Below are 48,588 nucleotides of genomic sequence, written 5' to 3' on the forward strand. Positions count from 1 at the left end.
CGGCCAGCTGCTTTCTGCGGGCTTGCGGGGGGGCATCAACTTAGGGGCATCCTTTCCTGCTTAGGCCGCGATACGGTCTGGCACAAGCCCCAATGCCATAGATTGCCAGTTATTTGATACTGGACGGCGGACTAGCGCTGCGGAGGGGTGGCAGCCCGGTAGGGCCGAGCGGATAGCGAGCCCCGCAGCATAGCGGCCCCTGCTGTTAGGCAGGGGAAGGCCCCACCTCAAAAGTCTGGATTGGAGAACTATAAATGCCAACCTGTTGTGCGCCCATAGGGTAAGGCGGCGTCCGCTCAAAAGGAGAAACCCGGGCAGGGGCTAACTTTTCCCTTTTTTCTTTTTCTTCTTCCGCCTCCTTTCGTCTTCTAGCCCTTCTATCTCCTGCAGGAGGTCATTGAGGGTGAGGCCAGATTCATCAGACAGCAAGCGGGTGTTTTCATAATCATCCTCGTCCAGCTTGATGACGGGTATGGGCTTGCCGATGTAGCCTTCTGCTTCCCGGAGCAGCTTTTCCTCTTGGGGGCTGCAAAAGCTGATGGCCTGCCCTCTGGCTTTCCCCCGGCCTGTACGGCCGACCCGGTGTACATAGTTCTCCGCTTGCTCAGGCAGGTCGTAGTTGACCACGCAGGATACCTCAGGGATATCGATGCCCCTGGCGCTGACATCCGTGGCGACCAATAATTTGACCGTGCCAGTTTTGAATGCGCTCAGCACTTGGCTGCGCTCCTGTTGTTCTTTGCCGCTGTGGATCGCCAAGGCGGTAATGCCTACCCTTTCCATGGCTTTGACAAGCCGTTCTGCCCGGACTTTGGTGCGCACAAAAGCGAGTATTTTATCTTCTGGGCGGCTATTGACGAGCCGCTCAAGGAAAAACCGCTTGTCGTCCATTTCCACCTCTGTGACGTAATGGTCTACATTGCGGGACACTGGGTCTTTGGGCGAGATCTGTATCCGTATAGCTTTCTGGTTGATCAGGGCGTAAGCCATTTTTTTGATGCGCAGGTTGATCGTGGCGGAAAAGAACAGGGTTTGCCGGTTGGCGGGCACTTTCCGGTGCAAATCGCTGATGTCTTGTATGAACCCGAGGTCGAGCATGTGGTCGGCTTCATCCAATACCAGCGTCTGCACGCGGTCTACCCGCAAATGCCCCTGGCTGATGAGGTCGAACATCCGCCCTGGGGTGGCTACAAGCACATCGATGCCCTTGTTGAGGGCTGCAATTTGAGGGTCCTGATCAACGCCTCCGATCAGGGGGAGCACCCTGACTGTAGTGTGCTGCCCCAAAGTGGTGAAGACGTCGGCCACCTGAAGCGCCAGTTCATGTGTAGGGGTCAGGACTAGGCAGCGGACGCCGTCTTCCCGCCTGGCGCGCTGCTTGTACACTTGCAGCTGGTGCAAAATAGGTATGGCAAATGCGGCGGTCTTGCCAGTGCCGGTCTGTGCTACAGCCAGGATATCCTCGCCTTTCAGGATGTGGGGGATGGATTTGTACTGAATATCTGTAGGGCGTTTGAGCCCCATCTTTTCGATGCCTTTCTGTAATTCGGGGTGGAAATTGTAATCCTTAAACTTCATGCTTGTTGCCTTTTCTTGCGCCAGCTGTAAAGAAAAGCTTTTTCCGGCAAACGGTGGCCGATGGCCTTATAAGTAGGGGAGCCGTATGCCAAAATGCTGCTGGGCCAAGCCCAAAAATTGGGCTTGGCTTTCAACGGGCAGGCGGTTCTCTTTTTGCCCCGTTATCTCTTTGTAATACTTAGCCGTTAAGGTTTTCCGCCCTTCGGTGGTGGCTAGTGCGCAGACCGGCCCTTCAGCAAAGGGGGAAGTGGGGGCTTGGTAATGGTAGTTGGCCATAGCCTCAAAGTCCTGAATACGGCAGGGCGTACGCTTAAGCCGGAACAAGGTTCGCCAGCTGCCCTCTTGCTCCTGTTGTACAGCCCAGCAACCGGCCCCGGTATCCTCATCCAAACGGTAATGCTCCCCTTGCCAGCTGCCCTGCCCTCCAAAGGGGAGCACTGGCACGGTCCGGCTTCCAAAACCGGTATCGGCCAGCCAATCCTGCCCATCAATAGTGATGCCCAGCGCCATGTGGTCGCCCCAAGGCGGGTAGCTGCCATCAGCTTGCCGGGCAGCGGCGGAAAGGAAAATGGGCTGATAGCCCAGATAGCGGAGGGCAGCCGCGAACAGCAGGTTGAGCTCATAGCAAATACCGCCACGCTTTTGATGAAGCACGTGCTGCACGACAGCTTGCAGGTTGAGCTTAGGCCCTTTCCCAAAGTGGAGGTGAAGGCTTTCAAAGGGGATGCTCAAGGCCTGAGCGCGGTGCAGTGTGCTGACGGTTTTCACGCCTGTTCGCCCAGGAAAAGAGCTTAGCCCCAGACGCTCCAAATAGCGTTTGGCTTCTATTGCTGAAAGTACGGCTTCAGGCACCTTTCTCCCCCTTCTGATGGGCTTCGATCTTATCGGCCACTTGCAAGGCCCACACCATTTGTTTGCTGGAAGGGTGGCTGTTGTACAGGGCTTTTTTACGGGCCTGCATCAAGACCCCCCTCTCGTCGTAAGAGAGCAGCTTTTTGTGCCCGTCCTCAAGGGTGTAATCGATCATAGCCTGCCACTCGTCGGCAGAGTACATTTCAAAATCGGACTTCAGCACCTCGAGGTCTGTGGGGTCTGAAAGGTCATAATTTCTGGACATGGTGAATGCGCTTTTGCCGAGTCAATGAATAACGCCAAATTAAGGGCATTTTATGGACCTTGGCAATACCGGGCACGTTTTTATTCGCCGGATAGCGTCACCTTGCCGTTTTTCAGGGGGCGATCAGCAAGGGGGCGGCCTGATAGGGGCGGGGCCCGTGGACGGCCACCCAGTACTTGCCTGCCGGCAGCCCCGAAGGGAAGTTGGCTTCCAGCCTGCCCTTCAGGGCCTGCAAAGTGCCGGTCCAAACTGCCCTGCCATAGACATCCAGGAGCTTGGCTTCTACCGCTGCATTGAGCTGATTTGGCAGCTGTATGTGGAGTGTGCCTTCTGATAAGGGGTTGGGGTATAAGCGCGGTGCTGCCAGGCTGACGCTGTGGGTGTTGAGCAGCAGGCCTACGTAAAGGCTGTCAGCAGACCATTGGCAGCCTTCATCATCGGTTACCGTGAGCCCGTACCACCCTGTAAACAGGCTGTCAGCAAAAGGGCCGGTGGAGGAGAGCAGGCTGTCTGCATACCATTCGTAGGTATAGGGGGGCGTGCCGCCAGTTGGAGAAGCGGTGAGCGTGCCATATCTAAATTCCGTTTGGCTCACTGAATAAGGCATAGATTCAATCCCTACATCTATATTGGTCTCATTGGGCACCGTGATCTGTCCGGGCGCCTCACAGCCCAGCCCATCCGTCACCACGAAAGCATAGTCTGTCCCTTGCAAGCCCATGCGCACGGTATCGGTATTGCCATCCGCCCAAGTGACAGACAGGGGGGGCACTCCTTGCATGGGCATGACAGCCGCTGAGCCATCCGCGAAGGGTAGGCAGGAGGCGGGGGTGCTGTTGGCCTCAAAGGTGATTTCGGGGCTTTCTTCTACCTCTGCTGTCCCTTCCAGCCTGCAGCCGTCCCCATTTAGCAACAGGTAAGAATAGGTTCCTGCTTCAAGCCCGTTGCGCACAAAGCTTATACTGTTGTTTTCCCAAAGGATGACAAAAGGCGGCACGTCATTTATTGGGACCACTGTTAGGCTGCCCCTTGATTCCCCGCAGGTATCCAGAGCTGTTTGCACCTCGGCGGCAAGCGGTTCGGGCTCGCCGACCTCGAAAGGCCCAAAAGGGTAAACCATGCCGTCTCCGTCAGTGACTGTACAACTGTAGCTTCCGGCTGCTAGATCGGCAATGACTGGCCCAGACCCGCCATTGCTCCACGAAAAAGTGAACGGTGGCGCCCCCCCATCGAGTGTTAGGGCGACTGACCCGTCATCTTCCCCATGGCAGGAGGCGTTTTCCACTTCAGCCCCTACTTCAGGCGGGCCGGTCACTTCCGTGAAATTGTAGATCACCGAAGCGTCGTCATACCCGGGCAAAGGGGCGCCGTTGTTATTGGCCCAGCCAGGGAATTCGGCCACCGCCCCGTCAACACGGTAGGCTCGGATGAGGCCATCTCCCGGGGTGAAAAGGTGAAGGGTGAAAAAATCATTGGGCATCAGCCCTTCATCTATTCCGGCTGTAGCCGGGTCGTCCCCAAATATAGGCGGGTTGGCAAAGGATTGCCCTTGGAAAATGATGACTTCGGCTGCGCCCGCACATTGCCCATCCGGGTCAAAAGCAGCAATCCAGCTGCCAGCTTCCACCGGGGCTCCTTCCAGCTGTATCTGCCCGATGAACACCGCAGACTGATTGGAGGGGGTAAAGGTGAAGGCTGCGGGCTGGCACCAGCCTTGGGTGAAACAAAGCATCAGGGCGGCGAGCAGTATCAGGTGCAGTTGAGCAGTTGTTTTCATGGTCTAGGATATTGAGGGGCGCAAAAACTGCGCCCCTTGGTGTTTTAGTTTGGGTTTGAAACCTAGGCTCCGTAAAGCCTTGGTGCTACTGAAGGACGATCCGTTGCTGCAGCAGCAGTTGCCCTTCTGCCTGCAAGTAGACCGTGTAGAGCCCGGGCGGCATCCCCTTTGGTGCCCACGTATGCGAAGAGGCTCCTGCAGAGACGCCCACAGACCATACCCGCTGCCCATTGATGTTAATGATGTGTACCTGGCCGCTGCTCAGGTTTTGCGGCAGCTGCACCTCCAAAGTGACCTTTTCCCGGAAGGGGGTAGGGTAGGCCTTGAGCGCTGGCCCTTGCTCTGTAGGAGGGAAAGTCAAGTTGACTTGGCGTAGGAGCATATCTCCACGGAAGGTCAGGGTTTCCGCTGCCCGGCGGCCATTCCACTCAAAGAACAGCAGGTCTCCGGGAGAAGGCCCTTCTTTTGCTGTGGTCAGCGGGCTGTCGCCAAAAATGTGGATGGGGCGCATCAGCCCGTTTGGGCCAGCGGTAAGCTGCCCTACTTCACTGCCCGCAGCGTCTAAGATACGGATGGTCTGCCCGGCCAGGGCAGGCGCTTTGGCCCAGATGAATTCAAAGACATTGCTGCCATAAGCTCCTTGCTCCCGTGCATCTATCCCGTTGTTGAAGCCAGGTGCTGACAACCGCATCCAGTATCCACGGCTGTTGCGCATGTCGTTCATCGTATTGAGAAACGGCTGTTGGCTGGGGTCGTAGAAGATGGGCGTGGGGTCAAATCCAGAAGCCACTTCAAGCGTATTGTTGCTCAGCCAGGTGTCCAGATAAGCAGTTGTAGGCAGGCTGCCCTGTGGGATGAAAGCCATAAGGTTCCACCCGGCGTCCATGCTTTTGTAATAATCAGCAGGGATGGGCAGCCCTGGTATGCGCAGGGTATCTGTGCCGGTTACCCTCACCCAGTAGCCGAAACCTCTTTCCCAATGTGAGAGGGTGCTGAGGAAAGGGTTGATAGGGTCGTAAAAATTGGGGGTCACGTCAAAACCGGTCACTGTTTCGAGGTTGCCGGGCAAGAGCCCTGACATAATGCTGGCCACGCTACTGTCGGCGGGGACTACATCGGTGGAAACCAAGTTCCAGCCTGGCCGAAGAGGGATGATGTCCATTGCGGTCAGCTCAAAATTGTAAATGGCAGCCGGGTTGTTGTAGGCAGGCATCGGTGCACCGTTGTTGTCTGTCCAATCGTGGAAAAGGGTAGCAGCCCCGGTGAAGGGGTAGTCGAGCACCCGGTTGTCGGATTGGTCCCAAAGGTGCAGGGTAAAGGCTTCGCCGGGGTTGATGCCCTCATCTACGCCCGGGGTGCTGTTGTCGTCTCCATAAATGACCAAGCTGATGTAAGCGATGCCCCCATTGATGATGACTTGGTTGCTGCCTGCCAGGTTGCCTGCTTCGTCAAACGCGGCTACCCAGTCTCCTGCCCCTGCGGGCAGGCCGGCAATCTGCGCCTGGCCGAAAAATACACCAGATTTATTGGATACGGTGGGCTCGCCCCACGGCGGGCCTGCACTGCCGGGCTGCCCTTCCTGCGTGATGTTCGCTACGGCCTGAGCGCCCGCAATTTCGAAGGTGACGGTCCCAAACCGTGGTGAGGAGGAAGGGTTGTCCGAGCTGGCGGAAATGGAGAGGTTTTGGCTTCCGAAGCCATTGGGCGCGACATTAATCCAGCTTGCGGAAGGTGTGGCCGTCCACGCGGCCGCAAGGGGCATGCTCAGGTTGCCATTGGCCGCAGAGCCGGCGGTCCAGCCCAGGGTAATGGAGCTGGGCGAAAAGCTGATGCTGTTGGCCACGGGCGCTGCTTGGGAGACGTTGACCTGCCGGCTCAGCCCACAGCCGGTCAGGGTGATGACTGTGCTCCGGGAGGATGGGCCAGGGTTGGAGGAGGCCGTAAGCACGAGCTGAGCGTCTCCGCTACCGTTTTGTGGCGAAACGCTGAGCCAAGCTGGCACGGGCGGGCTCACTTGCCAGCTGTCGCAGTTGGTGCTCAAGTTGGCCGTAACGCTCCCGCCCGCTGAGGCAACCGATAAAGCAGCAGGCGAAATGTCCATCGTAATGGGGACAGGGGCTCCAGCTTGTTCCAGGTTGAGGGTCGCAACCTGCCCGCAGCCTTGAATGACAATCTGGCCATTCCGGGGCGATGAGCTGGTGTTTTCCTGGTAGGAAATAGACAAATTAGCACTGTTGCTGCCAGAAGAAGGGGCCACTGTGGCCCAGGGAGGGCTGCTGAGTACAGACCAGCTGCTGCAGTTGGTGCTCAGGAAGGCAAAAGCAGAGCTGCCGGTGAAATTGAGGCTCAAACTGCTCGGGGTAATGCTCAAAAAGCTGTTGGACGCTGCATTTTGGGTGAGGTTTAGGCTGGCCGTCTCACCACAGGCAGAAAAGGTGACCGTGCCACTGCGCGGGACGGTCATGGTGTTTTCAGCTGCTGTAAGCGAAATGGCAGCGCTGCCTTGGCCCGAGGTGGGCTGCACGCTGACCCAGGAAGGGGCATTGATCAGTTGCCAGGCACTGTTGCAGTTGGTGGTGAGGGCGGCGCTCTGCTGCCCGCCCTGCGATTGGAAAACAAGGGAGGCGGGGGACAGCGTCAGGAAAAAGTTGGGCTGGGCAACCTGTATGGGATAGTCCTCGACTTCTCCCAGATGCGTGCCACAGGCAGGAGGGGCTTCCCCTTTACTGACCGCTATGCGCAGGCGCGTTGCCCCTGCCACTGCCGAAGCTGGGACGGTGAACAAGCCCTGGTAGGCCAAGGTGTTGACCGGGCCACTGTCGAGCATCAGTTCAGCAGGTTCGTCAAAAACCTGGTTCTGATTCCAGTCGGCCCATATCCGCCAATAGACAGGCAGGGGGTCGCTCTCCGCCCCGGCAGTCAGGTTCAGGCTGATGGATTGGCCGGGGGTGAAGTTGTAGGCTGCATCATTGCTGAAATCAGCATAGCCATAGTTGTTGCCTGATATTTTAGACTGCCCGGCCAGGGTGGTGTTTTGAATGTACACCTCATCCGCTAATGCGCCCCCTCCTTCGTCTGCAGTGATCAAGAGGCTGAAGGGCTGCGCTCCGCCTTGTAGGGTGCCGTTGTGGAAAACCCTGATTTCATAGGTGCCAGATTGTGTGGCGGGGAGGAACACCTGCTCTACGTTGTCTACATCATTGGGCTGATTAGACTGTGCGGGCTGCCCTGGCACGGGTACGGTATAGGGGAAAAAGTCCTGCCCATTAAAGCTTACCCGCAGCTCCAGATCGTTGACAAGGGCTTTAGAGCAATTCCAAGCGCCAGATATGGGCGGAGCGCCACAAGGGGCCCCCTCGGGGTCGGTCCACACCAGGGTCGCCCTCAGCGGGCCGCCATTGGAGGTGATGCTTTGGCTGAAGCTGCCCCCGTTTTGCAGTACGGCCTCCTGCATTTCCTGCACAAGGGCTGGGTCGTTGCCCAAGATAAAATCAGCTGCTTTTTTGGTGTTCAGTACGCCCCAGCCAAACTGCATATCCGGTCCTGCCGCAGGGCCGGCCTCATCCGCTGTGTGTATGGCCAGCCCTTTGAGGGTGGCCGAGCGCATGAACTCCCCGGTTTCCCGTGCGTGCAGCTCTTGCAAGAGCAACAGGCTGCCGCTTACATTGGGGGCAGACATGGAGGTGCCGCTGTAAACGATATAGTCGGTATTGCTATCCGCACCGGAGGAGAATAGGTCGTGCCCATTGCCAACGATGTCGGGCTTGATGCGCCCATCATCGGCACCTCCCCAGCTGCTGAAAGTGGTCATGGCTACGTCAGCTGCATTGGTGTAGCCATTGGGCAGGTCACGGATAGCGCCAACAGTGAGGATGTTCTTAGCATTGCCACGGGAAGGTATGCAGTCATACCCATCAGCGCCTCCGTCATTTTCCCGGAAAGCGGTGCTCAGGGTCCAAGCCCCATTGATCCGAACATAGTAGGAGCCCGAGGGTGCAGTATCGTTTCGGTCATTGCCCGCCGATTTGACAATCAGGTAGTAGGGCGCATCGTAGGCAATGGCGTCCCAGTCACGGGCCTGCGTGCTGTAGTAGCCAAAATTATAGTCTTCTGTCAGGTCAGATCGCCCCCACCAGTAGGTACCTTCTTCTGGCCCCCAGTCGCCTTCAGCCCACCCGGTTAGAAAACCGTAGGAATGGTTGGAGACCAGCAGCCCGTTGTTCATGGCCTCGTCCACCATTTCTGCTGCATCAGAAGAAGAATCATAGGCTGCTAAAGCCGCCTGATTTGCCATGCCCCGGGCATTGGGGTTTACCCCGGTGGCAATCATGGTGCCGGCTACATGGGTAGCGTGGTCATCCACAGGGGCGGTAGGGTCCATGATGGAGATCCGGTTGCCGAATTCCTGATGGGAGGCCCGCGGTACTTCTCCCGCTTCCCAAATCCCGGCTTGCATATCAGCCCCATTGAGGTTGTAATTGCCTCCCCATACGAGGTTGGTAGAGGTAGAGGCTGCCGCTGCTTGATTTTGACGGGCAGAATAGAGCAATTGCCCGTCGTCGCCGATCGCGGTAATGGCCCAGCCTTCTCCACGGGTGCGCACTCCTTGCCTTTCCAGGCTGTCCAAGATTTTTTGCAGTTGCTGGTCTTGCTTTTGGAAAGCTGCCAGGTGCTCCTGCAGCCCTGTCTTGTTGGTAGCCGCTTTCACTTTTTCGTACGCCTGCTGAAAGCGCCCTTGGGGTTGTGCATAGCCGTTGAGCGGCAGCAGCGCAACAAGGAAAAGGATAGTGCAGACGGTGGATCTCAAATTATTTAGCATCATCATGTTTCGGGTGTTGGGGTTTAGTCAATGAGACGGATGTTGCGCAGGCCATAGCTTTCGCAGTAAGGGCTACAGCCAGTGGTCTGGAAATTGAGCACGGGAGAAGCCCCATCCCCGCAATCGGTCCTGATCCGGTATTCATAGGAGGTACAGGGGCTGAAGCCTGCCAGGGATGCGAGGTTGGAAGCGGCCTCAAAGCTGGCCCATTGGGCTGTGCCTGCAATCCGGATATCGAGGAAATAGAGGGAGGCGCCGTCCACTGCAGGCCAGGTGAAGTTGGCCCGCGTAGGCTGCAGCCCGGAATGGGCAGCTGAGCCAGGCGGATCACAGCTCGTGTTGGCTTGTTGGGTCACGGAAATAGCTACGGGGCTGGCCAGCCCATTGGGGTCGGTCAGGGCCACCGAAGTAAAGCGGGAAGTGCCCAAGGGGTTGGCGGTGTAGCTGAGGGTGACCGTAGCCGGGCCGCTGCCGCTCCCAGGAGATAGCCCGGTGATCCAGCCTACATTTTCGTTCAGCTGCCAATTGACGTTGGCACTGACTTGGAAGGTGGTGCTGCCGGCCTCAGGTGGCAATACGATATTCGTTGGGCTGGCAGAGAGCAAAGGGGTAGCCCCTTCCTGGAAAATTTGGACATTCCGGTTGATCCCGCTGCTGTTGACGACAATCGTTGCACTTCTGCCTTGGGGGGAGGGGTTGGGCTGGCAAATGATCTGACTGCTGCTGCCTGAGCCTGTGCCCGGGGAAGCGCTCAGCCAAGATTGGCTTCCAGCAGGGATGCTGATGCTCCAACTGTTATTTGCGGTGATGTTAATGCCCTGAGTGCCTCCTGTGGCCTGAAAAGTCAGGCTGTTTGGTGTGACGGTCAGCGTAGGGGCTGGGGCGGAAAGGTTGAGGGAATAGTCCTCTACATCGCTCCGGCCGTTGACCTGGCAGGGGGTAGGATAGCCTTCGGTGCTCATGGCGACGCGCATCCTGACCTGCCCGGTGAGGGCGGCAGCCGGCACGGTGAAATTGGCCGTGGTGGGGGCTGTGACGCCCGATGTTTTGGAGACGATCTGCTCCCCGGCGTCGTTGAAGTCGGCATCCCCGTTGAAGTCGGCCCAAACGCGCCAGTAAACGAGGTTGGCGGTAGCGTTGGTGGACTCGTCGGGGTCGAGGGTGATGGTGTAGGACTGGCCTTTCTGCAGGCTGGCAGACTGAGGGGTGAAGTCGGAATGCCCATATCCGTTGCCGGAAGGGTTGCTGAGGTTGGCCAGCGCGACCCTTTCGATCCAGTTGTCGAAGGAGTTGCCGTAGGCATAGCAGTGGTCGTCCCCGCAGCCGAGGGTAGGCACGGTCAGGGAGGAGCTCCAGGGGCCGGGCACGCCATCGCAGACGGACTGCACCTGCACTTCGTAGAAAGAGCAAGGGGTTTTATTGAGGGAAATGATCCCGGAGAAGTCGGTGAAGGTAGACCAGGAAGCGGTGCCCTGCTGCCGGAAGCGGACGTTGTAGCCCACCCCAGTTTCATTGTCCCAATTGACGACAAAATGGGAGTAGCCGTTGCTGGTCAGGGCAATGCCAGTGGGCGGGTTGCACGCTGGGGCGGAAAGGTTGAGGGAATAGTCCTCTACATCGCTCCGGCCGTTGACCTGGCAGGGGGTGGGGTAGCCTTCGGTGCTCATGGCGACGCGCATCCTGACCTGCCCGGTGAGGGCGGCAGCCGGCACGGTGAAATTGGCCGTGGTGGGGGCTGTGACGCCCGATGTTTTGGAGACGATCTGCTCCCCGGCGTCGTTGAAGTCGGCATCCCCGTTGAAGTCTGCCCAAACGCGCCAGTAAACGAGGTTGGCGGTAGCGTTGGTGGACTCGTCGGGGTCGAGGGTGATGGTGTAGGACTGGCCTTTCTGCAGGCTGGCCGCCTGAGGGGTGAAGTCGGAATGCCCATATCCGTTGCCGGAAGGGTTGCTGAGGTTGGCCAGCGCGACCCTTTCGATCCAGTTGTCGAAGGAGTTGCCGTAGGCATAGCAGTGGTCGTCCCCGCAGCCGAGGGTAGGCACGGTCAGGGAGGAGCTCCAGGGGCCGGGCACGCCATCGCAGACGGACTGCACCTGCACTTCGTAGAAAGAGCAAGGGGTTTTATTGAGGGAAATGATCCCGGAGAAGTCGGTGAAGGTAGACCAGGAAGCGGTGCCCTGCTGCCGGAAGCGGACGTTGTAGCCCACCCCAGTTTCATTGTCCCAATTGACGACAAAATGGGAGTAGCCGTTGCTGGTCAGGGCAATGCCAGTGGGCGGGTTGCACGCTGGGGCGGAAAGGTTGAGGGAATAGTCCTCTACATCGCTCCGGCCGTTGACCTGGCAGGGGGTGGGGTAGCCTTCGGTGCTCATGGCGACGCGCATCCTGACCTGCCCGGTGAGGGCGGCAGCCGGCACGGTGAAATTGGCCGTGGTGGGGGCTGTGACGCCCGATGTTTTGGAGACGATCTGCTCCCCGGCGTCGTTGAAGTCGGCATCCCCGTTGAAGTCGGCCCAAACGCGCCAGTACACGAGGTTGGCGGTAGCGTTGGTGGACTCGTCGGGGTCGAGGGTGATGGTGTAGGACTGGCCTTTCTGCAGGCTGGCCGCCTGAGGGGTGAAGTCGGAATGCCCATATCCGTTGCCGGAAGGGTTGCTGAGGTTGGCCAGCGCGACCCTTTCGATCCAGTTGTCGAAGGAGTTGCCGTAGGCATAGCAGTGGTCGTCCCCGCAGCCGAGGGTGGGCACGGTCAGCGAGGAGCTCCAAGGGCCGGGCACGCCATCGCAGACGGACTGCACCTGCCATTCGTAAGTGGTACAGGGCAGTTTATTCAAAGATGTATGGCCAGAGAAGCCCTCCAAAAATATCCAATCAGTATCTCCCAGCCTGCGGTATCTGACGTTGTAGTCCACTCCGGATACATTATCCCAGTTTATCTGGAAATGGGAGTAGCCTTGAGAAGTGATTTCAATGCCGGTAGCAGGAGGGCAGAAGCCAGGAGTTGTAAAGGTCTCCGATTGCGACCACTCGCTCCAGGTGCTGCCGCAGCGGACCGCCACTACGTACTCATAAGTCTGGCCGGGGGCAAGGTTGCTGATGGTAGCCGAATTGGTGGGAGTGCCATCGATGTTGACCCAAGTGCCGCCGACTGGGCGGTAGGCCCAGTCATAGAAGTCTACGTTGGGCGTAGTGCAGTTAAGCCGTGCAGAGGAGGAGGTAATGTTGCTGGCAAATATTTGGGAAAGGGTAGGGGGAGAGCAGCTCTCTCCAAGGTATCCCTCCAAGGCATTCTCCAAGTTGGGCAATGGGCCGATTTTTTGGGAAGCCGGATATTGGCCGCTTTGCTGTGGCAGGCCAGTCGAAACCAAGAGCCCCCGGAGCTGAAGGGGGTCCAATGGCCCGCCGTTTTGTTCAATTTGGATGGCCTGTACCAAAGCTGCTGCGCCTAAAACGATAGGGGAAGCGGAAGAGGTGCCGCCAAAAGAACTGGTATAATAATAATTCGGGCCTTCGTTATCGTAGGCATCTCCATCGCCAGTTGTCCAAACGTTCTCTCCAAAGCCCTGTAGGTTGACACGGCTGCCATAGTTGCTGAACCATAGACGGCTCCTTGCCGTTTGAGACCCGGTGGGTGCAGAGGCGCCGGCGCCTACAATGATCGCTCCGGAATCATTGGCATTAGAAAAGGGGTAATGGTTGTTGTTGCCACTCTGATTAGCGTTGGCGTCAAGGTTTTGGCTCCCATTCCCAGCCGCCTCCACTACGTTTCGCCCATTGCCGACCGCCAGCACGATGGCATCATAATAGGGTTGTATGTATTCTACTGCTACGAGCCCGGTTTGACCAGATCCAGTTTGGTTTGGGCCTGCTACCTGCTGCTCAATCAGCAGAAAGTCACCAACAGAGGTGACCTGCAGCGATTGGAGGACAGAATTGGCGATATCGTACTGCCCAGCGCTGTTGTGCGCCCCGGCGAAGTAAAGGCTGGCCTGTGGCACAATGCCCGTTATCCCAAAGCTGTTCTCTCGCCCCCCTAGTATGCCAAGAACGGCCGTGCCATGGTCGTTGCCAAAACCATTAAAAAAGGAAGTCCCTCCCACTATGGATACGTTGGGGAGGTCGAAGTGGTTTGCGTTAAAGCTGTATTCAATGTCCACAATCCTAAGCCCCTGCCCTTTTTCTCCAAAGTTGGCATATACCCAATCGGCGCCAATGCCATGTGCTGCTGTCAGGTAGGTCTGATTGGGCACAAAGTTGCCGGGGGGCAAAGGAGGGGCAACGGCCTCGGGGAGGCGCCCGGCATAGGTGATGGCTGGGATTTGCCTAGACCGTTCAAGGGCTTCTTCTATGCTGAACCCCGGGCGGATCGTCAGGTAGAAATAGGTGTTGAAATCCGCAACCTTCTTAGGGGCCAGCGTTTTGGAGGCTTGCGTTTTTTGGTCCCAAAAAGATTGGGCAGTGCTTTGGTACTCCAAGAGCGTTTCCCTGTTGATCCCTTGGATGTAAGGGCTGAAATGCCCTATTTCAGCCAGCTGGTAAAAGCCTGTTGTATCCGAGGCTACCGTTAGGAATTGCAGCTGTCCGTTTTCGGCTTCTGCTACAGTGCCTTCTGCCCATTTGATGCAGATCGCCTGGCTGGGCGCATCAGCGCCCGGGGCAGGCAAGGTTTGGGCAGTTAGCCCTGAAAAGCAGTAAAGGCAAAAGAGTAGGATTGTTTTTTTCATAGGGTCTAGTTTTTAGCATCCAGAGGCTGCTGTTCATTCCGTAGCGGCTTTTGCGGGCAGCCACTATGTACTCACCAAGGGTTAAGGTAAGCAAGCTGAGCAGTAGCGGCTAAGACATTTTTGGGTGTTTATAAGCGTTCATTTGAAAGTGAATGCCTTTTTTAGTAATTGGTTTACAGTATTTTAGGTCCATTTTGTTGTAATGCTGGAATTGGGCTTTCCCTTTGTTTTGCAGTCAGGGCTTGGGCAGGGGGGCAGCCTGTGCACTGTTGGGGTTTGGACTTTTAGTACAATGCAGCCCCACCCTTACCGTGCTCACAGTAAGGCTCCGCAGGCGGGCGGTGGCCCAAAGGGGGTACGTAACGCTCAGTCCACAAGCGGTGTCAGCCTGCTGAGGCTTTGGCACTCCGATGGCAGCGGCCTAGCGCTGCGAAGGGGTAGCAGCCCGTCAGGGCCGAGCGGACAGCGAGCCCCGCAGCATAGCGGCACCTGCCTTCAGGCAGGTGCAGGCTCCACCCCTTGGTGCAGGAGAAGCTCCAAAAAAGTGACAATTTTGTTTTGCGCCCATAAATCAGGCAAATAGGGATTATGGGATCCGGATGGATGTACGAGGAGCAGTGCTAAGACTGGAAAAATACCGTAACGCTTGATAAATATACATTTTTTTGGCCTAAAAACAAGGGCCGGCGGGCAAAAATCCTGGAAGTGTGCCCAAACGGAATGCCAACACGATGTTCAGAATTAACCTAACTTCTCCTATGCAAATATCTTCATTTGTATATATTTGGGGCGGACGGGGCACAGCGCCCCTGCCATTTTAGTTGGCTACAGAGTATGATGGATATATTGGTAATTGGGACTGATGACGCCATCCGCACGCAAATAGCAGCGGGGTATTTGGCATACTATGCACAGGAGCGCCTGAGGGTAGAAACCGCGGGCATCAGCCCGGCCCTGCCCGAGCCTGAGGTGGTAAGAGCTATGCAATCGGACTTTATTGATGTCAGCCAGAATCTGCCCCGTGCAGTCACGGATTATGCCGGGCAGCACTTTGACTATGTCCTGACGGTAGCCGAGGTCCTTCCTGCCGATTACCTTTCGGGCATTACCTACAACCATTTGGTACATTTTTCCTTTCCGGTATGGCAGACCGGAGGCAGCCCGGAGCAGCTCAGCCGGCTGCAGGAGGCCATCAAGCGTGAAGTCTTGTTGTTCCTTGGGAGCTTGCCCTAGTGCCTTAAGTCATAAATCTCTGATACTTAAGTTGAAGTTGTTTTCCGGCTAATCAAGGCGAAGGTTCGCGACTTTAGCCCGAGCTAAAGGAGCGGTTCTTTAACGAAAAGTAGGCGGAAAAGAACGAAACTTGGGGAGTCAAGGATTTATGGCTTGAGGCACTAGCCGCACTTTCGTCGGGCGAGAACCATAACTCCTCTAAAGGGTTTTTATTTGTGGTTGGCGTTTTGCAAATTGCGCCTGCTTTCAAAATGGCTGCCTTTTGTACTGGCCAGCCTTAAATCCCTTTCCAAAAAATATAATGAATATGACTCTAGCCAGAAAAATCGCCTTGCTGCTTGCCTTTGCTGTAGGAGTGCCTTCCTTGTTTGCTCAAGAGCGGGGGATCGAGTTCGAGACCATGAAGCTGGACAACGGCCTCGAGGTCATCTTGCATCAGGACAAAAGCACCCCCATTGTGGCCCTTGCGGTAATGTACCACGTGGGCTCGAAGAATGAGAACCCGGACCGTACAGGCTTTGCCCACTTTTTCGAGCACCTGCTTTTCGAAGGCTCAGAAAACATCGAGCGCGGGCAGTTCGACAAGTACATCCAAAACGCCGGGGGCACCCTTAATGCTTATACTTCTTCTGATGTTACCTGCTACTTTGAAATACTGCCCTCCAATCAGCTGGAGCTCGGGCTTTGGCTGGAGTCGGAGCGCATGCTCCATGCCAAAGTGGACCAAAAAGGGGTGGAGACCCAAAGGGAGGTCGTCAAAGAAGAAATGCGGCAGCGATATGATAATCAGCCCTACGGCACCTTCCTGCTCGAAGTGCTGGACCGCGCCTACACCAAGCACCCTTATCAGTGGCCGACCATTGGCTCTATGGACCACCTCAATGCCGCTACTGAGGCCGACTACATCAACTTTTACAAAGATTTCTATGTGCCCAACAACGCGGTCTTGGTCATTGCAGGCGATATCGAGCCCAAGCAGGCCAAAGCATGGGTGGAGCAGTATTTCAGCTCGATACCAGCTAAGCAGGGCAAGATCTACCGGCCAGAGGTAGAGGAGCCTGCCATGAAAAAGGAAGTGCGGGATACCATATTCGACCAGGTGCAGCTGCCGGCTGTCTTCCATGCTTACCGCATCCCTTCAGTGCAGGACAAAGACATCTACGCCATCAAAATGCTCAACAAGCTCCTTTCTGAAGGGGAAAGCTCCCGCATGCGCAAAGCCCTTGTGGACGAGCAGCAGAAAGCACTGACCGTATTCAATTATGCTATGGAAATGGAGGACCCCGGCCTGGCCATCACTTTCGCCATCACTAGCGCGGGGGTAGATGCCAAAGACTTGGAAGAGGCTATGGACGCGGAGGTGGAACGGGTGCGCGACGAGCTGATCTCTGAAGCGGAGTACAGCAAGCTGCTCAACCAGGTGGAGTCCGACTTTTTTACCGACAACGCTACCATGTTCGGTATCGCCAACAACCTGGCGACCTACCATACCCTTCAGGGCGATGCCAACCTGATCAATACAGAACTGGAGAAGTATCAGGCGGTCACCCGCGAAGACATCAAGCGCGTGGCCAACAAGTATTTTCAGCCCAGCAACCGCGTTGCCCTGTATTATCTGCCTGAGCCGGCTAAGCCATAGCCGGTACTACTACGGGCAAAACCTGATTTAAAGACCAAATTCAACACTGAAAGATGAATTTCAAACCCACTATATTTACTTTCTTTGCGCTGCTGCTCGCAACCGGCTGGGCAGCTGCCCAAAACGATGATTTCCGTAAAAACCCGCCAAAGGCTGGCCCTGCACCCCGCATACAGATGGGCGAGTACGAGCAATTCTCCTTAGATAATGGGCTGCAGGTCATCGTTGTGGAAAACCACAAGCTGCCGAAAGTGACGTTCCAGTTGCTGGTAGACGTACCGCCGGCCACGTACGGGGAAAAAGCTGGTGTGCCCGACCTTGCCGGCGACCTGCTGAGCAGGGGTACCGCCAGCCGGTCCAAAGCCGAAATCGATCAGGCCGTGGATTTTATCGGGGCGAGCTTGTACTCCACCTCGACGGGGGTCTACGCCAGCAGCCTGAGCAAGCACAAAGCAACCCTGCTCGAGCTCATGGCCGATGTCGCCCTCAACCCTGCTTTCCCGGAAGAGGAGTTCGAAAAGGTGCTGCAGCAGCAAATCTCTGGCTTGCAGTATCAGGCCTCCGACCCTGCCACCATCTCTTCCAATGTCTCTCAGGTGCTCCGCAATGGCTCAGCCCATCCTTACGGTGAGCTGACTACAGAAGAAACGCTCGGCAACATCAAGCTGGCAGATTGCAAAGCTTACTACGAGGCTAATTTTAAGCCCAATATCAGCTACCTCGCGTTTATTGGGGACATCACGGCGGAAGAGGCCCGCGAGCTGGCAGAGCAATACTTCGGCAAATGGGAGAAAGGGGCGATAGCCAAAAAGTTCTTCCCACGGCCCGACATGCCCGAGGAGGCACAAGTCGCTTTCGTGAACAAAGACGGGGCGACCCAATCTGTCCTCAACATCACCTATCCGGTCAACCTGAAGCCGGGCGCTCAGGATGCCATCGTGGCCAACGTCCTCAATACCTTGCTTGGGGGCGGTGTGCTCTCCAGCCGCCTCAACCAGAACATCCGGGAGGATAAAGGGTATTCCTATGGGGTGCGCTCTACACTGAGCTATGACAAATTGATCGGCTATTTTGCCGCCGGCGGCAACGTCCGCAATGAGGTGACCGACAGCGCCGTCGTCGAAATGCTGAAAGAAATGGAGCTGCTGCGCAATGAGCTGGTGACCGAAAAAGAACTGCAGGGCGTGAAAAACTTTATCTTCGGCAGCTTCGCCCGGAGCACAGAGCGCCCGGAAACTGCTGCACGGTTCGCCCTCAATACCGCCCGCTACAAATTGCCAAAGGACTACTATGCCACCTATCTCGAAAAAGTGGCTGCTGTGACCCGGGAAGACCTGCGCGAAGCAGCCCGCAAATTCCTCCGCCCCGATCAGGCGTACATCGTGGTCGTCGGCAATATGGATGAAACCGCTGAAGCCTTGCAGCGCGTCGCTCCCGTGGTGTTCTACGATAAAGAGGGGCAGGAAAAGAAAGCCGCTCAGGCGGCTATCCCGGAGGGGCTTACCGGTATGGATGTCATCAACAGCTATCTGGAAGCCCTTGGCGGTAAGGACGCTTTGGCTAAAGTTGAGGATGTCACCATTTCCATGTCAGCTACGGTACAGGGCATGCAGCTTTCGATTGAGACCAAGCAGGCTGCATCTGGCAAAATGGCCATGGCAGTGAAAATGAACGGCAACGTGATGAACGAAACCCGCTTTGATGGAGAGAAGGGCATGGTAAGCGCTATGGGGCAGAAGCAAATCCTAGAAGGGGAGGAAGCTGAGGCCATGAAGGCCCGGGCGAGTATTTTCCCAGAGCTGAACTACTCTGCCAAAGACCATAAAATTGACCTCACTGGCGTAGAAGAGATCAACGGGGAGCAAGCCTATAAACTGCAGATCACGCTGCCATCTGGCGATGTGGTCACTGAGTATTACGCCGTAGCGTCTGGGCTGAAACTTCGCCAAGTCACTAAACAGGAAGGGCCCACGGGGGAAATCTCCGTAACGAATGAGTTTGCGGATTATCAGGCCGTGGATGGGGTGATGTTCCCCTTTGAGAACAAATCGGAGGGCATGGCGCCTTTCCCCATTACCATGAAGGTAGAATCCGTAGCCGTCAACTCTGGGCTATCGGATGATACGTTCAAGGTAGAGGAATAAGGCCAATGCCTCAGTACAGGCTGAATTGGGAGGGGCCTGCCCCTGCCTAATGGCAGGTGCCGCTATGCTACGGGGCTCGCTATCCGCTCGGCCCTGACGGGCTCTTACACCCCTTCGCAGCGCTAGGCCGTTGCCAGCCCAAAGCCCCGGAAGGCTAAGCGCCTGCGATATATTGGTTTCGCCCATCACAGGAGCGCCCCGGTACCTCTTCAATGGTGCCGGGGCGCTTTGCTTTGCCATGAACCTTGCGCACCTTGCCTTGTTTCACCCCCAAACCAAAATCGACTACCGCTATGGCAAAACCGGCCCACACCCTGAGGCTCATCCTGGGCGATCAGCTCAACCTCCAGCATTCTTGGTTTCAGGAAGTGGATGAGGGGGTGTGCTACGTTATGGCAGAGCTCCATTCTGAAACGGGCTACGTCCGGCATCATATCCAAAAAATCGTGGGCTTTTTCCTGGCCATGCGGCACTTCGCTGCTGAGCTGGAAAAGCAGGGGCACCGGGTCATTTATTTCAAGCTGGGTGAGAGCGGGGCGGATGATTTCACGGGGCTGATAAAGCACATGGTGGCTGAGCTGAAGCCCCAACGTTTCGAGTATTTGCTCCCCGATGAATACCGCCTCGATCAGGCATTGGCCGCTCTCGATGGGGAGTTGGGCATCCCTGTAGCGGCTGCCGATACCGAGCACTTCCTGTCTCCAAGGGATGGGGTCGCCCGTTTTTTCAAAGGCAAAAAAACGTACCTCCTGGAAAGCTTCTACCGGGATATGCGCAAGCAATATGGCATCCTGATGGAGGAAGACGGGGTGTCCCCGCTCACCGGGCAATGGAACTACGACCAGGACAACCGCAAAAAGCTGCCCCAAAAGCAGGACATCCCCAAGCCGCTCCACTTCCGGCGAGATGTGTCGGATATCGTAAACCTGATCCGGGAAGCAGGGGTGGAGACCATCGGGCATATCGACCTGGAGTACTTTTACTGGCCCGTGACCCGCGAAGAGTGCCTGGAGCTGCTCGCGCATTTTGCCCGCATCCAGCTCCACCTGTTTGGCACCTATCAAGATGCCATGACGGACCGGGGCTACCTCTTGTTCCATTCCAAGCTTTCCTTTGCGATGAACACAAAAATCCTGCATCCCTTGGAGGTGGTCAACACTTGTGTGTCCTATTGGGAGGGGCATCAGGACAAAGTGGGCATTTCGCAGATAGAAGGTTTTGTACGGCAGATCATCGGATGGAGGGAGTATATGCGCGGCATTTATTGGGCCAAGATGCCGGAGTTTGCCGGGCTGAACTATTTTGAGCACCATGCCCCACTGCCGGATTGGTATTGGACGGGCGACACCAAAATGAAGTGCCTGAGCACAGCCATCGGGCAATCCCTTGACCACGCTTATGCCCACCACATTCAGCGCCTGATGGTAACCGGTAATTTTGCCCTGCTTTTGGGCGTAAGCCCCGATGAACTGGATGAATGGTACCTGGGCATCTACATGGATGCCATTGAGTGGGTGGAGATCACCAACACCAGAGGTATGAGCCAGTTTGCAGACGGGGGCATCGTCGGGACAAAGCCTTACGTTTCCAGTGCCAATTACATCCACAAAATGAGCGACCACTGCTCTAGCTGTGCTTACCACCACAAAGAGAAAACCGGGCACATGGCTTGCCCGTTCAACAGTCTGTACTGGGATTTTTACGACCGCCACGCCGGCCGCCTGGGCAAGAACCCCCGGATTGGCATGATGTACCGTGTATGGGAGAAAATGGATGCCGGCCAGAAGGAAGACATCCTTAAGCAAGCGGCGTATTACAAGGAAAACGCCAACCAGCTGTAATCAAAAAACAGGGCACTTGCGGTAAGAGCGTGTTGGGATTTTGGCCTTCTAGCCGAAAACCGGAGTTTAGCCAAGCCCCGCTTTTTATGCACAAAAGCGGGAAGGATTTTCGGGGCGAAGTATAAGCGAAAAAGTGTCCCGCTGTCTAGCGGGATAGACCGATTGCTAAAGTCCCAATAGGGCGTGAACCAAATTGTTGCGGGCGTTTACGCTTTCCGGGCTTTAGGCTGGCATTGGCTTAGTGCCTCAAGCCATAAATCCTTGCCACCCCAAGTTTCGTTATTTTCCGCCTACTCTTCGTTAAAGAACCGCTCCTTTAGCTCGGGCTAAAGTCGCGAACCTTCGCCTTGATTAGCCGGAAAATAACTTCAACTTAAGTATCAGAGATTTATGACTTAAAGCACTAGCGCTGCGAAGGGGTGGCCGAAGGCCAGACCCGAAGCCTGCAGGGCGAGGGGCCGAGCGGACAGCGAGCCCCGCAGCATAGCGGCACCTGCCCGTTGGCAGGGGCAGGGCCCATCCAGAAAAACGCCAATCTGGTTTGCGCCCTTCCAACACGCTCTAAAACACCCTCCCCGGGCATTATGGGCGAAGCCCGGGGAGAGCGCCTTTATTGCCCGTACGGGAGGATGCCCTCTGCCTCCTCTCCGGAAGCGGGGAAAAAGCTGACAGCGGCCCCTCCGCCCGGTGCAAGTTTGAGGTGGAGGGTAGTGCTGCGGTCAACAATCGCTTTAGAAATGCGGTAGGCGCCCGGGTTGTCGTCCCAGTGCGCATCCGCTCCGTCCTCATACAAATGGGCGACGTACTGTTGGCCTTCTGCCAGAAAGCTAAGGGGGGCTTCGAGTTCCCGCCCATCTTCATTGGTTATGCTGCCGAGGAACCAGCGCCCCGTACCCCTCTCCTCCCGCGCGATCGTGACATAAGCCCCGACCTCACCGTTCAGTGCCAGGCTCTGCTCCCAGTCTACCCCTACTTCTTCTATAAACTGAAAAGCGGGGTGCCCTTCGTAATGCTCCGGCAGGTCGGCCGCCATTTGTACCGGGCTATAGATGGCTACATAAAGGGCCAGCTGATGGGCGAGTGTGGTATTGACCTGGTTGTCGGGCTTGTACGGGTGCAGCTTGATATTAAAAATGCCCGGCGTATAGTCAATAGGGCCAGCCAGCATACGGGTGAAGGCGACTGTAGGCAAATGGCCAGGCGGGTTGCCCCCGTCGCTTGCCCATGCGTTGAACTCTTGCCCCCTCAGCCCTTCCCGTGAAATGGCATTGGGGAAGGTGCGCCTGAGCCCGGTCGCCTTGATGGGCTCGTGCGCATTGATGGCCACCTCATACTCCGCGGCGGTCTCCAGCACCTTGCGGTAGTGGTTCACCATCCACTGCCCGTGGTGGTATTCCCCCTTCGGGATGATTTTGCCCACGTAGCCTGTTTTTACTGCATGCACCCCTAGCTTTTGCATGAGCGCAAAGGCGGTATCCAGCTGTTGCTCGTACGTCCGCGGCGCAGCAGAGGTTTCGTGGTGCATAATAAGCTCCACGCCTTTTTCGCGCCCATAGCGGACGACCTCCTCCAGGTCATAGTCTTCATAGGGGGTGACGAAGTCGAAAACGCCCTCCCGGTCCTCGAAGCCGATCCAGCGTTCCCAGCCTGTGTTCCAGCCTTCTACGAGCAGTGCCCCAATGCCATGGCTAGCGGCAAAGTCAATATAGCGTTTGGCATTTTCCGTAGTCGCCCCGTGCCGTCCGCTTGCCAGGTCCCAAGAAGATTTATCGAGGTGCATCTCCCACCAGATCCCCATATACTTCGTCGGTTTGAACCAGCTGACATCACCAAGCTGATTAGGCTCGTTGAGATTGAGGATGAGGGTAGAGCCGATGAGGCCTGCCGCATCCGGGCTGACCTGCACGGTGCGCCAAGGGGTATGGAAAGGCAGGGTGCGCTTTACTTTGTAGGGGGTGCGCTCAGAGCCGACCAAGCTGCTCTGCAAGCTCAGCCCCTTGGTGTCCACGGCCAGTGTCATACCGGCATAATCGGTCAGATTGGCCTCGTGTATGCTGAGGTGGGTGCCAGCGGCGGTGCGCATAGTGACGGGGGTGTTCACGGCATTGGCCGGGATGTGGGTCTGCGCCAGGTTGGGGTGGCCCCTTTTGGATAGCGCATCGATGGCAGAGACCTTGCTCTCCGTGTAGAGGTGCTCGTAAATGTCCCAGTCTCCGGGTATCCACCAGCAGTCATGATCGCCGTTGAGGTTGAACTGCGTCAGCTCCTCCGCAATTTCGAAAGTGCTGATGCCTTCCTGCTCGGGGAACTCATACCGGAACCCCATCCCATCGTTGAACAGCCGGAAAACAGCCCGGAAGGCCCGATGTGGCGGGGGGGATTCCCGAAAGGAGACAGACAGCTCGTTGAATTGGTTGTCCACTGTGCGCCGTTCCCCCCAGGGCATTTCCCAGGTATCCGCTACGGAGCGCATTTGGGTGCCGGTGATGGCCAAGCCACGCTGCAGCAGTGGGCCATTGTACAAGGCGACCCCCAATGTAGAGGTATCAAGGAGGAGCTCTTCTCCATATTTCAGGGTGTACTGCGGCGCTCCGTCAGGGCTTAGGAAAACCTGAAGCGAAAGCAGCCCATCGGGCGATTGTTGTGCAGCACTTGTCATGTCCTCATCTGCATTGTTTTGGCAGCTGTGCAGCAAAAGGAGCAGGCCCAGCGCCCCAATGAGCAATTTGGTATATCTCATAATCATGGTTTTATGGCCGTAACGCTTCAACTTCTTCAATGCGCTTAGGGATGGCCGGCCCGAGTACCCGCTGCCCGTCTGCAGTGACCAGTATGTTGTCCTCTATGCGGATGCCGCCGAAGCCCAGGTAAGCATTAATTTTGTCGTAGTTCAAGAAAGGGGCATGCAGCCCATCGGCCTGCCATTTTTGGATCAGCTCTGGGATGAAGTAGATGCCAGGCTCTACCGTCATCACGTGCCCGGGCTGCAGGGCCCTGCCCATGCGCAAGGATTTGAGCCCAAACTGAGCGCTGCGCTCGAGCTCTCCCGCGTAGCCGACATGTTCTTCGCCCAGCCCTTCCATATCGTGCACGTCAAGCCCGATCATGTGCCCGAGCCCATGAGGGAAAAACAAGGCGTGGGCACCGGCTGCCACGGCCTCTTCGGTATCCCCTTTCATAAGCCCCAAAGCTTTGAGCCCTTCTGTGATGATGCGGGCGGCCTGCAGGTGGAGGTCCACAAAGCGGATACCGGGCTTCATGCCTGCAATACAGCTTTCCTCTGCATCCAAGACGATCTGGTAAACCTCTTTTTGCTGTTGCGAAAAAGCCTTGCTGACCGGGAAAGTCCGGGTAATATCGCTGGCGTAGTGGGTGTGTGGGGCGCTTGCGCCAAAATCGCCGAGCACCAGTTGCCCTTCCTGCAGGGGGGTGCCATGGTAATGGTTGTGGAGGGTCTGCCCGTTCACGGTGAGGATAGGCGGGTAAGCCAGGGCGCTCTCTGCTCCAAGGGCAATGCCTTCTACCATGCCGGCCAGTGCGGCTTCCTTCATGCCGGGGCGGGCCACTTGCATGGCACGGACGTGCAGCTCCCGGCTGATGGCGAGGGCTTTCTCCATTTCTTCTATTTCCTCGCCCCCCTTCACTGCGCGCTGGGCAACGACGGCTTTGATCAGGGGCAGGGAAGGGGAAAGGCTTTCTGCCGGCTGCCCCAGCCATGCGCTAAGCTGCAGCTTGGCTTCTCCACGGTAAGGAGGGAGGAAGTGTACGGCCTGCCCGGCTTTTTGCGCCTTTTGCAGGAAAGCTCCGGCCTCCCCAATCGGCAGGGTCTGTTCTGCACCGCATTGTGCAGCCCGCTCAGCCAAGCTGGGCTGAGGCCCCATCCAAACGATATGGTCTATGGTCATTTCCGGGCCAGCCAGCCAGGCTTGCCCGCTGCCGGCATCTATAATCCCGGTGTAGCCCGGGCGGTCGATGCCGAAATAATAGAGGAAGGAGCCGTCTTGCCGGAAGTGGTAGACATTATCAGCATAATTCATGGGGCTTTCCTCGTTGCCCGGGAAAAGCAGTAGCCCTTCGCCCATCGCTTCCATCAGTACTTTGCGGCGGGCCTGGTAAATATTCGGTCGGAACATAATAGTTGTTTTGTTTCAGGCCTGGGAAGATAGGGAAGAATCAGGAGTTTGCATAGATTGCCCGCTCAGCCCGTTGGGTTTAACTGCGGAATGCCTATTTTAGCCCCTGCACAAAATCCCTGAGCGCATGAACCAACTCGAACAGTTCCGGGACGTCGAGACCTTTATCTTTGATGTCGATGGCGTCCTGACCAACAATCAGCTTCTGGTAACTGAAGCGGGGGAGCTCCTCCGCTCAATGAATGTCCGCGACGGCTACGCGCTCAAAAGGGCTGTACAGGCTGGCTATCAGGTGGCCATCATCACCGGCGGGAGCTCGGCAGGGGTGGCCAAGCGCTTGCAAGGGCTCGGCATAACAGAGATCTATTCGGGCATCAGCAACAAGGTGGAGGCTTATGAAGATTACATCGACCGGCTGGGGCTGGATGAAGGGAAAATCCTTTATATGGGCGACGATATGCCAGACCTGCCCGTTATGCGCAGGGTATGGGTGCCAACTTGCCCATCGGATGCAGCCCCAGAGCTCTTTGAGGCCGCTACTTACATCAGCCCGCAGCCCGGTGGCAGCGGATGTGCGCGCGATGTCATAGAAAAGGTGCTCAAACTCAATGGCGACTGGTGATGCGGCAAGAACATCTCCGTGCTTTTCTCCGCCTCGTCCGGTTCCCTAACCTGGTCATTGTGGCCCTGACACAGTACTTGGTCTACTTTGCTTTGTTCAAGGATGCATTCGATGAGGAAGGGATACGGATGGCGCTTCAGCCCGGGGCCATGCACCTCTTTGTGGCGGATACCCTGCTCATAACCGCAGGGGGGTACATTATCAATGACATTTTTGATTTCCGATCGGATATGGCCAACCGGCCGGGGCGCATGGCCCTAGGGCGGTACATTCACAAACAAACGGCCTATTGGCTTTACTATTCGCTCTCCCTTATCGGTTTTTTTCTGGCCCTCATTCTGGCCTTCCAGGTAGGGCGCCCGCCCCTTGTCGCTTTATACCCCTTGGCTGTCCTCTTTCTCTTCCTGTACACGGCCTATTTTAAAAAAGCCCCTTTGGCGGGCAACCTGCTCATTGCCGCTTTTTGTGCAGGTGTGGCGGGCGTAATCTGGTTCGCAGAGCGGGAAGGCTTCTCCAGGCTGATCGTTCTTTCCCCAAAAACGGCCTTGGAGCTGAGCAACCTGCTGAACTGGTACTTAGCCTTTGCCTTTTTGTCGACCCTCTACCGGGAGCTGGTGAAAGATTTGGAGGACATGCCCGGCGATGCCCGTGCAGGCTGCCGGACGGTGCCCCTGGCCTGGGGGGTAGGCACTGCCAAGATCATGGCGGGGCTTACGGCTGTACTGCTGCTCTTGCTGCTCCTGGCCATGGCCTTGGCTGAAAGCGAGCGCTTCGGCGCCATCAGCTATGGGTTTACCCTGGCCGGCCTCATGCTCCCGGTGGGCTATAGCTTGGCGAAGCTCAAAAATGCTTCGGGCAGTAAAGACTACCGCACCCTTAGCCAGCTGGCAAAATTGATCATGCTGAACGGCCTGCTGCTTTTGCTGTTGCTCACTTTTCAGTAAACCTTACTACAAGAAACACGTATGGATATCCTGAACCAAAAGCTGGTCCTCGCTTCCAAGTCGCCACGCCGCTCCCAATTGCTGCGGCAGGCAGGTTTTTCTTTCGACATACGCCCCCTCGATGTCCCCGAGGATTACCCTCCCGAAATAGACCCCCTGGAGGTGGCGCCTTTCCTGGCGAAAAAGAAAGCCGATGGGGGCAAACACCTGCTTCAGGAAGGGGAGATCCTGCTGACTGCCGATTCAGTAGTGATCCTCAATGGCAAGATTTATGAAAAACCGCAAGGCCAGGAGGATGCACACCGGATTTTGCGCCAGCTTTCTGGCAATGTGCACACGGTAGTCACTGGGGTCTGCCTGTCTGACGGGCAGCGGGAAAAAGTCTTCGCGGGCCATTCCAAAGTGCACTTTGGCGAACTGTCGGAGGAGGAGATCGCCTACTACGTGGAGGCATGCAAGCCTTATGACAAAGCTGGCGCTTACGCCATTCAGGAGTGGATAGGGCTTTGCAAAATTCATAAGATCGAAGGCACTTATGCCAATATTATGGGCCTGCCAGTAGATTTGGTCTATGCCGAGCTGGCTGGCTTCCTCAAAGCCTAGTGGTCTGTCAAGGCTAAAACTAGGGGTTGCCTGCGGCGACTTTTGAGGCTACTCTTCGTTGGACAACCCCTTACGTAGCCCTGCTATGCGCGGGAACATCCGCCTTGATTAGCCTCAAAATCCGCTCCCACTCAACCCATAAATTAACACTTGACAGACCACTAGTGCCTCAAGCCATAAATCCTTGACACCCCGGCTTGACCTTTTGCCCGCTGATGAAACCTGCAAGCCTCGCCAGCTTCATCGTGGGGCCAGCCTATTCTTCCTCAGTGCTGGCAGCAGGCGCAGCAGTGCTCAGCTCCCCGATAAGGGCCGCCACACGCCCGGTGATGTCTTCGTTCAGCGCATGCAGTTTCTGCAGCTGTGCTTCTTCTTTTTCCAGCAGGAGGTCGAACTTGATGAAATTCTCGTCAATACGGCTGCGCAGGTTGGAGATATAAGCTTTGAGGTTGGAGGTGACCTCCTCTTCCAGCTTGTCGCCCCCATTTTGAATTTCAGACTTAAACTCCCTCATGACCTGCCGGCGCTTGGAAGCTGTGGTCGCCCCGGCAAAAATCAGGCCGACCGCGGTCAGCAGCCCGCCGGTGATGTCGAACACAGCGCCTTGTGTGACCGTTGCGAGCACGAGCCCAATGACCGCCAGCCCGCTGCTGGCAGCCAACCCGCCTGAAACAGAGCTTTTGTCGGGGAAGAGGCTGTCGTCGGTGAAGTTCTCGGTACGGCTGACGAAGCGGGAGAATTGCTCCTGCAGCTCCCGCAGCACATTCGTCCGCTTCTCGGCAATATCACTGAACAGTTCGTGGTCGTCCCGGAGTATGGTCTGGCTGCTCCGGATTTTGAGGTCAATCATTTTGGCCATTTGCTGAATGCTGTCTGCCAAGTCCGCTACTCCATCATTGAGCTTTGCTTTCAGCTCCTTGTTGAGGTCGTCTTCGAGCCCGCTGGCGAGGCGTTCCAGCCATTCTTTCATGGAGGCATTGCGGTTGAATATGGAAGCGATAGACCTCTTGAGGAGCGGGAAAAAGCCGAGCCCTTCGCTAAGCTCTTGTTCCCGCTGCCGAGTGATGCGGCCATAGCCGGCCAGTAGGTTCTCCACCAGTACATCCACCTGTTTCAGGCTTTTGGTTTCCTGCTGCAGCAGGGTACTGCGGATGTCCTCTCGGAATGCCGTATCGGCTTCAAACTGCTTTTGCCGCAAAGCAATGCCCGCTGCAATTTTGCTGTTCAGGTTGGCAACGGTGCTCAGGTTGTTGTGCAGCTTCAGCACGGGGGCCTTGCCGCCTGTGATATGGGTACTGATGTAGGCGCGCACAGGCCCGAAGCCGCTCTCCTGCGTTTGCCCTTCCTGCTCTTGCTTGGCGGAGACCGCAAAAACTTCTGGAGCAGAAATGCCCTGCTTTTCTGCGTACTCCCTCACCCCATTCAGGTTGACCTGCAAGTCTTCATCGGGCATCAGGTCTTTTTGCTGCAGCACGAAAATGATCTTCTTGCGCCAGTCGGTATGGATATAGTCAAAGAGCTGCCAAGCAGATTGCCGGTAGGGGTTTTTGGCTTCAAAAACGAACACAATGAGGTCGGAGGCAGGGATGAAGCGCTCCGTGATCTCCTGGTGGTGCTCCACGATGGTATTGGTGCCCGGTGTGTCTACAATCGCGATCTCTTTGAGGATATCGACCGGCAGGTGGATTTTTTTCAGGTAAGGGTTGATGGGCACATAGCTTTCCTCTTCCCCGTACAAGATCTGTTGTATGGTGTCTGTCATGGGCTGAGGGGCCACCTTGGTCACCTCCTTTCCGGTGGCCAGCAGGGCATTGATAAAGCTGCTTTTGCCCGCTTTTACCTCGCCCACGATCACGAACATAAAGGGCTCGTGTATGCGGTTGCGCAGGTCGCTAACGGTTTCAGCCAGGTCCTCGCTGGCCGTGCGTATAGCGAGCTCGTGCAGGTCCTTCACGATTTCATCCACTTGTGCGCGGTAGGCCTGTAGTCGTTTGTTGATGAGTGGGGTCACGCGGGTAAGGGGTTTTGTGCAGCCATGCGCTGCAGGTAAACCGGCGCTTCCGGGCCGGTGCAAAATATAAGGTCTAAAATACTCAAATTGGGCAAAAAACCGTGGCGGTCTTCAAAAACCTGAGGGTAGGGCACAGGGTTGAACGCCCATTTGGGCTGTATTGGGTGGATGTGCCCGTGCAGGTTGTGAGCGGGCTCACTGGCCAGGCCGAAAGCATCTGTTTCCCGAATCTGTGCGCCGAGCTGCAGGGCGCGCAGGGCAAACCGGAGCAGCTCAAGGTTCAATAGGTAGAGCAGGGGGTGCTTTGCCCTGAGGATGGCTTCTACCTCTGGTGCATAGAAATCAAAAAATGGGGATTTCCCATAAGCGGTCCGTATGCTGTGCCAATGTTCTCCGAACCACGGCTTGCGGTAGGCGATGGCTGCCGAGGTGACCGGCAGCTGCTCGTTCTTCCCTTTCAGCAGCGGGACCGAGAGCAGGATGGGGCCGTTCGGGCCAGCCAAGTGGGCGCGGTTGCGGTAGCTCCGCTTCTGGTAGTGCTCATGGGCTTCCAGGTAAACGGTGCCCGCCTGTGACAAGGCAACAAAATATTGCACCGGCGGCAGGTATTGTGATTCGATTAAGATAGCAGGTTGGCCCATGGTTCTGTTTTGAGACGGGGGGATTGGCTTTGGCCACAAAGAAAGGGATTTTCTGATTTTTTTGCCCCCTGCTCTGCTCTGAACCACTCCTCAGCGCTGTTGTTTGGGGTAGGATTGTTTACTTTGCGGGCACCGGAGCGAACCTACGAATTGAATACCTTCAGTATGGGCAATAAAGAAACCTACATTTTCACATCAGCATTCCTGTTGTTGGCGGCCAACCTGTTGATCGGCAACAATTTCACTTCTCTTTGGAGCGGGGCAGAAGCTTTCCTGGCCTGGCGGGCGGCGCAGGGGCAGGCCGGGGCTCATCTGGCCGAGCAGGTGCTGGCACTGACACAAACAGGGGCGGGGCTCGACCTCATTGCCTGGCGAATGCCCGGGGCCATACTGGCCCTGCTGTCTGGCGTGGCGTATTACATCTTCTCCCGCCGGCTGGTTGGCCAGAAGGTGGTGCTGTACACCCTCGCGCTTTGCGCTTCCTCCCTATTGCTCCCCAACCTGGCCAAACTGGGGACAGCCGACATTTGGGGCATGCTGCTGCCCTGGCTGGCTTATGCGGCCTTGATCCGCTACCTGAAGCAGCCGGAATGGAGCTGGCAGCTGGGTTTTTATATTGTATTTGCCCTCGCAATTGGCGCAGCCCCATTGTCCTCCCTGGTTTTCATCGGCGGCGCGGCGGCTTGGCTGTATTTCCTCCACCCCGATGGGCAACGCCTTTGGCGGCTCAATCCTTGGGCAGCGGGGCTGGCCATAGCAGGCATCGCTCATCTTGCACAATGGCTGGCCTGGGACAGCTACGCCTTTTACTTCTCTGGCAGTTGGGGCCGCTATCTGCTGTTCAACTTCCTAGGGGTGCTGCCATTCCTGGGCTTTGTTGCCTCCGGCGTGTGGGAGCACTTCCAACGCTTGCGCGGAAAAGAAGAATTTGCGGTTTTATACGCCGGTGGGCTGCTTTTTGCGCTCTTGGGGCAGAGCCTGGCGCTGCAGCCCATCCTGGCCATGATCGCCGCCCGGCAGATGCAGAATTATTTTGACGAACGCTTCCCCTACCGGGGGATGGTAAAGGGGGGCGGGGTGCTCCACCTCGTTGCTGCCGCATGCGGCTTGATCCTGATTTTGATCGGTGGCTTCTTTCTTTATGGGGGCGCGGGCTTCCGTGCCGGCCTGGCAGCAAGCGGGCTGTACTGGGCCCTCAGCTTCGTGGCGGTCATCGGCCTGGTGGGGCTCAACCGGGTCTACGTACTGTTGGGCACCTTCTTTAGCGGGATATTGCTCACCACTTTTTTTTGGCTGCAGTTCAGCCCCCTGATGGAGGGGGAGCGGAAGTGGGTGCAGGACATCACGGAAGGGGCGGCAGGGTACGATGCCGTCTGGGTAGGGCAGGAGGGCGGCTTCCCCGCTACCGCAGTTTATGCGCTACAGCAGAACAGCAAAACGGCTGTGGCCGAAACCCCGGAGCGGGCGCAGGAAGTGCTCGAAGCGGGGCCGGACAACACCCTATTGCTCTTGCCCTTGGAGTGGATGGGGCAGGCAGACACCTCCGGCCTGGAGCTGTCCGCCGGGCTGCTCAACCCCTTTCATCCTGCGATATGGGTACGCGTGCCTCTAGAATAACTTTCGCCTGGCGCCTGCTCGTTTAGGATGAGAACTGGAAGACGAGGTACATGAGCAGGAGAAGGACGGCTGTAGCAATCAGGAATATGTTCAAGATACGCTTCCCTTCTTGCTGCTGCCGTGCTTCGATCCTTTGTTGTTTTCTTGATTTTGCCATAGTTGATCTGGTTTTGTGGTACGGTTTGGCACAAATGTTCGTTAAAATACGGTATTGCGGGTGATTGTGCAATAGGGTGCAAGGTACTGCCTAAATGCGGCTTTGCCGGGCCAAGGTGTCAGATCAGTACATTTTTATTAATTTTGGAGGCCATTGAGAACCTTCAAAACCAACCAACTTTGACCCTAATCAAATCGATTTCAGGCATACGCGGCACCATCGGCGGGCGAGCCGGTGACAACCTCACCCCACAAGATATCGTAGAGGCCACTGCCGCTTTCGGATATTGGCTGCTGCAGCAAGGCGCAGCCCCTAAAGTGGTTATTGGGCGTGACGGCCGCATTTCAGGCGCCATCGTCAATGAGCTGGCCAGTGCTACCCTCCGCGGGCTGGGCATAGATGTGGTGGACTTGGGCTTGTCTACCACCCCGACGGTCGAAATGGCGGTAACTATGGAAAAGGCAGGGGCTGGCATCGTCATCACAGCCAGCCACAACCCCAAAGAATGGAATGCGCTGAAATTCCTCAACAGCAAGGGCGAGTTCATCTCCCAAGCCGACGGGGAAGCCCTTTTGGATATTATCGCCAATGGCCAGATCGAGTATGCGATGGTGGGCGATTTGGGCAAAGTGATCTATGATGACCGCTACATCGCCCGCCATATAGAAGCCATTCTGCAATTGCCGTTTGTGGACGCCAAAGCCGTACAGGACGCCAAGCTGCGGGTCGTGGCCGATTGCATCAACAGCTCTGGCGCGGTAGCCCTGCCACCGCTGTTCAAAGCCTTGGGCTGCGAGTTCGAGCTGCTCAACAAAAAGCCCAACGGGCGTTTTGCCCACAACCCTGAGCCGCTGCCCGCCCACCTTAAAGCGCTCTGCCAGGAGACCGTCTCAGCGCGGGCTCATCTGGGCATAGCCGTTGACCCCGATGTGGACCGCCTCGCCTTCGTCTGCGAAGATGGCTCCCTGTTCGGGGAAGAATATACCCTGGTCGCTATTGCTGACTATATCCTGCAGCAAACGCCCGGCAATACGGTTTCTAACCTCTCTTCTACCCGCGCCCTGCGCGATGTGACGGAAGGGCACGGCGGTCAGTATTTTGCCAGCGCGGTGGGCGAAGTCAATGTGGTAGCCAAAATGAAAGAAGCCAATGCTGTGATCGGGGGCGAAGGCAACGGCGGGGTGATCGTGCCCGGCCTGCACTATGGCCGCGATGCCCTGGCTGGCATCGCCATATTCCTGACCTTTATGGCCAAGTCTGGTGAAAAAGCCACGCAAATAAAAGCCCGTTACCCCGAGTACCATATGGTCAAAGACCGCATACAGCTGACGCCAGCTATCGATGTCGATCAGCTGCTCAAGGGGCTGGAAAGCCATTTCAAAGAAGAGGATTATTCCACTATAGACGGGCTGAAGATCGACTTTGAAAAAGGCTGGGCCCACCTCCGAAAGTCCAATACCGAGCCCATCATCCGGGTTTATGCCGAAGGCGAGACTCCGGAAGCTGCCCAGGCTTTTGCTGACCAAATGAAAAACGCAGCGGCAGCATTGCTCGCCTGATCGGGCAGCCCCGCTTTCCCTTTCTCAACCAATAAAACCGTGCCTATGCAAGCCACTGCCATTACCTTGGAACAATACTTCGCCCCGTACCGCAAGCAGGTCGTTGGGCACGACGCTACCTTCCAGACCCCTTTTGGCGTAAAGCCTATCGTCTATGCCGATTGGACGGCCTCGGGGCGGCTGTACCAGCCCATCGAAACGGTCATGGCCAGGGAGATCGCCCCTTTTGTGGGCAATACGCACACAGAGACTTCCGTGACAGGGACTTCCATGACGATGGCCTACCATCATGCCAAAGGGCTCATCAAAAAGCACGTGGGCGCCAGGCCTAAGGACATCCTGATCTCCTCCAATTCTGGCATGACTGGCGTGGTGAACAAGTTCCAGCGGATCCTGGGGCTTAAAGTGCACGAGAAATACCGCGGCCAGGTCGTCTTGCCCGAAGCTGACCGCCCCATCATTTTCTGTACCCACATGGAGCACCACTCCAATCAGACTTCGTGGCTGGAGACCCTGGCCGATGTTGCGGTCATCCGCCCTACGGCGGAGGGGCTGGTGGATTTGAGCCATCTTGATGAGCTGCTGGAGCAGTACAAAGGGCGGAAAACCAAGATCGCGGCCATTACCTCCTGCTCCAACGTGACAGGGATCAAAACGCCTTACCACGAGATTGCTGGCATCATGCACCGGGCAGGGGGGCTCTGCTTTGTCGATTTTGCTTGTTCAGCGCCTTATATTGACATCAATATGAGGCCGGAGGGCGATGAGCTGCAGCACCTCGACGCCATCTATTTCTCGCCCCATAAATTCCTTGGCGGCCCGGGCTCTACCGGCATCCTGATCTTCGACCCTAAGCTTTACACCAACCGCATTCCCGACAACCCCGGCGGCGGTACGGTAGACTGGACCAACCCCTGGGGGGGGCACAAGTACATTGATGAGATAGAAGCCCGGGAAGACGGGGGCACGCCGGCTTTCCTGCAGACCATCCGGGTCGCGATGTGTGTCCGCCTCAAAGAAGAAATGGGCGTGGAGCGCATGCTGGCCCGCGAAGAAGAACTGCTGCAAAAAGTCTGGGCCCGCTTCGACCGCCTGCCCAAGCTGCATGTCCTGGCCGACCACCTCCGCCAACGCCTTGGGGTCATCTCGTTTTATATCGAAGGCTTGCACTACAACTTGGGCGTTAAACTGCTCAATGACCACTTCGGCGTTCAGACAAGGGGGGGGTGCTCTTGTGCGGGCACCTACGGCCACTATCTGCTCAATGTCTCAGAACAGTACAGCCGCTCCATTACGGATGAGATCAGTACTGGCGACCTCACCCACAAGCCCGGATGGATACGGATGTCTATACACCCCGTTATGTCAGACGCAGAGCTGGGCCTCATCCTCGATGCGATAGAAGCCGTGTACCACAACCACGAGGAATGGGCCAAAAGTTATGCTTATGACAACCGCACCAATGAGTTCAGGCACAAAGACGGGCAAGAGGGCGAAGCCAGCTTGGTAGAAAAGTGGTTCGCCTGCAAACTATCTTAAGCCTGCTCCCGTTTCCCTCATCAAACCGCCCTCAGATGCAACGTATTTATTTTGACAATGCTGCTACAACCCCACTGGACCCGCGCGTTGCCGAAGTGATGATGGAGTCGATGCGCTCCCTCTACGGCAACCCCTCTTCTATCCACAACGAAGGGCGAACGGCCCGTGCTGCGGTGGAGCACGCCCGCAAACAAGCCGCTGAACTGCTCGGGGCATCGATCGGGGAGATCTTTTTCACTTCAGGCGGCACGGAGTCCAATAATATGGTCCTCAAATGTGCGGTGCGTGACCTTGGCGTAACCCGCATCATCAGCTCTCCTTTGGAGCACCATTGTGTACTGCACGCGGCCGATACCCTGCAGCGCACGGGCCTGGCCGAGCGGGTGTTGGTGAGGGTAGATGCCAAAGGGCAGCCGGATATGGGCCACATCCAATCGCTGCTGAAGGAAGAGCGGGCCGGGCGCACCCTGGTCTCCCTTATGCTGGCCAATAACGAAATCGGGACACTGATCGATTTAGCGGAAGTGGGCAGCCTTTGCAAGGAGCATGGCGCTTTGTTCCATTCTGATACCGTACAGGCTATTGGCTATTACCCCTTCAACCTGGAGGAGCTGCCAGTCGATTTTATCACCGGCTCCGCCCACAAGTTCCACGGCCCTAAGGGGGTCGGTTTTGTTTACATCAATAGCGAGCACACCCTCAAGCCTTTTATGGACGGAGGGGCGCAGGAGCGCAATATGCGGGGCGGCACGGAGAACATCGCCGGCATTCAGGGCATGGCAGCAGCCTTACGCCTTGCACATGAGGAAATGGACAGCCGCAGGGCTGCCATTCAGGGCATACGGGATTATTTCAAAAGCAAGCTGGAACAGCATTTCGACGGGCTAGAGTTCAACGGAGACCCCGCTAACGGGCATTACAAGCTCCTCAGCGTAGGCTTCCCGCCTTCTCCAAAAGCGGAGCTGTTGCTGCTCAACCTGGACATTGCCGGCATCAGTGTGTCTGGGGGCAGCGCTTGCAGCTCCGGGGCGGATGCAGGCTCCCACGTCATACATGCACTCAAAGGGGACGACCCCCGCAAAACCATCCGGTTTTCCTTTTCCCACCATAATACCCGGGAAGAAGTGGACAAGGCCATCAGCCAGCTGATTAAGATCATCCCGGCGGGGCAGCCGGCAGGGTAGGGGCGCACCATCAGACGTGGTGCGGCAGGGATCATTGTAGGGTTAGCATGGTACCTCCCTTCCTACGCATTGCCTTTTTCCAGCCGCTTACCTGAGGCTAGCTTCTGAAGGAGTGCAGCCCAAAATATTGTTGGCGTTTGTGCTACAGCCTGGCATTGGCCTAGCGCTGCGCAGGGGTGTAAGCCCGCAGGGCCGAGCGGGCAGCGAGCCCCGGAGCATAGCGGCACCTGCCTGCTGGCAGGGGCAGGCCCCCTCCTGAAAAAGCCGGCCCGTGGTTAAAAACAGCGCATCTCCCACGGCACAGCCCTGATGCATCGGGCCTATTGTTCCAGCGGTATCCAAATGTCCAGCTCTTGTTGCGGGATGATGCCCTTTTGCATGGCCATGTCAAACAGGAAGGCGACGGCCTGCCTTCCGGTATCCCCCAAATCACGGGTGAATTCATTGACGTAAAGGTTGATGTGCTTGTACATGACCTCCTCTTCCATTTCCTGCGCATGCTCCCGCACAAAGGCTTTGGGCGCTTCGGGATAGCTAAGGGCAAAAGCTACGCTTCGGGCAAGCACCCGGTTGATCCGCTGTTGGGCTGGCAGCGGTAAGCTCCGCTTAGCCACAATGCCGCCGAGCGGGATGGGCATGCCGGTGGTGCGCTCCCAAAAATCGCCCAGGTCTGCCAGCTTAACGAGCCCCTTATCTGCGTACGTGAAGCGGTTCTCGTGTATGATGAGGCCTGCATCGAAGCGCCCCTCGAGCACTGCGCCTTCTATCTCGGAGAAGAGCAGCTCTGTTTTTTGGGCAGCCTCCGGATAAGCCAGGGCAAGAAGGAAATTGGCCGTAGTATATTTTCCGGGGATCGCAATGCGGGCTTGTGTGATGGCTTGAGGGGAAAGCTCGGACTTGGCAATCAGAAGCGGGCCGACCTTATTGCCCAGTGCGCTGCCAGCGTGCAGCAGCGCATATTCGGGGAGAAGATGAGCGAAAGCGTGGTAGCTGAGCTTAGTCACATCGAGCGCCCCGCGGAAGGCCATTTGGTTCAGCTCTTCCACATCGGCAATGACCGGCTCGAAGATGAGCCCTTCGGTATCCACTTTGTTGTGGAGCAGGGCATCAAAAATAAAAGTATCATTGGGGCAGGGGGAAAAACCTAGCGTCACTTTCATGCAGCGGTTGCTTTTTTCTTTGGAGCAACGGCAGCCCCCCCCGCTTGGTTGAATGGTTTACCGGAAAGCCCGGGATTTTTTTCCTACAGCAATAACAGCGAGCGTCAGAACGAGCATAGTGGTAATCGGCATGATAGCAGTTTTTTGAATGGTGCTGCGGCACCTTGTTTGGCCCCTGATCTCGGGCGTTGTTTTGTATCGATAGGTTAAGACAGGGGCTTGGTTTGGAATGGTTGGGCGAAAATGAGAAAAAATTGCCAAAAAATGGACTGCCCCTTCATCCTGCCTGCCAGGCACGTACGGCCATCTGCCATTTCGAGCACCGCCGGCCACCGCAAGGTGACAATATGGCTTGAGCGCCCTGCTGATTGTGCCATAATGGCTGGCTTTCCGGGCTGGAACACGGTTTGCTAGTCTTTTTAGCGTATGCTGCCCCGATTTCGAAAAGGCAGCGGACCATTAAACGACAAAATAACGTAAGCTATGAACCTGAATAATTTCACCATAAAAGCGCAAGAAGCGGTGCAGTATGCACAGCAGCTGGCCCTGCAAGAGCAGCATCAGGCCATTGAGCCGGCCCACCTTTTCCGTGGGGTATTGCAGGTAGACGAAAACGTGACGCCTTTTGTCTTGAAAAAACTGGGGGTCAATTTCGATGCGGTCCGGCAGGCCACCGACAGCATGGTAAAGTCGTTGCCGTCGGTAAGCGGGGGCAGCCAATATCTCTCCAGGGCTGCTACCGAAGTACTCCAAAAAGCAGGCCTGCAAGCCAAAAACATGGGCGACGAATTTGTCGCGCTTGAACATTTGCTCCTGGCCTTGATGCAGGTCAAAGACAGCACGTCTCAGATGCTGAAAGACGCCGGAGTGGCAGAGCAGCCGCTGAAAGCCGCAATAGAGGAGCTCCGCAAAGGGCAAAAAGTGACCACCCACAGCGCTGAGAACAGCTATAACGCCTTGGGCAAATACGCCATCAACCTCAACGAAAGGGCCCGCAGCGGCAAGCTCGATCCCGTCATTGGGCGGGAGGACGAAATCCGCAGGGTGCTGCACATCCTCGCCCGCCGGACCAAAAACAACCCCATCCTCATTGGTGAGCCGGGGGTGGGCAAAACCGCCATCATCGAAGGCCTGGCCCACCGTATTGTCGACGGGGACGTGCCCGAAGACCTGCGCGATAAGGAGATCTTCTCGCTTGATATGGGGGCCTTGATCGCCGGTGCCAAATACCAGGGCGAGTTCGAAGAGCGCCTGAAGTCGGTCATCAATGAGGTCACTACGGCTGAGGGGCAGATTTTCCTCTTCATTGACGAGATCCACACCCTGGTGGGGGCCGGCAAGGGGCAGGGCGCAATGGATGCCGCCAATATCCTAAAGCCCGCTCTGGCCAGAGGGGAACTGAGGGCCATAGGCGCCACTACCCTCAATGAATACCAAAAGTACTTCGAAAACGATAAAGCCCTGGAGCGCCGCTTCCAGACCGTAACCGTTGGGGAGCCCGGTGTTGAAGATGCCATTTCTATCCTCCGGGGGCTGAAAGACCGCTACGAAACCCACCACAAAATCAACATCAAAGACGATGCGGTGGTCGCGGCCGTGCAACTGTCTCACCGCTACATCACAGACCGGCAGCTGCCGGATAAAGCCATCGACCTGGTTGACGAGGCTGCAGCCAAGCTCCGCTTGGAAATGAACTCCATGCCCGAAGAGCTCGATGAAGTGGAGCGCCGCATCCGTCAGCTCGAAATTGAGCGGGAGGCCATGCGCCGCGAACAGGACGAGTTTAAAATCGGACAGCTCAATGAAGAACTCGCCAACCTGGAAGAATCCCGCAATGCGCTCCGTGCACAATGGGAAAGCGAACGGGAGGTCGTGCTCGGCGTGCAAAAAGCAAAGGAAGCGATCGAACAGCTCAAGGTTGAAGGCGGGCGCGCAGAACGAGAGGGCAATTATACCGAAGCTGCCGAAATCCGCTATGGCCGCATACCGGAAGTAGAGCAGCAATTGGAGCATTTTATGCAGCAGCTGCAGCAGATGCAGGCCGACAACAAAATGCTCGTCAAAGAAGAGGTGGATGCAGAGGATATCGCCGAGATCGTCAGCCGGTGGACCGGCGTGCCCGTCACCCGTATGCTGCAGAGCGAGCGGGAAAAACTCTTGCACCTGGAAGAAGACCTCCACAAAAGAGTGGTGGGCCAGGACGAGGCCGTAGAGGCTGTGGCGGATGCCATCCGCCGGAGCCGCACCGGGCTGAGCAATGAGCGCAGGCCTATTGGCTCCTTCCTCTTCCTCGGTACTACTGGGGTGGGCAAAACGGAGCTGGCCAAAGCCTTGGCAGAATACCTTTTTGATGATGAAGACCTCCTTACCCGCATCGATATGAGCGAGTACCAGGAACGCCACGCGGTCTCCCGCCTCGTGGGCGCGCCTCCGGGCTATGTAGGCTACGATGAGGGCGGACAACTGACGGAGGCTGTCCGCAGAAAGCCCTACAGTGTGGTCTTGTTGGACGAAATCGAAAAAGCCCATCCGGATACCTTCAATATCCTCCTGCAAGTCCTTGAGGACGGAAGGCTGACCGATAGCAAGGGGCGGGTGGCTGATTTTAAAAATACCATCATCATCATGACCTCCAACTTGGGCTCAGAGCTCATCCGCCAGAACTTGTCGGATATGCTGCCGGGCACAGAGGACGAAGTGCTGGCCCAAACCCAGGCACAGGTGTTCGACCTGCTCAAAAAGTCGGTCCGCCCTGAGTTCCTGAACCGGATAGACGAGACCATCATGTTCCGCCCGCTTTCCAGGGCGGATATCGGCAGCATCGTCAACTTGCAGTTGGATGGGCTGCGCGCCAGCCTGGCCAAACAGCGGATTCAGCTCTCGGTTGCTGATGAAGCCCGGGAATGGCTGTCAGACCAAGGCTACCACCCTGAATTTGGCGCCCGCCCGCTCAAGCGGGTCATCCAAAAAAAGGTGCTCAACGCCTTGTCCAAACAGATGCTCCTGCAAAAAGTCGTGCCGGACAGCAGCGTGGTGCTCGATGTTTTCGACGGCCAGATCGTCTTCCGGCAGCCGATAAAAGAGGAGGAACTGACCGCTTGATCAAGTAGATAAAAAGCCTTTAACGATTGCCCCGGAGCACAGCCTCCGGGGTTTTTTTATGGAAATGCCCACTCCGTGCAACGGTTGGCAATTGATGGTGTCATTCCGGTATGTTGCAACTAAATTATTTTCAGAACGTCCTTGTTGTGAAATTAGGTTTGGCAGAGCAGGCCTCTGCCCTTACTTTTTGATCATCCTAAAATTTTTAAAACCGACTGTTATGAAGAAGGAATTTACCCAAATCCTCCTCGGCATAGCCTTTCTAGGCTCCGCTCTGGCCCTACACGCACAAGAGCAAACCAAAGTGACCGTTGTCCAAGAGATTCAACAAGAGGACGGCACCGTCATCACCCTTAAAAAGCAGCTGAGCACACAGGAGGCCCTTGATCAGTACCTGGAACTGATCGGGCCGGGCCAAGAGAGCAAGGTGATCGTGAGCGCGCCCGAAAATGCAGAGGAAGGGGAGCAGGAAGCCATCTTTTTCTTCCGCCGCTCCGCTCAGGACATGGAAGGCATGCAGCGCATGACCATCTTCGCGGACGAGGTGGAGGTGGCGTTTAACGATGATAACCCGCCCCGCACCTACAAGGAGGAAGCCGTGAAAGCTTTTCTTGGCATTTATCCGGCCAGTGCTCCCGGCAACAAAGGGGTGAGGGTGTCCAACACCGTCAAAGGCAAGCCCGCCGCCGCCGCCGGCCTGCTCGCCAATGACATCATCCTCGATGTCGGGGGGCATGCCTCCAACGGCACCTACGGCCTGCGCAGCGCCCTCAGCAAACTCAGCCCCGGCCAGATCGTGCCGGTCAGCATCCTCCGAAATGGAGCGCCCATGACGCTCAACGTCACCCTCGGCGAGCGTACCTATGCACGCACTATGTTCAACCCGGATGCCAAGCCCTGCGAGGTGTTCATCGGCGTCATGCTCAAAGACAACAGCCTCATCGGCGAAGGGGTATTGGTCACCGATATCATCGGGCAGACCCCCGCAGAAGAATACGGGGTAGAAGCCGGCGACCATATCCTTGCCCTCGATGGCGTCCCTGTCAATAGCAGCAGCGAACTGCACATAGAGCGCAATAAGCACGAGCCCGGCGAAGCCTTTACCCTGAAAGTAGCGCGCGGTGGGCAGGTGCAGGACATCAACGCCCGTTTCTACGCTTGTGAAACCGATGCCCCAACCGAGGAGCCGGCCGAAGCGCCCCTGCCCGGCAAGGGAGAAGGGCAGCTGAATGCCCCCTACAATGAGCTGCAACTGCAAGGCTTCAATGCGTTCCCAAACCCAAGCTTTGGGCAGGTACGGGTACAATTTGAAGGGGAGGCGGTCCCGACCACGATCCAAATTACCGATGCAACCGGGCGCGTAGTCTACAGCAATGAGCAAAACGCTTTCAATGGCCGCTTCGATGAGGAAGTCTCCCTCCGCGATGCTGCGCCGGGCACCCTCATCCTGACCGTACGGCAGGGCGATGAAGTGTTCTCCAAAGCCCTGCTGTTGGTCAACCGCGTTTGATAGGAGTGATGAAGTTAAGATAGATCCTTTTGCCCCGGGCCGCTGCATGCCGCCTGGGGCTTTTCCTTGCGTGGGCCCCACTACATCGGACTGCTATTTTTGGGGGCTCCCCCTGCCCGGTGGCAGGGGGCGCTATGCTGCGGGGCTCGCTATCCGCTCGGCCCTGTCGGGCTTCCCACCCCTCCGCAGCGCTAGCCCGTTGCAAAGCGGTCAGCCCGGGGTTTCTTGTTTGAGCCCCGCGGGCTTTGCCAGGCCAGGTAGCAGCCCCGCTGTATGCGCGGGAGGGCAAAGCGCGCGTGGGGTGGTCCTGCATCAGGAAAAGAGCTGCCAGTCGAGTGCCTAAGGAGTTGCAGCCAATTAGGAAAATGAAAATCCAGAACGGTAAGCAAATACAATTCTGGATTTTTAGGAAGAAATTTAAAACGCGGGCTAAAACCCAAACATTCCGTTATCGTGTGCCAATCCTTCTGTTGGTATTTCTTGAATCACATCCCAATGTTCCACGATTTTCCCGCCTTTCATTCTGAACAAGTCGTAAAATACGTGTTGCTTGCCACCATTCCATTCCCCTTCGCTCACCGTTAGCACGAAGTTGCCTTCGCCCAGCACTTTATGGATTTTGGTGTATTTGAACATATTGTTTTGGGAAGTGAGGTACGCTACTGCTTCCACTATGCCCGTCAGCCCGTCTTTAATTTGTGGGTTGTGCTGATGGTACGCTTCAGCACTGATGTAATCGCCAATTTTACTTGGGTTTTTACCCATTAAAACGTCTTCGATAAGGGAAACTGCCAAGGCTTTGTTCGCTTCGGTTTTATCTAAGTCTTCAACGGTGGCCGGCCCATCGGTTTGTGTCCTTCCGCTTGCCGTTTCATTAACCAAAACGGTCATGGCATCCCAATGCTCGGCCACTTTTCCGTTTTCATCCACACGGATGATGTCAAAAGCTACCATTTCATCTGCACCAAACGGTTTGGCGTTCCTCCAGATGTTATGCATAAACACATAGTTGCCATCTTGAAACATCCGCACGTTTTCGGCATAAGTCCCGTGCTCTTTTAAAAGGGGCAATAGGCCGATAAAAGGTTCCAAGCCAGTCGGCACAAATGGATTGTGCTGAATGTAATCCGCGTTGGCAACTTCCCGCATAGTTGCAGTGTCTTGCTTCATCACAGCACCTAAGAAAGTGCCTACGATCTCCTTGTTGTCCATCTTTTTTGATTCTTTAGCATTGAGCTCGCTTGTTGGTCTTGTCTGCGCATGGCCACAGGAAGCGAGCAGCCCTGATAGTGCCAATACGGTTAATACTTTTTGCATTGATTTTGTCTTTTGATAAACGGTTATTACTTTTGTTTCGCAAGCAAAAATAGCAAATTGCTTTCAATGCGCAAGTGATTTTGTAAATTAATTTCATTTTGCAAGTAATCCTTAATGTTAACTTAACAGATGCGACAAGACTTCAGATGCGATTGCCCGTTCACCTCAGCCTTAGACGTTCTGGGGGACAAGTGGATTTTGGTTATCGTAAAGCAAATGCTCATTGAAGGCAAGGAGACCTTCAAGGACTTCACAGAAAGCGAAGAGGCCATAGCGACTAATATCCTTTCTGCCAAACTCAAAATCTTGGAAGAAGTGGGCATTGTCGTCAAAACAAAACGGCCGAACAACAAAAAGACCAACCTCTACCTCTTGACAGAAAAGGGCTTGGCGTTGGCCCCCATTCTTGTGGGGCTTGCGGCTTGGAGCGATAAGCATCTTAGAGACATTCATCCCACTATCGTAGATGGGGAAGAAATGGTTTTTTTGAGAAACGATCAGGCCGCTTTTGGCAATGTATTGGTGGCGGAATACAGGAAAAAATTGGCTAAGACCGTGTTGGGAGTTTAAAATTTGGTCTGCACTTGCCGAATTTTGTGCTGCTCAGCGTTAAAAATACTCGCCGATGCTGCCGGCATCGACTCCGTTTTTCGCCTTGATTAGCATATTCCTTTGAGTGGGCAGTAGCTGATCTGCTGAGAAACAATAGGCTAGAACAGTTGCTGTTGATTCATAAGATAGAAAGCACTATTTTGACCCCTGAGTTCAGGTCAATTGTCATGGAAGTTCTTGAAATGCAAGATGCCCTTCGAAAATTGTCCAGCGCTATCAAGTGATTTAGAGAGCGTGTTGGGATTTTGGTCTTCTAGTCGAGAGCCGGAGTTTACCCAAGTCCCGCTTTTGATGCACAAAAGCGGGAAGGATTTTCGGGGCGAAGCATAAGCGAAAAAGTGTCCTGCTGTCTAGCGGGATAGACCGATTACTAAAGTCCCAGCACGCCCTTAGATATTCTGGCCGGATTCAATCGGGGAATTGGCATTAGGTTCATTGATCGGGCGTGAACCAAAATGTCATAGGCGTTTATGCTTTTGGGGCTCTAGCCTGGCATTGGCCTAGCGCTGCGAAGGGGCAGCAGGCCTGATAAGGCCGAGCGAAGAGCGAGCCCCGTAGCATAGCGGCACCTGCCCTCACGGCAGGGGCAGGCCCCCAAAAAAACGACAATCTGGTTTGCGCCTCATTGATCTGACTGATGAATCAGAAGGGCTGTTGAAAATAAAAATTAACCGGATTTCCAGAAATCGAATAGCGTAATGAGTAATTTGACTGATAGGTACATCAACCCATTGACCGATTTTGGGTTCAAGAAACTTTTTGGGACTGAGCCCAACAAAGACTTGTTGATTGACTTTTTGAATCAGATCCTGCCGGAACGTCATCAGATCAAGGATTTGAACTACGCCAAAAACGAACAGTTGGGGCAGGCCGAATTAGACAGGAAAGCAGTATTCGACCTGTACTGTATTGGCAAGTCAGGAGAGCGGTTCATAGTGGAGGTGCAGAAAGCAAAGCAGAATTATTTCAAGGACAGGAGCATTTACTACGCTTCCTTCCCGATTCAGGAGCAAGCTAAGAAAGGGGATTGGGATTTTAGGCAAGACCCGGTATACACTGTAGGGGTACTCGACTTTATCTTTGACGATCATAAAAATGAGGAGGGGCTGCTTCACCTGATTGAGCTCAAAAACGAAAGGTGCGAGGTTTTTTACGATAAGCTAAAATTTATCTATATCGAACTTCCGAAATTCAAAAAAACACAGGAAGAGCTAGAAAGCCACTTTGATAAGTGGTTATATGTATTTCGTCATTTATCAGAACTGCAAGACCGGCCCCAACAATTGCAAGACCGGATATTTCAAAAATTATTCGATGCTGCGGAAATCGCGAAGTTCTCGCAAGTAGAAAGAGCAGCCTACGAGGAGAGTTTGAAATATTACCGGGACATTAAGAATGTTATCGATACCTCACGAGAAGAAGGGCTTGAAGAAGGGATTGAAGAAGGAAGGAAAGAAGGAAGGAAAGAAGGAAGGAAAGAAAGGACCTTAGAAATAGCACGAGCACTCCGAGATAATGCTATACCAATTGATATGATCATGAAATCAACGGGATTGAGCAAAGAAGAAATAGAAAGGCTATAAGAGCGCTAAAGAGGCTTCCAGAGGGCAGCCCCGGTTTCCGGTTCAGCTTCTGAGCATGTCAGTCTCCCCCGAGAGCGTGTACCTTGGGGGCAATACGGAGCGCGGTGCCCCCAGGGTCAGGGCGTGCCCGCCTTGCGTTTTTGATAAGCCAGGGCCAAGCGTATTTTATGGTAAGGCACCGCCTCATTCAGGTACTCGAAGATGTCTTTGAGCTTGTAGGGCTCCTGCAGGTACCTCAGGCTTTGGGCCACCTGTTCCACCTCAGCTGCAGATACCAGGTCGAAGAGGTTGATGTCCTGCCCTTTCTCGAACAGTACGGCGAGGTGGGAGAAGATAGTGCCCTCGTTCAGCTTCCGTTTGGCGGCGATCTCCCCAACGCTGAGCCCCCGTTGGTACATATCGAAAGTCACCTGATAAGTGGAGGCCTGCCCTCTGCCTGACGAAGGCCCGAGGTGTTCGATAATGGCATCAATGAAGTAGCTGCCGTAGAGGTAGAGCTTGCGCTCGCCCACGCCTGAGACCCTGACCATATCGGCGTCCGTCATCGGCTTGACCGCTGCCATTTCTTCCAGTGTTTTGTCATTGAAAATGAGGTAAGGCGGCACGCCGCGCTCTTGTGCGAGCTGCTTGCGCAGTTGCCGGAGCTTTTCGAACAGCTCGTCCCTGACCCCCTGAGGGGAAGCTTTGGCCGCTTTGGCTGCGGCTTTTTCAGCCGCCTGCCGCTCTTTAAGGGTGGCGAAGCGCACAAGGGGCACTTGCTCCCCTTCGAACAAGACCCGCTTGCTGGCCGGCGTGAGCCTCAGGTTGTGGTGCTCTTCGTGGGCAATTTCGATGAAGCCATAGTTGAGCAGCTGCAGGAGGTAGTGCTGCCATTCCAGATAAGGGATATCGCGCCCGGCCCCATAGGTCTTGATGTGCTGATACCCTTTTTCAAAAACTTCCTTTTTGCCGCTGCCCCTCAGCACATCTATGACCATGTTCAGGCCTGCTTTTTGGCGCATCCGGTAGATCGCAGAAAGGGCTTTTTGCGCAATCTCTGTGCCATCGATGGTTTGTGGCGGGTTGCGGCAGATGTCGCAGTTGCCGCAGTCTTCGGTCGACTCTTCGCTGAAATAGCTCAGGAGGATGCGCCGCCGGCAGCCTACCGCTTCCGCAAATTGCCGCATGCGGTCGAGCTTGGCCAGTTTGATATCGAGCTGATCGCTGTCGTTCTGCCGCAGGATGTCCTCCATCAGGGAAACATCACTGTAGCTATAGAACAGGAGGGTGTCCGCTTGGGCCCCGTCCCGGCCTGCCCGGCCGATCTCCTGGTAGTAGCTCTCAATATTTTTAGGCAGGTTGTAGTGAATGACCCACCGCACATTGGATTTGTCGATGCCCATGCCGAAGGCGACCGTAGCGCAGACCACCATAAGGTTGTCGTTGATGAAATCCTCTTGTACGCGGTCGCGTTCCTCGGGGCTCAGCCCGGCGTGGTAGTGCCCGGCTTGTATGCCCGCTTCGTTCAGTTTTTCCGCCAGGGTTTCGGTGCCTTTTCGGCTCATGCAGTAGATGATGCCGGGCTGATTGGGCCGTTTGCCAATAAAGCGGATGATCTGTTCGCGCCGTTTTTGCCCGGGGCGGACTTCCAGGCTGAGGTTGGGGCGGTCGAAGGAGGCGATAAAGATCTCCGGGGCAGCGAGGTTGAGCTGGGAAACGATGTCCTTCCGCGTCAGCCGGTCGGCGGTAGCGGTAAGGGCAATGATCGGGATGTTCTTGAACGCCGTGCGCAAAAACTTCATGCGGGTGTACTCAGGCCGGAAATCGTGCCCCCAGGAAGAGATGCAGTGGGCTTCGTCTATGGCAAAGAGGTTGACCGGTGCTTTTTGCAGCAGGGGCTGAAAGGTTTGGGACACCAGCTTTTCAGGGGAGACGTAAAGCAGGTCGAGCGCCCCGTTGAAGAAATCGTCCTCTACCGCCCGCTGATCGGCTTCGCCCAGGGAGCTGTTCAGGAAGGCGGCCCTGGCCCCCGCGGCCCGCAGGGCTTCCACCTGGTCTTTCATCAGGGAGATCAATGGGGAGACCACCACAGCTGTGCCCGGCAGCACAAGGGCTGGTATCTGGTAGCAGATGGATTTGCCGCCGCCGGTGGGCATGAGCACTAAGGCATCTTTCTTGTCGAAGACCGCCTGTATGATCTCTGCCTGTAAGGGCCGGAAAGCATCGTATCCAAAATATTTTTTCAGCGCATCGAGCGCGGCGGGCATCTGCGTCATTGCTGTACGGTTTTTTGGTTCGCGCGGGGCGCGTTCGGTGTGCGGGCGGGCGGCCCGATGGCCGAAATTAAGCATAACAGGCAGTAGGACAAAGCGGATGGGGCAAAATGAGGATTCCGGCAGGGCCGGGTTGACGGGAAAAACAAGGGGGCAAACAAAAGCCCAGAGGCAACCTCCGGGCTAATTGGCTTGAAAGGGCTTGGGCAGCGCCTTTCTGTTTTGCTCAGCAAAAAGGGCTGATGCTGCTCAATACAGTGCCAGCCGCTGAGGTTTAGTTGCTTCCTTTTGAGGGAAGTGTTTAGGCTCCCGCAGAACGGGAACCTATTCAAACACGCTTCTTGTGATCAAAGAAAGGAAGTGATAACCGGGGTTTAGTTTTTATCCTTACTAACCCTTCAAAGGTAGGCATAGCTTAGTTGGCCGGAAACCCCATATTCATGGGGTAGGGGTAGCCGGGGAATGCTTACCTTCCGGGGAAAAAAGATGGAACACCTCTCTTGGCTACAGCCGGTGGTGCACTACAGCCTGCACCTCCTGGCCCCGGGCTTGCTGGGCTTCTTGTTTTTCCGCAGTCAATGGAAGCGGGCGTGGGGCATTATGCTGCTGACTATGCTCGTGGACCTGGACCACCTGCTTGCTACCCCCGTGTTCGACCCGGGCCGTTGCAGCATCGGCTTCCACCCTTTGCACTCCTTTCCGGCTATTGGGCTATATGTGCTGTTGCTGTTCTGGCCCAGGGCCCGGATAGCTGCGGTGGGGCTGTTGTTCCACATGCTCACCGATTTCCAAGACTGTTTGTGGTAGCTGGCATTGCTCTTTGCCCTCCCTGTCTCTGTGACGAAAACAGGCACAGAGGCACTGAGTACACAAAGCAGCACAGAGATAAAACGCTCCGTGTACCTCCGTGCGCTCCCTGTCTCCGTGACGAAAACAGGCACAGAGGCACTGTGACACTGAGGCCCACAGAGATAAAACGCTCCGTGTACCTCCGTGCGCTCTCTGTCTCTGTGACGAAAACAGGCACTGATGCACTGTGACACTGATGCTCACAGAGATAAAACGCTCCGTGTACCTCCGTGCGCTCTCTGTCTCCGTGACGAAAACAGGCACTGATGCACTGAGTACACAAAGCAGCACAGAGATAAAACGCTCCGTGTACCTCCGTGC

At 56.0% G+C, this 48,588-nt stretch carries 30 protein-coding genes; 16 read left to right on the forward strand and 14 right to left on the reverse strand.

Annotated features, from left to right (window positions below):
- Positions 1–321 precede the first annotated feature (321 nt).
- The 6 genes from FRY97_RS16275 to FRY97_RS16300 form a co-directional block, all read right to left on the reverse strand.
- The gene (locus FRY97_RS16275; protein ID WP_147168624.1) at positions 322–1,578 is read right to left on the reverse strand and encodes a DEAD/DEAH box helicase; all 1,257 of its coding nucleotides are present in this window, start codon (positions 1,576–1,578) and stop codon (positions 322–324) included.
- A gap of 66 nt (positions 1,579–1,644) precedes the next feature.
- Entirely contained in the window at positions 1,645–2,346 is a 702-nt protein-coding gene (locus FRY97_RS16280) for an arylamine N-acetyltransferase family protein (protein WP_170254691.1), read from the reverse strand.
- Between the two features lie 76 nt (positions 2,347–2,422).
- A complete protein-coding gene (locus FRY97_RS16285; protein WP_147168626.1) occupies positions 2,423–2,695 on the reverse strand; it encodes a hypothetical protein in 273 nt (90 codons plus the stop codon).
- 112 nt (positions 2,696–2,807) lie between these two features.
- Entirely contained in the window at positions 2,808–4,472 is a 1,665-nt protein-coding gene (locus tag FRY97_RS16290; RefSeq protein WP_147168627.1) for a hypothetical protein, read from the reverse strand.
- 85 nt (positions 4,473–4,557) lie between these two features.
- On the reverse strand, positions 4,558–9,297 hold the full coding sequence (locus FRY97_RS16295) for a BACON domain-containing protein (protein ID WP_147168628.1): 4,740 nt from the start codon (positions 9,295–9,297) through the stop codon (positions 4,558–4,560).
- Positions 9,298–9,314: 17 nt separating this feature from the next.
- Positions 9,315–14,015: a GEVED domain-containing protein gene (locus tag FRY97_RS16300; protein ID WP_147168629.1), complete on the reverse strand. Its 4,701-nt coding sequence runs from the start codon at positions 14,013–14,015 to the stop codon at positions 9,315–9,317.
- Between the two features lie 834 nt (positions 14,016–14,849).
- Between FRY97_RS16300 and FRY97_RS16305 the strand changes: the two genes are divergently transcribed.
- The 4 genes from FRY97_RS16305 (at position 14,850) to FRY97_RS16320 (ending at position 20,872) form a co-directional block, all read left to right on the forward strand.
- Positions 14,850–15,248 (forward strand): arsenate reductase/protein-tyrosine-phosphatase family protein, encoded by a 399-nt coding sequence (locus tag FRY97_RS16305; protein WP_147168630.1) that lies wholly within the window; start codon positions 14,850–14,852, stop codon positions 15,246–15,248.
- A 307-nt stretch (positions 15,249–15,555) separates the two neighbouring features.
- Positions 15,556–16,887, forward strand: coding sequence for a M16 family metallopeptidase (locus tag FRY97_RS16310; RefSeq protein WP_147168631.1), 1,332 nt, complete (start codon positions 15,556–15,558; stop codon positions 16,885–16,887).
- A 53-nt stretch (positions 16,888–16,940) separates the two neighbouring features.
- Complete coding sequence (locus FRY97_RS16315; RefSeq protein ID WP_147168632.1) at positions 16,941–19,031, forward strand: M16 family metallopeptidase; 2,091 nt, start codon at positions 16,941–16,943, stop codon at positions 19,029–19,031.
- Between the two features lie 293 nt (positions 19,032–19,324).
- Entirely contained in the window at positions 19,325–20,872 is a 1,548-nt protein-coding gene (locus FRY97_RS16320) for a cryptochrome/photolyase family protein (protein ID WP_147168633.1), read from the forward strand.
- Positions 20,873–21,482: 610 nt separating this feature from the next.
- On the opposite strand, the gene FRY97_RS16325 is transcribed toward FRY97_RS16320, so the two are convergent.
- Both FRY97_RS16325 and FRY97_RS16330 read right to left on the reverse strand, forming a co-directional pair.
- Positions 21,483–23,612 (reverse strand): glycoside hydrolase family 97 protein, encoded by a 2,130-nt coding sequence (locus FRY97_RS16325; protein ID WP_246141779.1) that lies wholly within the window; start codon positions 23,610–23,612, stop codon positions 21,483–21,485.
- Positions 23,613–23,622: 10 nt separating this feature from the next.
- Complete coding sequence (locus tag FRY97_RS16330; protein ID WP_147168634.1) at positions 23,623–25,005, reverse strand: aminopeptidase P family protein; 1,383 nt, start codon at positions 25,003–25,005, stop codon at positions 23,623–23,625.
- A gap of 127 nt (positions 25,006–25,132) precedes the next feature.
- Between FRY97_RS16330 and FRY97_RS16335 the strand changes: the two genes are divergently transcribed.
- From FRY97_RS16335 to FRY97_RS16345, 3 genes are read left to right on the forward strand one after another with little or no spacing between them, the layout of a single operon-like run.
- Positions 25,133–25,627, forward strand: coding sequence for a KdsC family phosphatase (locus tag FRY97_RS16335; protein WP_147168635.1), 495 nt, complete (start codon positions 25,133–25,135; stop codon positions 25,625–25,627).
- Entirely contained in the window at positions 25,627–26,571 is a 945-nt protein-coding gene (locus tag FRY97_RS16340) for a geranylgeranylglycerol-phosphate geranylgeranyltransferase (protein ID WP_170254692.1), read from the forward strand. Before FRY97_RS16335 ends, FRY97_RS16340 begins: the two co-directional genes overlap by 1 nt.
- 21 nt (positions 26,572–26,592) lie before the next feature.
- Positions 26,593–27,174, forward strand: coding sequence for a Maf family nucleotide pyrophosphatase (locus FRY97_RS16345; protein ID WP_147168637.1), 582 nt, complete (start codon positions 26,593–26,595; stop codon positions 27,172–27,174).
- 256 nt (positions 27,175–27,430) lie between these two features.
- Here FRY97_RS16345 and FRY97_RS16350 read toward each other — a convergent pair whose 3' ends face one another.
- Positions 27,431–29,185 carry a dynamin family protein gene (locus FRY97_RS16350; protein WP_147168638.1) on the reverse strand — a complete coding sequence of 585 codons (1,755 nt, stop codon included), beginning with the start codon at positions 29,183–29,185 and terminating at the stop codon, positions 27,431–27,433.
- Positions 29,182–29,826 carry a WbqC family protein gene (locus FRY97_RS16355; RefSeq protein ID WP_147168639.1) on the reverse strand — a complete coding sequence of 215 codons (645 nt, stop codon included), beginning with the start codon at positions 29,824–29,826 and terminating at the stop codon, positions 29,182–29,184. Before FRY97_RS16355 ends, FRY97_RS16350 begins: the two co-directional genes overlap by 4 nt.
- A 165-nt stretch (positions 29,827–29,991) precedes the next feature.
- Between FRY97_RS16355 and FRY97_RS16360 the strand changes: the two genes are divergently transcribed.
- Positions 29,992–31,443, forward strand: a complete 1,452-nt coding sequence (locus tag FRY97_RS16360; protein ID WP_147168640.1) for a glycosyltransferase family 39 protein — start codon at positions 29,992–29,994, stop codon at positions 31,441–31,443.
- A 22-nt stretch (positions 31,444–31,465) separates the two neighbouring features.
- Here the strand turns inward: FRY97_RS16360 and FRY97_RS23235 are convergent, their stop codons facing one another.
- Positions 31,466–31,600 carry a hypothetical protein gene (locus FRY97_RS23235; protein WP_262712245.1) on the reverse strand — a complete coding sequence of 45 codons (135 nt, stop codon included), beginning with the start codon at positions 31,598–31,600 and terminating at the stop codon, positions 31,466–31,468.
- A 179-nt stretch (positions 31,601–31,779) separates the two neighbouring features.
- Here FRY97_RS23235 and glmM point away from each other — a divergent pair, with 179 nt between their 5' ends.
- From glmM to FRY97_RS16375, 3 genes are read left to right on the forward strand one after another with little or no spacing between them, the layout of a single operon-like run.
- Entirely contained in the window at positions 31,780–33,159 is a 1,380-nt protein-coding gene (gene glmM, locus FRY97_RS16365; RefSeq protein WP_147168641.1) for a phosphoglucosamine mutase, read from the forward strand.
- Positions 33,160–33,204: 45 nt separating this feature from the next.
- Entirely contained in the window at positions 33,205–34,698 is a 1,494-nt protein-coding gene (locus FRY97_RS16370) for an aminotransferase class V-fold PLP-dependent enzyme (protein WP_147168642.1), read from the forward strand.
- 35 nt (positions 34,699–34,733) lie between these two features.
- Positions 34,734–35,882: a cysteine desulfurase family protein gene (locus FRY97_RS16375; protein ID WP_147168643.1), complete on the forward strand. Its 1,149-nt coding sequence runs from the start codon at positions 34,734–34,736 to the stop codon at positions 35,880–35,882.
- Between the two features lie 320 nt (positions 35,883–36,202).
- On the opposite strand, the gene FRY97_RS16380 is transcribed toward FRY97_RS16375, so the two are convergent.
- Positions 36,203–37,042 carry a menaquinone biosynthesis family protein gene (locus tag FRY97_RS16380; protein ID WP_147168644.1) on the reverse strand — a complete coding sequence of 280 codons (840 nt, stop codon included), beginning with the start codon at positions 37,040–37,042 and terminating at the stop codon, positions 36,203–36,205.
- Positions 37,043–37,525: 483 nt separating this feature from the next.
- On the opposite strand from FRY97_RS16380, the gene clpB reads away from it, so the two are divergent.
- Positions 37,526–40,144, forward strand: a complete 2,619-nt coding sequence (gene clpB, locus FRY97_RS16385) for an ATP-dependent chaperone ClpB (RefSeq protein WP_147168645.1) — start codon at positions 37,526–37,528, stop codon at positions 40,142–40,144.
- Positions 40,145–40,364: 220 nt separating this feature from the next.
- Positions 40,365–41,654 (forward strand): PDZ domain-containing protein, encoded by a 1,290-nt coding sequence (locus tag FRY97_RS16390; RefSeq protein ID WP_170254693.1) that lies wholly within the window; start codon positions 40,365–40,367, stop codon positions 41,652–41,654.
- Between the two features lie 429 nt (positions 41,655–42,083).
- Here FRY97_RS16390 and FRY97_RS16395 read toward each other — a convergent pair whose 3' ends face one another.
- Complete coding sequence (locus FRY97_RS16395; protein WP_147168647.1) at positions 42,084–42,971, reverse strand: nuclear transport factor 2 family protein; 888 nt, start codon at positions 42,969–42,971, stop codon at positions 42,084–42,086.
- Between the two features lie 129 nt (positions 42,972–43,100).
- On the opposite strand from FRY97_RS16395, the gene FRY97_RS16400 reads away from it, so the two are divergent.
- Both FRY97_RS16400 and FRY97_RS16405 read left to right on the forward strand, forming a co-directional pair.
- On the forward strand, positions 43,101–43,541 hold the full coding sequence (locus FRY97_RS16400) for a winged helix-turn-helix transcriptional regulator (protein ID WP_147168648.1): 441 nt from the start codon (positions 43,101–43,103) through the stop codon (positions 43,539–43,541).
- A 740-nt stretch (positions 43,542–44,281) separates the two neighbouring features.
- Positions 44,282–45,166 (forward strand): Rpn family recombination-promoting nuclease/putative transposase, encoded by an 885-nt coding sequence (locus tag FRY97_RS16405; RefSeq protein ID WP_147168649.1) that lies wholly within the window; start codon positions 44,282–44,284, stop codon positions 45,164–45,166.
- A 116-nt stretch (positions 45,167–45,282) separates the two neighbouring features.
- On the opposite strand, the gene recQ is transcribed toward FRY97_RS16405, so the two are convergent.
- Positions 45,283–47,421, reverse strand: coding sequence for a DNA helicase RecQ (gene recQ / locus FRY97_RS16410; RefSeq protein WP_147168650.1), 2,139 nt, complete (start codon positions 47,419–47,421; stop codon positions 45,283–45,285).
- A gap of 483 nt (positions 47,422–47,904) precedes the next feature.
- Between recQ and FRY97_RS16415 the strand changes: the two genes are divergently transcribed.
- Positions 47,905–48,225, forward strand: coding sequence for a DUF6122 family protein (locus FRY97_RS16415; protein WP_147168651.1), 321 nt, complete (start codon positions 47,905–47,907; stop codon positions 48,223–48,225).
- Positions 48,226–48,588 lie beyond the last annotated feature (363 nt).

It is taken from the genome of Phaeodactylibacter luteus (genome assembly GCF_007993045.1).
Taxonomy (GTDB): Bacteria; Bacteroidota; Bacteroidia; order Chitinophagales; family Saprospiraceae; genus Phaeodactylibacter; species Phaeodactylibacter luteus.

Coding starts and splice junctions, on each gene's coding strand:
- FRY97_RS16275 (WP_147168624.1), bottom strand. CDS start 1,578: ATGAAGTTTAAGGATTACAATTTCCACCCCGAATTACAGAAAGGCATC.
- FRY97_RS16285 (WP_147168626.1), bottom strand. CDS start 2,695: ATGTCCAGAAATTATGACCTTTCAGACCCCACAGACCTCGAGGTGCTG.
- FRY97_RS16290 (WP_147168627.1), bottom strand. CDS start 4,472: ATGAAAACAACTGCTCAACTGCACCTGATACTGCTCGCCGCCCTGATG.
- FRY97_RS16295 (WP_147168628.1), bottom strand. CDS start 9,297: ATGATGATGCTAAATAATTTGAGATCCACCGTCTGCACTATCCTTTTC.
- FRY97_RS16300 (WP_147168629.1), bottom strand. CDS start 14,015: ATGAAAAAAACAATCCTACTCTTTTGCCTTTACTGCTTTTCAGGGCTA.
- FRY97_RS16305 (WP_147168630.1), top strand. CDS start 14,850: ATGATGGATATATTGGTAATTGGGACTGATGACGCCATCCGCACGCAA.
- FRY97_RS16310 (WP_147168631.1), top strand. CDS start 15,556: ATGACTCTAGCCAGAAAAATCGCCTTGCTGCTTGCCTTTGCTGTAGGA.
- FRY97_RS16315 (WP_147168632.1), top strand. CDS start 16,941: ATGAATTTCAAACCCACTATATTTACTTTCTTTGCGCTGCTGCTCGCA.
- FRY97_RS16320 (WP_147168633.1), top strand. CDS start 19,325: ATGGCAAAACCGGCCCACACCCTGAGGCTCATCCTGGGCGATCAGCTC.
- FRY97_RS16325 (WP_246141779.1), bottom strand. CDS start 23,612: ATGAGATATACCAAATTGCTCATTGGGGCGCTGGGCCTGCTCCTTTTG.
- FRY97_RS16330 (WP_147168634.1), bottom strand. CDS start 25,005: ATGTTCCGACCGAATATTTACCAGGCCCGCCGCAAAGTACTGATGGAA.
- FRY97_RS16335 (WP_147168635.1), top strand. CDS start 25,133: ATGAACCAACTCGAACAGTTCCGGGACGTCGAGACCTTTATCTTTGAT.
- FRY97_RS16340 (WP_170254692.1), top strand. CDS start 25,627: ATGCGGCAAGAACATCTCCGTGCTTTTCTCCGCCTCGTCCGGTTCCCT.
- FRY97_RS16345 (WP_147168637.1), top strand. CDS start 26,593: ATGGATATCCTGAACCAAAAGCTGGTCCTCGCTTCCAAGTCGCCACGC.
- FRY97_RS16355 (WP_147168639.1), bottom strand. CDS start 29,826: ATGGGCCAACCTGCTATCTTAATCGAATCACAATACCTGCCGCCGGTG.
- FRY97_RS16360 (WP_147168640.1), top strand. CDS start 29,992: ATGGGCAATAAAGAAACCTACATTTTCACATCAGCATTCCTGTTGTTG.
- FRY97_RS23235 (WP_262712245.1), bottom strand. CDS start 31,600: ATGGCAAAATCAAGAAAACAACAAAGGATCGAAGCACGGCAGCAGCAA.
- FRY97_RS16370 (WP_147168642.1), top strand. CDS start 33,205: ATGCAAGCCACTGCCATTACCTTGGAACAATACTTCGCCCCGTACCGC.
- FRY97_RS16375 (WP_147168643.1), top strand. CDS start 34,734: ATGCAACGTATTTATTTTGACAATGCTGCTACAACCCCACTGGACCCG.
- FRY97_RS16380 (WP_147168644.1), bottom strand. CDS start 37,042: ATGAAAGTGACGCTAGGTTTTTCCCCCTGCCCCAATGATACTTTTATT.
- clpB (WP_147168645.1), top strand. CDS start 37,526: ATGAACCTGAATAATTTCACCATAAAAGCGCAAGAAGCGGTGCAGTAT.
- FRY97_RS16390 (WP_170254693.1), top strand. CDS start 40,365: ATGAAGAAGGAATTTACCCAAATCCTCCTCGGCATAGCCTTTCTAGGC.
- FRY97_RS16395 (WP_147168647.1), bottom strand. CDS start 42,971: ATGCAAAAAGTATTAACCGTATTGGCACTATCAGGGCTGCTCGCTTCC.
- FRY97_RS16400 (WP_147168648.1), top strand. CDS start 43,101: ATGCGACAAGACTTCAGATGCGATTGCCCGTTCACCTCAGCCTTAGAC.
- FRY97_RS16405 (WP_147168649.1), top strand. CDS start 44,282: ATGAGTAATTTGACTGATAGGTACATCAACCCATTGACCGATTTTGGG.
- recQ (WP_147168650.1), bottom strand. CDS start 47,421: ATGACGCAGATGCCCGCCGCGCTCGATGCGCTGAAAAAATATTTTGGA.
- FRY97_RS16415 (WP_147168651.1), top strand. CDS start 47,905: ATGGAACACCTCTCTTGGCTACAGCCGGTGGTGCACTACAGCCTGCAC.